Raw genomic sequence first — 57,671 nt, forward strand, 5'->3', positions numbered from 1 at the left:
AATTTCAATATCTCAATGAACTTAGTACTATTTAAAACTAAAACAAACCATCTATGACCGTTTTAGCGGGTGCAAATGTACAACAGTTTTTTTAACCTGCAATGCTTTTTAAAAATAAATTTTTAATAAAATTTCAGACCGTTGGATTTGCTGCTTTTTTAGAAAACTATTTTGTTCTTTAAAGCGGGTGCAAAGATAATTTGCTTTTTGATTTGCGCAAATTTAAACATTACTTTTTTCGAATCTTTTTTACTTTAATTTGGTAAAGCTTTGAAACGCGAACACTTACCTTAAAAATAATTTTGAGACCCACTTTATACCTTAATATATATACTATTTTTTATTTGCGCTAGGGATTGAGTATTTTGTGTAAGCTCTTCCCCAAGTTTTAAACTTGGGGAAAGCGAGTTGCGAAAGCCCGCCATTCTTTGCCTTTAGCAAAGATGGAGCGCCCTAAAACAATAGATTCACTGCTAATAACACGACATAAAAAAAAGAAAAGAGAATACTTATTTTGATTATTGTAAAACGTATAAACTCGTAGTATCTTTGCGGCTTAAATTTTTATCTTATGATAGCGATTACTTTACCAGATGGAAGTGTAAAGAAATTTGATGCAGGTGTTACTCCAATGGACGTTGCAAAAAGTATTAGCGAAGGACTGGCACGTAATGTGATTTCGGCTTCGTTTAATGATGAAACCGTAGAGGCAGGTACACCGTTGAATCAAGATGGTAGCCTGGTATTATATACCTGGAAGAATGATGAAGGTAAAAAGGCTTTCTGGCATTCTTCTGCACATATTTTAGCTCAGGCTTTGGAGCAATTATATCCGGGGATAAAACTGACTATCGGCCCGGCAATTGAAAACGGTTTTTATTACGATGTGGATTTTGGAATGGAAACAATTTCGGAGAAGGACCTACCTGCTATAGAAAATAAAATGCTGGAGATTGCACGTGGAAAACATGAGTTCCATATGAGGGAGGCCACAAAGGCCGAAGCTCTTGACTTTTATAAAAAGCAAGGCAATGAATATAAGGTTGAACTTATTGAAAATCTGAAAGACAGTACAATTACTTTTTGTGACCATGACACCTTTACGGACTTATGCCGTGGAGGGCATGTACCTAATACCGGAATCGTAAAAGCTATAAAATTAATGAGTATTGCCGGTGCGTATTGGCGCGGTGATGAAAATAACAAACAGTTAACACGTATTTATGGTGTTAGTTTTCCGAAGCAAAAAGAACTTATGGAATATCTCGCATTGCTTGAAGAAGCAAAAAAACGGGACCACAGAAAATTAGGAAAAGAACTGGATCTTTTCACTTTCTCCCAAAAAGTAGGTCAGGGTTTGCCCTTATGGCTCCCTAAAGGTGCTGCTTTACGTGAACGATTAGAAAATTTTCTTAAGAAGGCACAGAAAAAAGCAGGTTATGAAATGGTGATTTCACCGCATATAGGGCAAAAGGAATTGTATGTTACTTCTGGTCATTATGCTAAATATGGAGAAGATAGTTTCCAACCTATTCACACTCCAAGTGAAGATGAGGAGTTTTTACTGAAGCCCATGAACTGTCCGCACCATTGTGAAATGTACAAAAGCAGACCTTGGTCCTATAAAGACCTCCCAAAACGTTTTGCCGAGTTTGGAACTGTATATCGCTATGAACAAAGTGGAGAACTGCATGGACTAACACGTGTACGTGGTTTTACACAAGACGATGCGCATATTTTTTGCACACCTGATCAATTAGATGAAGAATTTAAAAAAGTAATCGATCTGGTTTTATATGTATTTGGCTCATTAGGTTTTGAAAATTTTACTACGCAGGTTTCTTTAAGAGATATGGAAAAACCGGAAAAGTATATTGGAAATCTTGAAAATTGGGAAAAAGCAGAAAATGCAATTCTTTCTGCGGTTCAAGATAAAGGCTTAGATTATGTGGTGGAATCTGGTGAAGCTGCATTCTATGGGCCTAAGTTGGATTTTATGGTAAAAGATGCCTTGGGAAGGAGCTGGCAATTAGGAACGATCCAGGTTGATTACAACCTTCCTGAAAGATTTGAATTAGAGTATAAAGGTAGTGATAATGAGATGCACCGCCCAATAATGATCCATCGTGCTCCCTTTGGAAGTATGGAGCGTTTTGTAGCAATTTTACTTGAACATACGGGTGGTAATTTCCCTCTTTGGTTAATGCCGGAACAGGTTGGAATTTTATCACTTAGCGAAAAATATGAAAAATACGCTCAAAAAGTTTTAAATTTGCTTGAAAATGACGAAATTCGCGCCCTTGTGGACAATAGGAATGAAACTATTGGAAAGAAGATACGGGAGGCCGAAATGAACAAACTTCCGTATATGTTGATAATAGGAGAACAAGAAGAAAAAGACGGTACAGTTTCTGTAAGAAAACACAGTGAAGGAGATTTAGGTTCAATGAGTGTTTCCGCCTTTTCAGAATTAGTAAATGAAGAAATAAAAAAGAACTCAGTAGAGTTTAACGTTTAACATAAAAAAGTTTAGTCATAGCAATACGTAGAAAAAGGAGTAGAGGCCCGGCAAGGGTTATTAAAGAAGATCAGCACAAGATCAATAGAAAGATTCGTGCCGAAGAAGTGCGTCTTGTAGGAGACAATGTAGAGGTTGGTGTATACCCTCTTAGTAAGGCTTTGGAAATTGCCGATGATCTGGAATTAGATCTTGTTGAAATTTCTCCTAATGCAAAACCTCCGGTTTGTAAAGTTATTGACTATAAAAAATTTGTTTACGAGCAAAAGAAGCGTGAGAAGGCATTGAAGTCTAAGGCTACAAAAGTGATCATTAAAGAGATTAGATTTGGCCCCAATACAGACGATCACGATTATCAATTTAAAAAGAAGCACGCCGAGAAATTTTTGAAAGACGGTGCTAAGTTAAAAGCATATGTTTTCTTTAAAGGGCGTTCTATTATATACAAGGATCAGGGTGAGATTCTATTATTGAAACTAGCTCAGGAACTGGAAGACTATGGCAAGGTGGAGCAAATGCCAAAATTAGAAGGAAAACGAATGATCATGTTCATAGCTCCTAAAAAGAAATAATTAATCAAATTAAAATAAATTCTCCTTTGCTATAGGCTTTTGAGAACGAGTGAAGTAATAAATAAAAAGTAGGAAACATGCCGAAACAAAAAACAAAATCCAGTGCCAAAAAGCGTTTTAAGCTTACCGGTACCGGTAAAATTAAGAGAAAGCATGCGTTTAAAAGTCATATCTTAACAAAGAAGACCAAAAAACGTAAGCTTGCATTGACCCACGACACTGTTGTGCACAAGGCCGATGAAAGTAATGTTAAACAGATGCTTCGATTGAAGTAATCGTTTAACCGGTTAAAACAAATCAATAACCCTGGAGTATGGCCCAAAAGATCTTAGATATTTAAGATCTATCAAGTGTCTGTTTTAAAGACCGCCTGCTACAAAAAACAATTAAATTATGCCAAGATCAGTAAATTCAGTTGCTTCCAGAGCCAGAAGAAAAAAGGTGATGAAGCAAGCCAAAGGTTACTTTGGAAGACGTAAAAATGTATGGACAGTCGCTAAGAACGCTGTTGAAAAAGCGATGTCGTATTCATACAGAGACCGTCGCACAAAAAAGAGAAACTTTAGATCCTTATGGATTACCCGTATTAATGCAGGAGCACGCCAGCATGGAATGTCTTATTCTCAGTTTATGGGTAAATTAAAAGCTAATGATATCGAATTGAACCGTAAGGTTCTTGCCGACCTGGCTATGAATCATCCTGAAGCTTTTAAAGCTATTGTAGACAAAGTTAAATAAGACAAATAATACTTACTTCGCTTAAAACCCCACTCTAATCGAGTGGGGTTTTTTATTTTATTACTTCCGGATAGTGGTCTTTACATTTGTAAGTTAAAGATTACTTATCTTAGTTAAAATATTTTAAATGAGATCCTGGGCATTTTTTATAGTTTTTGTGAGTTCGGTTTTTGGAAATCTCCTTTTTGCTCAAACCGGAACAGGAAAATTATATAGAATTGACAGATACGAATCTATCTATCTCCCTTTAGGAAAAATTTCTTTTGCAGACAGTGTTGTTGACTTTAGATTAGGTGACCCACCTCCTATTGAAAAATACAGAGATAGCCAACAATGCCTTTATGAACCCGATTATACTCGTTACAAGATTCCTAATTTTTTATCCTTAGGTTGTAAAGGCAGTCTGACAGTAGCATTTACAGACAATGGTTTTATGAATTTAAAAGGCGATGACATCTACGTTTTTGAAGTAGGTCCTTCCCGTGAAGCTGCAAAAATAGAGATCTCACAAAACGGAACCGACTGGATCTATGCCGGAAAAATTGCAGGGGGGAAATCGTTCATTGATCTGAGTGATGAAAATATTGATACTGAAACCGTATTTTATTATCTACGTATCACTGACCTTAAAGACCTATGTAAAAGCAAAAGTGCCGGAGCCGATATTGATGCCATTGGTGCAATTAACAGTGTTATCAAACTAACAATTAATACAGATGTACTCTTTGATGTGGCAGAATACACTTTGAAAGAATCTGCCAACAAAACTCTGGATACACTTGCCAAAACAATTCAGCAAGTGGATAAAGCTACCATTTTGGTAGAAGGTCATACTGATAGTGATGGTGATGACGATTACAATCTAAAGCTTTCTGAAAACAGATGTTATACAGTAATAGATAGAATACGGGCGTTGTTAGGCTATGAAGCCCTATATGATTATGAGATCAGGGCATTAGGGGAAAGTAAGCCCAGAGTAGCCAATGATACTCCGGAGAACAAGCAGATCAATAGAAGGGTAGAAATTACCGTTTTACCCCCTAAGGACTATTTTAAAAAGCTTCCCGATAAATATTAGGTCTTCTGCTTTTTCTTTTTGGCAGCAGGAAACAATACATTATTTAAGATCAAACGATATCCCGGTGAATTAGGATGCAGTGCCAATTCGGTTTTGGCATCCCCTACTCTATGCTGATAATCTTCCGGGTCATGCCCTCCGTAAAAGGTGAAAAATCCTTTTCCTTTGATACCGTGAATATAACGGGCTTCTCCGTTGGTTTTATTTTCGCCCATGACCAGTACATTAGATTTAACCTGATCTCTATCGTAAGATGTGGTCTGTCCCATAAATCCTTTTACGAGCGCCGTATGATTCTGCACCAGCATACAAGGGATAGGATCCCACTTTGCCGAGTAATCCATCAATGAAAAATAATCTGTTTCCTTAGCAATTCTTCTTTTCATTGTCATATCGATAGACGAAAATTCATATACCATCGGGCTACGTTCCAAGGTAAAATTTTTAAATGCAAAGGTCCTGTTATAATCTATTTTACTCTGGTATCCGGGTTCGCTTGGGTCACCGTCAAACATAGGCTCACAAATATCAACCCCTTCTGCTGCTAATGATATATCAAAACTATCGGTTGCACTACACATGGCAAACATAAAACCTCCTCCTATAACATAATCTCTTATTTTCAAGGCTACATCTCCTTTTGCTTCGGAAACTTTATTATACCCCATTTTGGCAGCTAAAGCTTCTGCTTTTCTCTTTTCTTCAATATACCAAGGTGCTGCACGGTAAGCGCGATAAAATTTTCCATATTGCCCGGTAAAATCTTCATGATGCAAATGCAGCCAATCGTACAATATCAATTGGTCACCCATCACTTCTTCATCGTATATTATTTCATAGGGAATTTCGGCATAGGTAAGTACCATTGTTACTGCGTCATCCCAAGGTTGATTTCCTTTTGGTGAATACACGGCAATTCTGGGAGCTTTTTCCAAAGAAACCGCTTCCATATTCTGTGAGGGGCTACTTATCTCTGTTAAGATCTGTTCTGTCTTTGCATCGGAAAGGATTTCAAAAGAAACTCCGCGTATCTGACATTCTTTTCTAATATCTTCAGAATCGGGCAACAAAAAAGAGCCTCCCCGATAATTCAATAACCATTTCACTTTTACCTGCCGTTCTAAGGTCCAATAGGTAATGCCATAGGCCTTTAAATGTTCTTTCTGTCCTTCGGCATCCATAGGTATTAAAATATAGGAAGCTGAGGCCTGTAATGAAAGAAATAGTAGTAATAGAATAGGAACAATTCTCGTCATAGTGCTAATATAACGACAAATTTTGAGCCAAATTTGAATCTGAATTATTTTAACTGAAAAATAGCATTTTAAAACGGGACATCATTGTCGTCATCGGGTGAAAGATCATCGTTCATTGAGCTTCCAAAAGCTTCTCCTGGTGATGCCAAATGATCTGTTTTAAATGTATCGTCATTGGCTGCATCGTTCATCCGGGAATGGATTTCGGTTGGGAAATCAAATGTTTCCAGGTTTTCGAACCTTCCCAGATGTCCAACAAATTTCAATTTAATTTCATCCAATCCACCATTACGGTGTTTAGCCACAATAAATTCAGCCTGGCCTGCTGTTGGGGTACGTTCCTCATCGTCCCATTCTTCAATTTTGTAGTATTCGGGGCGGTAAATGAACGATACAATATCTGCATCCTGTTCAATTGCCCCGGATTCACGAAGGTCTGACAGTAACGGACGTTTACTTCCTCCACGTGTTTCTACGGCACGTGATAACTGTGACAACGCAATTACGGGCACATTCAATTCTTTTGCGAGCGCTTTCAGATTTCGGGAAATAGTAGATATCTCCTGCTCACGGTTTCCTCCTTTTTGACTACCACCTGCAGTCATTAATTGCAGGTAATCCACCATAATTAATTTGATTCCGTGTTGTGAAGATAACCGGCGTGCTTTGGCTCTAAGGTCGAAAATGGAAAGTGAAGGAGTATCATCAATGAAAAGAGGTGCTTTTTCTAAGCCTTTCACTTTTACATTGAGTTGTTCCCATTCGTGTTTTTCCAGGTTTCCGGTACGTAATTTTTCAGAACTAAGGCCCGTTTCCGAAGAGATCAACCGGGTAATCAATTGCACCGATGACATCTCTAATGAGAAAAATGCGACTGGGATACCATGCTCCACTGCTATATTTCTAGCCATGGAAAGCGTTAGTGCTGTTTTACCCATACCGGGACGTGCCGCAATAATAACCAGATCACTGGGTTGCCATCCGGAAGTTAATTTATCAACTTTGGTAAATCCGGAAGGTATTCCGGAAAGTCCTTCTTTATTAGCGATATCTTCAATACGCTTTTTTGCCTGAATTACAAGGCTTTGTGCCGTTTCTGAAGAGCGTTTGATATTTCCCTGGGTAATCTCGTATAATTTTGCTTCGGCATTGTCCAACAGGTCAAAAACATCTGTAGTTTCATCATACGAATCTTCAATGATCTCATTTGAAATCTTTATCAAACTTCTCTGAATATACTTTTGAAGAATGATGCGTGCGTGAAACTCAATGTGTGCAGAAGAGGACACTTTTTGCGTTAATTGCACCAAATAAAACTCGCCTCCCACTATCTCTAGCTTTACGTCCTTCTTTAACTGTGCTGAAACGGTTAATAAGTCTACAGGCTCACTATTTTCAAAAAGTGTATGGATGGCTTCAAAAATATGCTGGTGTGCTTCTTTGTAGAAGACTTCGGCATGGAGAATATCGATAACCTCATCTACCCCTTTTTTGTCAATCATCATTGCTCCAAGCACAACTTCCTCTAAATCAATAGCTTGAGGAGGAAGCTTTCCCTTTTCGAGCGAAATAACCTGCGCTGGACGCGCAGAATATGAAGTGTGAGGTTTCAGTTTTTCCATTGAGCGAATGTAAATAAAATGTTAAGAGGAGCAGTAAATATTTTAATTTCTATGTTCACTGTTCATTAACAAAACAACTGTTGAAAACTTTAATTTATTGTTAATAAGATACGAAAAAAACCGAAGAAAATACTTCGGTTTTTTGAAAGTGTTGGTATTACTGAAATCAGGATTTATAAACTCCCATTTCCGAATATTTATCCATGCGTTTTTCCACCAGATCTTTTGGTGATAAGTCTTTTAATTCAGAATAAACTTTATCAATTGCATTTGCAACCGTGATAAAGGTTTTTTCTCTATCACTATGTGCTCCTCCAAGAGGTTCTTTTACAATTTGGTCTATAAGCGATAGCTTTTTCATATCCGTGGCCGTAAGTTTTAAAGCTTCTGCAGCCTGTTCCTTAAACTCCCAACTTCTCCAAAGGATAGAAGAGCAGCTTTCAGGAGAAATAACAGAATACCAAGTATTTTCCAACATCAATACTTTATCTCCTACTCCTATACCTAATGCACCTCCACTGGCACCTTCTCCAATGATAACAACTATAATAGGCACTTTTAGGCGAGTCATTTCCAATATGTTTCGGGCTATAGCTTCCCCTTGTCCCCGTTCCTCGGCTTCCAGGCCTGGAAAAGCTCCTGGTGTATCTATCAAACTAACAACCGGAACACCAAATTTTTCAGCAGATTTCATCAAACGCAATGCCTTACGATATCCCTCGGGATTAGCCATTCCAAAATTTCGGTATTGACGGGTCTTCGTATTATATCCTTTTTGCTGCCCAATGAACATATAGCTTTGGTCACCTATTTTACCAAGTCCGCCCACCATTGCTTTGTCATCCTTAAAATTTCGATCGCCGTGTAATTCTAAAAAGGAATCCCCACAAATGGCATTGATATAATCCATTGTATAGGGACGATTAGGGTGACGGGACAACTGAACACGTTGCCATGGTGTTAAAGTCTTATATATTTCTTTTTTGGTCTCGTTGAGTTTCTTCTCAATTTGTTTACAGGTATTGGATACATCCACATCACTCTCTTCACCAATCTGGCAAGCTTTTTCGTATTGCTCCTGTAATTCTTTTATGGGTAATTCAAAATCAAGATATTCCATAGATAATTCCTTGAAGTTTTTTTGCTTAGCCTACAAAGATAAAATTTTGTTGTTAGGTATTACTTAATCACCCTCTTTTTTCTTTCCATCTTCATTTTAATAATTCCATTGATAATGACTGTTATCAATATAATTGCGGCACCATAATAAAATTGAGGACTCATATTTTCTGAATCTCCCAGAATCAATAATGCCAAAATAATTCCGTAGACCGGTTCCAGGTTAATGGTAAGCATTACAGTATAGGGACTGATCCATTTCATTACGTGTACGGAAGCTATAAATGCATAGCCCGTACATATGGTAGCAAGTAGCAATAGAAAAGTCCAGTCGTCTACAGAAAGTTTAAAAAAAGAAGTTGTAAAACTTCCGCTGAAGGCCAAATACACAGTAATACATAGCATTCCGAATAACAATTCATAAAAAGAAATTGCCGAAGCATTATATCTTATGGCAAATCTTCCGTTAATGACCGAAAACAAAGCTCCTAAAAAGGAAGAGACTAATGCTAATACGATTCCCCAGATATATTCACTTTCTACTTTAAATATAATGTATAGTCCTACCACTACAATAAGGCCAAATAAAACTTCATACCCTATAATTCTGCGCCTGTACAAAAGTGGCTCCAGCAAGGAAGTGAAAAATGCCCCGGTAGACATGATCGCCAATGTAACAGAAACGTTTGAAACTTTAATTGCTCCAAAAAAAGCGAGCCAGTGTAAGGCAATGATCAATCCTGCCAGAAAAAAACCTGCTAATACCCTATATGGAAACCGAAGATCGATCTTTCTGAATTTAACAAACAAGTAAATAAACCCGGAAGCCAATAACATTCTATACCATACTAACGGAATTGCACCTATGGAAATAAGAGCTCCCAATACTGCTGTAAATCCCCAAATGAAGATTATAAAATGTAAATGAAAGTAATTTAAAAGTTTATCGTTTTGCATTTCGAAGCAAGTAAATTGCTAAAATACCAAAGATAATGTTAGGAAACCACGTAGCAACGAATGGTGAGAAACTACTTTGCTCTGCCATGGTCCCGAAAATTTTATCAAAAAAGATGAATACCATTCCAATTCCTATTCCTATTGCCAGATTTACCCCCATTCCGCCACGGCGTTTCATAGAGGATACTGCCACTGCAATGATCGTTAGAATATAAGCAGAAACAGGTAAACTCCATCTTTTGTAACGCACTACTTCATAGCGGTTAATATATGTGGAGCCTCTTTCTTTTTCTCGCTCTATAAATGAATTAAGTTCTGTAAAGTTTAGAGTCTCGGCAATATATTCTACAGGTGTAAGGTCCTCCAGTTCGAAGGTAAAAGTTGTATCTAACTTAGTTTCAGTTTGTAAGATGTCTTCGTGCTCGCCAATAATTCGTTTGGTATAATTATATAGTGTATAACTGCTATCCTTTTCATTAAATTTAATACGGCTGGCGGCTAATTTATATGTCATTTTATTTCCTTCAAAATGCTCCAGAGTGAAATTATTCCCGGATTTTTCTTTCACATTAAAATAACTCACATAAATATAATCGTTGTCATTGATCTGTCTGTAAACATTATTTTGTTGCCTGTCCTTTTTGTTATTTTTTAAATACTGAAATGTAAACTCATTAAAACCCTTACTTGCCATTGGTGCGAGATACATTCCTAAAATCAATGCGCCTATACAAACAATAGTAGCACCTATCATATAGGGGCGTAAGAAACGATAATAGGAAACTCCACTACTTAAAAATGCAATCACTTCTGTATTATTTGCCAATTTTGAAGTAAACCAGATTACAGACAAGAACAGGAATAAAGGAAATAATAAATTGGCGAAGTATATAGTAAAGTCCAGATAGTAAACGGCAACTTCGAAGAAAGGAACTTCGTTTGCTAAAATCTTATCTATCTTTTCAGCAAGATTTACAGTAATCCCAATAGGTATAAAAAGAAGCAACAAAAGGATAAAGGTCCCCAGGTACTTTTTTAAAATATATCTATCGAGAATGCTAAGCATGAGGTTACAGGCGTTTGTCCATTTGTTCGACCATAGTTTTTTTCCAGGAGACAAAGTCTCCCGCTAAGATATGTTTTCTCGCTTCACGAACCAACCATAGATAAAATCCAAGATTATGGATGGTGGCAATTTGCCTTCCCAACATTTCATTAACAGTAAAGAGATGTCGTAAATAAGCTTTACTGTAAGCCGTATCTACCCAGGTAATACCCATTTCATCAATTGGCGAAAAATCTGCTGACCACTTTTTATTTTTGATATTGATGGTTCCATGAACTGTAAATAACATTCCGTTACGGCCATTTCTTGTAGGCATTACACAATCAAACATATCGATTCCTAAAGCGATATTTTCCAAAATATTAATAGGTGTACCCACGCCCATTAGATAACGTGGTTTATCCTGTGGAAGTATTTCCGTAACGACCGCCGTCATTTCATACATTTCTTCAGCAGGCTCTCCAACTGAAAGCCCCCCAATGGCATTTCCCTCTGCTCCTACCGAAGTTATATATTCTGCAGATTGTTTTCTAAGGTCTTTATAAGTACTTCCTTGTACAATAGGGAAAAATGACTGTTTGTAATCGTATTTGTAAGGTATTTTTTCCAGATGGTTGATACATCGGTCCAACCAACGATGCGTCATATGCATTGACCTTTTTGCATAATTATAATCACAGGGATAGGGTGTACATTCGTCAAAAGCCATAATGATATCTGCTCCTATACTACGCTGAATCTCCATTACATTTTCCGGAGTAAAAACATGAAAACTTCCGTCAATATGTGATTTAAATTTTACGCCTTCTTCTTTTATTTTTCGATTTGCAGAAAGTGAATATACTTGATAGCCGCCACTATCCGTGAGGATATTTCGATCCCAATTCATAAACTTATGCAGCCCACCCGCTTTTTCTAAAATAGCTACTTGTGGCCGTAAGTATAGATGGTATGTATTTCCTAAAATAATATCCGGGTTGATATCCTCTTCCAATTCTCGCTGGTGTACACCTTTTACTGTTCCAACAGTACCTACCGGCATAAATATTGGAGTTTCCACTGTACCGTGATCGAGCGTAATCGTTCCGGCTCTGGCTTGGCTATTAGTATCTTTAGTTTCTAATTTGAAATGCATTTGCAATTTTTAACAGAATTGCAAAGATAAAATGATTTGTGAGTTTCAACCGTGTTTCTTCAGAAATAGAAACCTCCTTTTTTTACTTTCTCAGAAAATAAACCATACTGTTAACTAAAACCCAAAAATCGTTAATAACTGCTCCTATTTCAGCTTGTACTCCCTTTTTTAATCACTTACTTTTGAGACTTAAAATTTACAATTCGATATGCCAGATCTTAATTATCTCAATGATTTAGTAATACAGGTTCGCAGGGACATTCTAAGACAGGTTCATAAAGTAAACTCGGGGCACCCAGGTGGTTCTTTGGGTTGTGCAGAGTTTTTTGTAGTTCTTTTTCAAGAACTTATGGATCGTAAAGAAGGGTTTCATATGGATGGTATTGATGAAGACATCTTCTTCTTGTCAAACGGTCATATTTCTCCGGTTTTCTATAGTGTTTTAGCACGTTCAGGTTATTTTCCCGTAGATGAACTAAACACATTTCGCTTGCTGAATTCACGTTTGCAGGGACATCCTACCACACATGAGGGATTACCGGGCGTACGTGTAGCTTCCGGTTCTTTAGGGCAGGGTATTTCAGTTTCCATTGGAGCTGCAGAAGCAAAAAAGCTCAATAATGACCCACATCTTATCTACACACTATGCGGAGATGGAGAATTACAGGAAGGCCAGAATTGGGAAGCTGTTATGTATGCTGCTGCCAATAAGATCGATAATCTCATTGTAACGGTTGATCTTAACGGACAACAAATTGACGGATCTACCGATAATGTACTCCCCATGGGAAATGTAAAAGCTAAATTTGAAGCTTTTGGCTGGGATGTTCTTGAAATTGAAAAAGGAAATGATCTCGAAGCCATTATTGAGGGAATGAAAACTGCAAAATCCAGAGCCAAAAACGGCAAACCTATTTGTGTGCTATTACATACTGTTATGGGAAATGGTGTAGACTTTATGATGTATACACACGCCTGGCACGGAAAAGCTCCTAATGACGAACAATTGGAAATTGGCTTAGCACAAAACCCTGAAACTATTGGAGATTATTAAAACTGAAATGACCACAATGAAAAAATATACAGACAGCGGTAAAAAAGACACCCGTTCCGGTTTTGGAGCAGGGCTCACCGAACTTGGAAAAACGAATGAGGATATTGTTGCTCTTTGCGCAGACCTAACCGGCTCTTTGAAGATGGATGAATTTAAAGAGAACCATCCGGAACGTTTTTTTCAGGTAGGGATCGCTGAAGCAAATATGATGGGAATTGCTGCCGGAATGACCATTGGAGGAAAAATTCCTTTTACAGGAACATTCGCCAATTTCTCTACAGGAAGGGTTTACGATCAAATACGGCAAAGTATTGCCTATAGCCATAAAAATGTGAAGATCTGTGCCTCTCATGCTGGGCTTACTCTGGGGGAGGATGGTGCAACGCATCAAATATTGGAGGATATTGGATTAATGAAAATGTTACCGGGTATGACGGTGATCAATACTTGTGATTACAATCAAACCAAAGCTGCTACTATTGCTATTGCAGAACACAAAGGCCCTGTATACCTCCGTTTTGGAAGGCCTAAAGTTGCTAATTTCACTGCCGAAGATCAATCTTTTGAAATAGGCAAGGCTGTTCATTTACAGGAAGGAAATGATGTTACCATTGTAGCTACAGGCCATTTGGTATGGGAAGCACTACAAGCGGCCGAAACCTTAAATGAGCAAGGTATCTCGGCAGAAGTAATCAATATCCATACGATTAAGCCTTTAGACAGTGAAACAATTTTAAACAGTGTTAGTAAAACCAAATGTATTGTCACTGCTGAGGAACACAACTTTTTAGGAGGCCTTGGTGAAAGTGTATCCAGGGTTCTGGCAGAAAATGCTCCAACCCCTCAGGAATTTATAGCTACACAAGATACCTTTGGCGAATCCGGAACTCCGGAGCAATTAATGAATAAATATGGTTTAAATACCGAAGCCATTGTAAAAGCAGCCCTAAAAGTAATTGCACGTAAATAAAAGAGAGCGTCTTATAATAAAAAAGCCCCATATAGCGGGGCTTTTTTATTATCTGTTTTTTTCTAATTATCAGGATCCAAATAATCCGCAGTGCCGTCACCATCCTGATCTGTAAATGTTACTGTATTAATAGTAATATTTCCGGTCACATCATCTACTTCTCTACTTATTTCAACTTCGTTTGCCGCTAATATTGGATCTTCATCACCAGGACCGATAATATATTGGTTTTCTTCAATTTCATCCTTTGTAAGTCTTCCATCGTTATCATCATCTACATCTACAAAATTAGGAATCAGGTCATCGTCAGTGTCGTCGTCCTCTTCAAGTTTATTACCATTTAAATCTTCTAAAATAGAAGGAATTCCATCACCGTCCTGATCACCCATTTCAGCATTATATAATTTGAATGCAAAAATCAACTGAGAATAAACAGGGATACCTGGAGGCGGACTGGAAAAATAAGCCAATCCTGAAGGGACAAAAACGGCTCCCACACCATAATCTTCATAATCTACTGTTCCATCTGAATTAATTATAGGGTCGCCCACAGCAGTATTAAATTCTACAAGTCCATCTTGTAAACCATTGATAATAGCAGTTAGGTCAAAGCGTACAGAAGGGACAGATCCATCGAACAATGTATTGTCCAACAATCTTCCTTCAAAAGACATAGTGCCTATATCAGGAAATTTGATTCGCTCTCCTCCACCCTGTCTCACATTCAGAAAATAAAGGGTATATAATACATCCGTATCAAACCTGTCTTTTACTGTCTTACTTGACACCTGATCTATTAAAGGTATCTTTGTAGCATTATCTCCAATAAGACTGTCAAATTTTATAACATAATCAAAATTTGCAGGAGGGTTCTCAAATTCTTCGTAATTGTAAAAGTGGGTTTTCAGAAACGTTTCAATTTCTTCAGTAGCATCGACAGCTTCTTCACCACGATCCCGCGGTGGAATTACATCAACTCCATCATCCTTTTTACAGGATCCAACCACCAAGAGTATTAAGAATGTAATTGGTAGTAAAAAATATGCTTTCTTCATTCGTCTTTTTTTTGTGGGCGCAAGATACAATTTTCCATTATTTTTGTTTTAAAGATTAACGTAGAATTAGTGTTAAATGTATGAGAATTGATAAATATTTATGGTGTATACGGTATTTTAAAACCAGAAGTATTGCGACTAATGCCTGTAAGAAAGGTTCTGTACGTGTAAACAACGATATTGTAAAGCCTTCACGGGATGTATATCCGGGTGATACTATTTTGGTGCGCAAAAACCAAATTAACTATTCTCTTGAGGTTTTGGACCTTCCAGAAAGCAGGCTTGGAGCTAAGCTAGTTGATATATACAGAAAAGATACTACTCCAAAAGAAGCTTTTGAAAAAATTGAGTTGCTTAAATATTCAAAAGAATATTACCGCAAAAAGGGAGTTGGGCGCCCCACTAAAAAAGACCGAAGAGACCTTGAAGATTTTACAGGGACAGATGAATCTTAAAAGCAGTCGTATTTATTATCTTTGAAAAAACTTTTTCTTTATGACACTAACAAGTAATGTTATTTTAGACAAAAAACAAATTGATCACAAACTAAAGCGTATTGCTTATCAGGTTTACGAAACCAATGTAAACGAAGAGGAAGTTATTATTGCAGGAATTAAGGAAAATGGCTTTTTATTGGCTAAAAAACTGAAAACCATTGTAGAAAAAGTTTCGCCTCTTAAAGTGATCTTATGTGAAGTGATCATTGATAAAAAAAAACCTACAAACCCAATAGAAACATCTTTAGACCCTAAAGACTATCAAAATAAATCGCTCTTATTGGTAGATGATGTTTTACATTCCGGAACCACTCTTATTTACGGTGTGAAACACTTTCTGGAAGTGCCGTTAAAGCAATTTAAAACTGCCGTATTAGTAGATCGAAATCATAAAAAATATCCTATTAAAGCCGATTTTAAAGGAATCTCGCTATCTACTTCTTTAAATGAAAATATATCGGTTATTTTTGAAAAGAATAATGACCGGGCAGTCCTAGAATAGCTGCACAACAATTGCTTCCACAATTTCCGGAACAGAAGTACTGTTGGTTGCTACTTTAAATTGAGCTTGATTGTAATAATGAGCCCGTTCAAAAAGATGCTTTCTAATAAAATCCTTTAACTCTTCCCGTGTTCTTAAATGTGCTATAAGCGGTCTTTCATCTCTCTCTCTAAAAAGTCTTACGGTAAGTACTTCCAGAGAAGTTTTCAAATAAATGGAGACCACATCCTTTTGGGCATTTAAATAGTGCATAGTATCTCCGTAGCATGGAGTTCCACCTCCTGTAGCGATCACCAGATTATTTTTGATACCGGTAATTTTTTTTAGAATCTCACTTTCTTTTTTTCTGAAATAAATTTCTCCTTTATCAGCAAACAAAGAAGAAATAGTCTTTCCTTCTTCTTTTTCAATTTCGGCATCTAAGTCAATAAAGCCAAATTTCAAAACCGAAGCCAGCTCATATCCAACAGAAGATTTTCCGCTTCCCATATAGCCCAAAAGCACAATTTTCATTTCACAAATATCTATAGTTCCTTAATGTTTGGGTAATTCGTATTTTTTATCAAATTTAATTTAAAATAGCTTTGAAAAATAAATTTAATGATAGTATATTTGCACCCGCATTCAAGGAAGACCTGATAGCTCAGTTGGTAGAGCACCTCCCTTTTAAGGAGGTGGTCCTGGGTTCGAGCCCCAGTCAGGTCACCATTTTAAAAGTTAAGCCCTTGGTTTAACTTTTTTTTGCCCGGATGCTGGAATTGGTAGACAGGCATGGTTGAGGGCCATGTGTCCTTTAGGGCGTGTGGGTTCAAGTCCCACTTCGGGCACAATTTCTTTTCATTCTGTTGATTGTTTTAACAATTTTATTGAACAGTTTTATATAACTTTCCGCTTCTTTTTAGTACTTTGTTCCACTATTCGATGCAAATACAGTATGGAAATAAAAACGCGATTCAGTATAAAAGACCTTGAAAACTTAAGCAATGTAAAGGCTCATACCATTAGAATCTGGGAAAAACGTTACAATCTTTTAGAGCCGGACAGAACCGGTACTAATATTAGAACTTATTCACTCGATAGTCTTAAAAAACTTCTCAACGTTACTTTTCTATACAATAAAGAGTATAAAATTTCTAAAATCGCCCAATTAACCAATGAAGAAATTTGCCAGCAAATTCAAGAAGAAGCCATTCATCACCAAGAAGAGTTTGCCATAAAGTCCTTTAAAAAAGCAATGTTCGATTTTGACCATTTGTCATTTACCAAAACATGCGAACAACTTTTACAGCAGAAAACCTTCAGAGAACTTTTCTTTGAAGTTTTTATACCGCTGCTTTCCGAAATTGGAGTGCTATGGCAAACAGGAACTATAGACCCTGCCCATGAAAGGTTTATTTCGGAGCTGATCAAACAAAAAGTCATCCTCAATATTGAAAATGCACAACAGAATTTCAAGAAAAAAGGCAACGCTGTTTTTGCACTTTATCTACCCTATGAAGAAATTCATGAAATAGGGTTGCTCTACGCAAATTATGAAATCATCTCTGCAGGCTTTAAAACAATTTATTTAGGTAGTAATATCCCCCTGGACAACCTCTTCCATGTCCTAAAGCACCATGAAGGTATTATTTTTCTTTCTTATTTGACCGTCCAGCCTCAAAAAAAGAGTATCGATGAATATCTAAATGAGTTTCAAAACAGGGTTTGTGAAGCCAAACCTTGTAAATTATGGGTGATGGGTTATAAAACTCAAAATTTAGATTCAAAAAAAGTCCCTAAAAGTGTTCGAAAAATAACAGACCTTAAACAACTCCTTCTGGAGCTGGAAACACTAAAAAAATCTTAAAACCAAGAGTGTTTTGTCTTTTTTTGTTTAAATTGTAAGCAAATTTATTAAACAAAACATTGAAAGATATTTCCATTATAGGTTCAGGTTTTTCTTCTCTTGCCGCAGCCAGCTATCTGGCGAAAGCCGGTAACAAAATAACTATCTTTGAAAAGAACTCTACCATTGGTGGCCGGGCAAGACAACTTAAAAGAGAGGGGTTCACCTTTGATATTGGGCCTACATGGTATTGGATGCCAGACATTTTTGAACGTTTCTTTGCAGACTTCAACAAAAAGCCGGAAGATTATTATCAACTTACAAAACTAAATCCTGCGTATAGTGTTTACTTCGGCAAAAATGACTTTATAACCATTGAAGATACTTTTGAGAAAATTTGTACCGCTTTTGAAAATGAAGAGCCGGGAAGCTCTGTTAAGTTGCAAAAGTTTATGGATGAGGCATTGGATAACTATAATATTGCCATAAAGGATCTGGTGTATCAGCCAGGAGTTTCGCCTCTGGAACTTGTCACTCCGGTGACTATGAAAAAAATCGGACAGTTTTTTAGTACGATCAGTAAAGAGGTAAGAAAAGAGTTTAAGAATCCGCGCTTGATCTCCATTCTCGAGTTTCCGGTATTATTTCTGGGAGCTAAGCCGTCCAATACTCCTGCTTTTTACAGCTTTATGAATTATGCAGATTTTGGTTTAGGCACCTTTCATCCTAAAAATGGGATGTATTCGGTTGTCACAGGAATGAAAACATTGGCTGAAAATTTAGGAGTCGTTATAAAGACCAATCAAAATGTTGAAAGAATTGTGGTGAATGGTAAAAAAGCCTCAGCAATCGTTGTGAATGGTGAAACTATTTTGAGTGATGTGGTGTTAAGTGGAGCAGATTATCACCATACCGAAACATTACTGGACAAACCCTATCGCCAGTATTCTGAAGCATACTGGCAAAAAAAAGTATTTGCTCCTTCGGCCTTGCTGTTCTATGTTGGCTTTAGTAAAAAACTGAAGAATGTTGAACATCATACGCTCTTTTTTGATGTAGATTTTCAAGCACATACCAACGTTATTTACGATACCCCCAAATGGCCGGAAGAACCTCTTTTTTATGCAAGTTTTCCTTCAAAAACAGATGATAATGCTGCTCCCGACGGAAAAGAAGCTGGTATTTTCTTAATTCCATTAGCTCCGGGACTCGATGATATTCCTGAATTACGAGAGGAATATTTTGAGAAAATTATGACGAGATTTGAAAAATTGACCCATCAGGAAGCAAAAAAATACGTTATCTTTAAAGAGTCTTTTTGTATAAACGATTTTGTTTCTGCATACAACTCATACAAAGGAAATGCCTATGGGTTAGCGAACACTCTAATGCAAACTGCTTTTTTAAGGCCTAAATTGAAGAGCAAAAAAGTAGATAACCTCTTTTTTACCGGGCAATTAACCGTTCCCGGACCGGGAGTTCCTCCCGCACTTATTTCAGGTAAATTGGTTGCAGGTTTAATACAAAAAAATAAAAAATTGTGAAAGAATTATTCGACATTGTATCTCAAACATGTAGCAAAAAAGTGACGCATACCTATAGTACGTCGTTTTCTTTAGCTACAAAAATGTTGGCCCCTACTATCCGGCAGGATATATATAATATCTATGGATTTGTTCGTTTTGCCGATGAAATAGTAGATTCTTTTCATGAGTACGACAAAGAAACTCTTTTTAACAGATTTGAAAAGAGTCTGGAAAATGCACTTTCAGAAAGGATCAGTTTAAATCCTATTTTAAATTCGTTCCAGCATACGGTACATTCCTATGGAATCGATCAACACCTAATCGATTCTTTTATGAATAGCATGCGTTTTGATCTTTCTAAAAAAGTGTACCATACAGAAGAAGAGTACGAGGAATACATTTACGGCTCTGCAAATGTAGTAGGGTTAATGTGTTTAAAAGTATTTGTAAAAGGAGATACTGAAAAATTCGAACAATTAAAAGATGCAGCAATGCACTTAGGTTCTGCTTTTCAGAAGGTGAATTTTTTACGCGATCTGAAAGCAGATTTTAACGACTTGAACAGGACATATTTTCCCAATACCAATTTGGAAGCTTTGGATGAGGATTCGAAAGAATTCATTATAAAAGACATTGAAGAAGATTTCAAAAAAGGATATCAGGGAATATTACACCTTCCTTCCGAAGCAAAATTTGGCGTCTTTATGGCTTATCGCTATTACAAGCGCCTTCTTAAAAAGCTAAAGCGAACTCCGGCAAGGGATATCAAAAACACACGAATTAGAGTTCCCAATTATGAAAAATTTGGGCTGTTAACACGTAGTTATGTAAAATATCAATTAAAATTAGTACGATAAGTTATGAAAATTGTTCTCTGGATATTGATCTTTCTAATTACTTTTTCCATTATGGAATTTATGGCGTGGTTCACACATAAGTATATTATGCATGGGTTTTTATGGAGTCTTCACAAGGATCATCATCATAAGGACCACAATAGTTGGTGGGAACGCAATGACTTCTTTTTCATTTTTTATGCCGCGGTAAGTATTTTTTGTTTTATTGGCTGGCAGTATTACGGCTTCTGGGCAGGCTTACCAATTGGCTTGGGTATTTTTGCTTATGGAGTAGCCTATTTTATGGTGCATGATATTTTTATCCACCAGCGATTTAAATTATTTCGGAATGCCAATCATTGGTATGCCCGTGGGATTCGAAGAGCTCATAAAATTCACCATAAACATCTGGGAAAAGAGAAAGGAGAATGTTTCGGGATGTTGGTTCCTCCTTTAAAATATTTCAAAAAATAAAGAATGAAATATCTATATCTGTATTTGAATATAGGATCCATTCTCATTCCTTTTCTATTCAGTTTTCATCCTAAATTACAATTTTATAAAAAGTGGAAATCACTCTTCATTGCCATTCTTATCATGATGGCATTTTTTATTTCCTGGGATGTGGTTTTTACCAACAATGGTATCTGGAAATTTAACGATGCATATATTACAGGAGTCAAGATCTTCAATTTACCTATTGAAGAATGGTTGTTCTTTATCTGTATTCCTTATGCCTGTATTTTTACCTATTATTCTTTATTATACTTTTTTCCGAAGTTTTCTTTTTCTGAAAAAACCACCAATATCATTTATGTATCACTACTCACCACACTTATTATATTGTTATGGTATTTTTATGACCGCTGGTACACACTCATCAATTTCAGTTATGGAATCCTCTTAATGGGATTGGTTTACAATTACCAACGAGACTTGTTTAGAACCTTCTTTCCTGTCTTTCTGGTGATCCTGATTCCTTTCTTTATAATAAATGGCATTCTTACGGGTAGTGGTATTGAAGAGCAGGTAGTATGGTACGACAATACAGAAAATCTGGGAATACGTATTTTTACAATTCCCATAGAAGATATTATCTATGCGTTTGGAATGTTACTGACCGTGCTGGTTCTCACCATGTATTTTGAAAGGAAGAAAAACGCTCAATAACTACGCTACCCCTGATTACTCACTCTGAATGACACTCCCAGCCTCAAGCTTCCAGCATCCAACCTCAAGCTTCCAACTCCCAGCCCCCAACTTCAAACATCCAACTTCTTACTTCTTACTTCTTACTTCTTACTACTTACTACTTACTACTTAAATACGCACTACTAAATTTTTGCTATCTTTGAGTTTCTCCCCTTTGGTCGCCAAAACTCTTGTACAACGAAGACTTGTCGAAGTTGTATAGCGAAGGTGACTCTTAATTATTATACAATCATTAGAAAAAGTACTATTATCCGGAATTTATACTGGAATAAAAAATAAGTATTATTAAAATAATCATGACTGAAATTGAAATTTTAAAAAAAATAGAAAAAGATTTTAAAGATATAAACTTGAATGAGGCTGACACTCGATTTCAGATTATCGATGAGATTCTAACAAAGGTCTTAAAATGGCCAAAAGAAACAATAGCTAATGAAAAATACGTCTCTGGAAATCGTGCTGATTATGTACTGAAAAAAGGTGATAGACCGATTCTCATAGTTGAAAGTAAAAAAAATGAAAAATATTTCACCCTGCCAGAAAATGCAAACTTCAAAGAAGATTTTCAGAAAATTTCTATAGAGAAACTAATTACTGATGATAATATTAGAGAAGCTGTACTTCAAGTAAAAGAGTATGCGGAAGATTTATTATGCCAATTTGCAGCTATTTGTAATGGAAAAACTTGGATAATTTTTAAAATATCTTCTACAATTAAACCTTGGAAAAAACTACCTGCATATATTATAAAAGATATTTCCTATTTCATTAATAACTTGACTATTGCACAAAATTTGATTGGATTTGAGTCTGTCATTAATCAAGACTCGTTAAACAAAAATATAGGTGTTTCGAAAAAGACATACTCAGAAATTTTCTATCCAAAAAATAATATTATTGCATATGAAACTCCCGTAAACAGTAATTCATATGCTGGTCCTCTTAGGACTTTGTCTCTTAATTTTTTAGGTCCAATACCTGAATTAAATAAAGAGTTTATGGATCGATGTTATGTCACAAATAAAGGAATCCATGATAATTTACAAAAGGACGTACAAGGTTTCTTACATGATTCTCTCACGCCTTATTTTAAAAATCTAGGTTTTAGGGATTTTACGGACGACAAAAATGCTGGCGCTTTTGGTCAACGGATTGCAAAAACTGTTAAAAATGAAAACTTAAATAGTGTAATGATATTATTTGGCGGGAAGGGAGCTGGAAAGTCAACTTTCATAAAAAGGTTGTTATATCATACACAACCAGTTGAAATTGCTATGTATTCAAAAGTTGCTCTTATCACATTGTTATATTCCTCGCAAACGAAAGAAAACTTAACTAAAGAAATATGGCAAAAACTGCTTGAGGCAATAGATAAAGAATATCTGAGAAATGCTGATAGAGAAACCGTTTTAAAAACCTTTTCAACAGAATTTGAAGTATATAAGAAACAAATATTAGTGGGGCTAAGTGAAAAAAGTGAAGCCTATCAAAAGTTACTTCGTGATTTTCTGACATCAAAACTACAAGATGTTAAAGGCTTGTGTGAAAAAATAAGCCTTTTAAGTAAAAACAATAATAAGGCTCTTGTTATTTTTATCGATAACATGGATCAGCTCCCTCCAGATTTACAAGATGTTTGTTTTTTAACTGCTGGAGAAATTTCTGAAAAATTAGGATGTCTTGTAATTGTGTCCATGAGAGAGGAAAGATATTATGAAGCCAATTCTAGAGGTGTTCTTGATGCTTATCAAAGTCCTGGATTTCATTTATCTGCTCCAGTAATTCCTGAAGTAGTAATTAAAAGAATTGATTATATCTTGTATAATTTAGAATACACTGAAGATATTGATGGTGAATATGGTATAAAAAGTGTTAATGACTTGAATACATTGAAAGCATTCCTTGAAATCTGTAAAGCGCAATTAAAACGTAAATCATCTCCACTAAGTTATTTTCTTAGATATGCAACTCATAGTGATGTTAGGCTAGCTCTTGAATTTTTTAAAGGCTTTTTGACTTCAGGATACACAAATATTAATGAAATGGCCCCCCATAGAGACTGGGTTTTCCAGGTTCATCAAGTAATTAAACCAATGATGATCCCCAACAGATTCTTTTATGATGAAAGAAAAAGTAAAATTTCAAATATATTCCAATTAAGAAATGACACAGGAAGTTCGCATTTTACTGGCTTAAGAATGCTAAATTATCTCCACAACAAAGCTGGAGATAAATCATCAAAAGGTTTCATCGATGTAAAGTATTTAATACACAATTTCGATATTAAATATGACTCCAAAATTGACTGTATAAATCATTTAGATATTTATTTAGAGAAAGGTCTTGTAGAAGCAAATAATAGAGTTGAAAGGTTTTCCGAAGAAGTTAATCAAATAAAAATTACTGCTCTAGGAAACTACATTTATGAATATCTAGCATTCAATTTCGCTTATGTTGATTTAGTATCTTTAGACTGCGGTCTTTTTGAAGAGAGTTTGAGTAATTCTTTTGTTCAGTCAGCAGGTAAAGAATTAGATCTTTATTATAATCGAAACTTCATGGCTAGAATTAAATTAAGAATTCATAGAGTTAGAAGTTTTGTTGACTATTTAAAAAGAATGGAAAGCCAAGAATTTATTGATTTATCTTTGTCTTCTGCTGAACCTAGTTTTTCAAAAAAATTACATGAGTCAATCGAAAATTCCATTAAAAAAATATTAAAAAGCGCGGAAAACAAACTAATTATAGAAAACGAGTATAATTAATTGGATGTACTGTGCACTATAGAATCTCAGTAACTCTATCACACAAAATCATATATTAACCACCAACTAAATTAAACTCAACTCAAAAAGAAACCAACTCCTTTAGCGGAACACCCAGTGCCTTTGAAATTTCCAGAAGCGAATAGATTGTTGGATTGACCTTCCCGTTTTCCAGCTTCTCCAAGGCTTGTCTTTCCTTATTACAAGCTCTTGCCAGGTCAGATTGGCTCCATCCCTTTTTTTTCCTTAATGCAACAATACGCTGCCCGACCTTCTTTTTAAGTTGTTCTTTATTCACAGAACAAATGTCAATGAATTATACGACAATATTGTCATATTAAAGTTTGACAAATCGAATTAAATAAATATATTTGTCATATAATTGTATGACATAATGAAAAACTTCAGAAAAATAAAGATCCATACCAAGTATAGGGAACGTACCTATGACACTACAACGGTTCCCGAGATACGGTTGGAAGGAAAATGGCTGGAACAACTAGGGTTTAAAGAAGGCGAACAGGTACAAATAGAACAGCAAACCCGTAAATTAATCATAACGGTCTGTAAAGAATAACTCCAAAATTAATTAACTTTCAAGCTCAAATCCCAAGTACCCTATGAGAATCGGAATCATGAGTGCCATGCTCGAAGAAATTGAAACTTTGTTGGAAGCTATTGACACTCCAAAAATTACCGAAAGAGGTGGTAGAAAATATTACACAGGCAGCTTATGGGGAGTTGATGTGGTACTGGTCTTTTCACGCTGGGGCAAGGTGGCATCCGCTTCGACAGTAACCAACCTTATTGTGGAGTTTAAAGTTGACACTGTACTGTTCATAGGTGTAGCAGGAGCCATAGATATAGCTGTAAACATTGGAGATGTGGTGATAGGCAGCAATTTATATCAGCATGACATGGACGCCAGACCACTCTACAAACAATTTGAAATTCCCTTGGTCCATAGATCTTTTTTTAAAACGGACGAAACCATGAATACTCACCTCCAAAAAGCAGCAGCGCAATTTCTTTCTTCAGAAAATATAAGCCCTGAACTGAGATCAGAGTTTGGTATTGATGCTCCAAAAGTAGTCAGCGGAGCTATTGCCAGTGGCGATAAGTTCATTGCGGATTCAGAAGAAGCATCCCTCATAAAAAAAGGGCTTCCGGATGTACACTGTGTAGAAATGGAAGGAGGCGCTGTAGCACAGGTATGTTACGAATATAGCATCCCCTTCTCTATTATCAGGACCATATCGGACACGGCAGACCACAATGCAGATATGGATTTCATGAAATTTGCTAAAGAGGTGGCGAGCCGATACTCAATGGGAATCCTGCATAACTATTTTCAGATGATAAACCAAAAACAATAGAACACCCATATGACCATTAAAACTCTCGATACCATTGAGTTTCCAGCCTTAATGGATTGCTTTTTTACAGCATTTGAAAATTATTTTGTCAAAATGCCGCATGACCTCGGTTATTTCAAAAAAAGGTTAAAGGCAGCGAAGGTACGTTACGACCTTTCCTATGGAATGTTTGACAATGAAAAACTGGTTGGGTTTATCATCAATGGTATAGACAAGAGAGGCGGAGATACGATTGCCTTTAACACCGGAACGGGAGTTATTCCTGAATACAGACGGCAAAAGATCGTGCAAAAACTATACGACCATGCCATACCCCTCCTGAAGGCTAACGGTATTACCAAATGCCAGTTGGAAGTCATAACAGAAAATCATAGAGCTATAAAAGCCTATGAAAACATTGGTTTTAAGATCTGTAGGGTCCTAAAATGTTTTAGCGGTGACATTACGCTTAATACTTCTGAAACACCAAACCTGAAAAAGATCGAACATAACGATCTGGATTGGGAAAATATAAAAGGCCAGGAATACTATTCCTGGGACCATCACCAAAACTCACTTCGCGAAGGAGGTTATGACTATTACCAGATCATTGTTTCTGATACTGTAGCATCCTATTTTATCATTAATTCCGGTAACGGGGCAATAGCACAGTTCGAAAACTTTAACGACACTCCTGAAAGCTGGAACCAATTATTTTCAGGAATCAAAAGCATTTGCAGTACCATAAAGATCAATAATGTTGATGAAAGGCTGACCACCAAATTATCCTATTTGAAATCCAACGGAATTGAAAATACCATTGATCAGTTTGAAATGGAATTCCAGCTTCAATAGGCAATACTCCTGCAATCATAATTTCTCATACCTTTTCCTGAATTCTTTTCATTCAGACAACCTTTTCCAAAAATGATACGTCTATACAGATAGTCATCCATTAAAAAACGTTTCAATGAATTCAACTAAAAAGATCTCAAGAATAGCAGGGTTCCTGTATTTAATAGTCATTATCTGTGGTGTGTTTGCAGAATTTTTTGTTCGTGCAAAAATTTTTGTCTCAGGTGATGCCACTGCAACAGCCAATAATATCATAGCTTCCGAAAACCTCTACCGCCTTGGTTTTGTGAGTGATCTCGTTATGCTAACCGCTTATTTTCTTCTGCCTCTGGCTCTATATCTTTTACTGAAATCTGTAAATAAGAATCATGCAATACTGATGGTCTCCTGTGTTCTGGTAGCCGTCTCGATCATGTGTGTGAACATGCTCAATCATTTTGCACCCATATTGCTTTTGAATGGAAATGATTATCTGGATGCATTTGGAACGGACCAACTACACGGACTGGTAATGTTCTTCCTCGATATGCACTCTCATGGATACCTGATCGCCCAGATATTTTTTGGGCTTTGGCTGTTCCCTCTTGGCTATTTGGTCTTCAAATCAGGTTTCTTACCAAAAATTATAGGGATACTGTTAATGATTGGATGCTTTGGGTATCTTGTAGACTTCTTTATCGTTTCGCTTTTCCCCGATGCTGCATCGACGGTTTCAGAGGTCATTACATTACCTGCCGATCTGGGTGAATTTTCACTATGTCTTTGGCTTCTCATCAAAGGGGTAAAGAATTAATAGACATAATAAAATTTTAATTACATTTAAATTTATTAGAATGATGTCAGTACACCTTCTCTGCTTAGACTATTGTAAAATTGTTTCTGCCTACTATGCTGAAATCATAATATCAAATGTTAATTACAATTTAAGAAATGACAGAAATTCCAATACTATTTTTGATTCCTGCTATCATTACAATTGGAATTATTTTTTGGATATATATCATTTTAGATAATAAGGGCTATTCACCAAGCTTAAGTAGCCCTTATATATTAGGTAATCTTTTAGATATGTGGGATTTAGCCAATCGCACTAAATCTGTGAAGAAAAAGATTAAATATCACATTTTGATTTTTTCTGTTCCTATAGGTATTCTTTTAACAATTTTTTTGTTGATTTCTAGTATTGAAAATGATATTGCATCTAGAGATGGTTGTAGAGAGAAAGAAAATTTTCGTAAAAAAGAATGGGAAGGTATTGTTAAAGAAAAATACATTGAAACCGGTAATCACAATACTCCTGTTATCATTCTTGATTATGGTTATATGACTAATCGTATATATGACATGGCTATATATGATTCAGCTGTTTATGAAAAAATTGAAGTTGGAGATTCTTTAGTAAAAAGAAAAGGAGAAATAGCAATATATCAATATAGAAACAAAACTGAAATTGAATTAAAAAAGGAATTTGATTGTTTTGAATAAAACTATCATCAACAATATCTATATTTTAGAATAACTAAATATTCATTTTAAAAATTACAAAACCTCTAATTAATTTATAATTTTTAAAATAGCGTCTATAATCTTATTGTTGCTTACACATACTCGCTCAAAAACTCAAACAATTTTCAGTACTTTTGCAGGTACGTAAAAAGTAGCATGAAATTCAAAATTAAGTCAGATTTTACCCCAACCGGAGACCAGCCTGCTGCCATCAAAGCATTGGTGGAAGGCATCAATTCTGAAGAAAAATACCAAACCTTATTAGGTGTTACAGGTAGTGGTAAGACCTTTACTGTTGCAAATGTAGTGCAGGAGGTCCAAAAGCCTACTTTGGTACTGGCACATAATAAAACATTGGCGGCACAGCTCTATAGTGAGTTTAAAAATCTCTTTCCAGACAACGCGGTAGAATACTTTGTCTCTTATTACGATTATTACCAGCCGGAAGCATTTATTCCCTCCAGTGGTACTTATATTGAAAAAGATCTTTCTATCAACGATGAGATCGAAGTGATGCGACTGAGTACTACTTCTTCCCTACTCTCAGGACGGCGGGACGTTCTGGTGGTGGCTTCAGTATCGTGTTTATACGGTATCGGGAATCCGGCAGAATTTCAGAAAAATATCATCAAATTAAAGAGCGGCCAAACCATCTCTCGTACCAAGCTACTACATATGTTAGTGCAAAGTTTGTATTCCCGTACCGAAATGGAATTCAATCACGGGAATTTCCGTATCAAGGGAGATACTGTGGATATTTTCCCAAGTTATGCCAATGATCCCTTCCGAATTCACTTTTTTGGTGATGAAATTGAAGAGATCGAAGCTTTTGATGCACAAACCAATGAAATTATTGAAAAGTACGATCTGCTTACGGTCTACCCCGCTAATATGTTTGTGACCTCCCCGGAGGTATTGCAAGGAGCCATTCGTGAAATACAGGATGATCTGGTTAAACAAGTAGACTATTTTAAAGAAATAGGAAAACACCTGGAAGCGAAACGTCTGGAAGAGCGTACTAATTTTGACCTGGAAATGATACGCGAATTAGGTTATTGCAGTGGAATTGAAAATTATTCCCGCTACCTCGACCAGAGATTACCGGGTACGCGTCCTTTCTGCTTATTGGATTATTTTCCGGATGACTTTTTAATGGTCGTAGATGAAAGTCACGTTTCAATTCCTCAGGTAGGTGCTATGTATGGAGGGGATCGTTCCAGAAAAGAGAATTTGGTGGAATATGGCTTCCGTTTACCCGCTGCCATGGATAACCGCCCGTTAAAGTTTGAAGAATTTGAAGCATTACAGAATCAAGTGATCTATGTGAGTGCCACACCTGCTGATTACGAATTGGAGAAAACCGGAGGTGTTTTTGTAGAGCAGATCATCCGCCCCACCGGATTGCTGGATCCGCCAATTGAAGTACGCCCGAGCCTGAATCAGATAGACGACCTTCTGGAGGAAATCCACTTACGGATTGAAAAGGATGAACGTATTCTTGTGACTACCCTGACCAAACGTATGGCGGAAGAATTGACCAAATATCTGACTCGTATATCGGTCCGCTGTCGTTATATTCATAGTGATGTGGATACCTTGGAACGTGTTGAGATTATGCAGGATCTGCGCCTGGGGTTGTTTGATGTTTTAGTGGGAGTGAATCTGTTAAGAGAAGGATTGGATCTGCCTGAAGTTTCGTTAGTGGCCATCCTCGATGCTGACAAAGAGGGCTTCTTGCGAAGCGCCCGTTCGTTAACACAGACTGTGGGTCGTGCCGCACGACACCTCAATGGGAAAGCCATCATGTATGCCGATAAGATCACCAAAAGCATGCAGGCAACTATAGATGGCACTGAATATAGAAGAGAAAAGCAGATCGCTTATAACAAAGTAAACAATATTACTCCTACAGCTATTAAAAAATCTTTTGAAAATGCCCTGACCAAATCAAAACAGGAAGCATATACTTTCGAAACTGCAGACAGTCTTGCTGCTGCCGAACCGGATGATGTATATTTGACCAAACCTCAGATCGAAAAGAAGATCAGAGATACCCGAAAGGCAATGGAAAAAGCTGCAAAGGATCTGGATTTTATGATGGCAGCGAAGCTTCGGGATAAGATAAAAACATTACAACACAATCTCGAAAATGTTTGATGTATAAAGAACAATACTGAACACTGAACACTGAATACTGAATACTGAACACTGAACACTGAATACCAAAACAAATGAACCATCCCGATTCTGTTAGAATAAACAAAGCCATCAGTGATAGTGGCTATTGCTCCAGACGCAAGGCAGATACCCTTATAGAACAGGGCCGTGTTACTATTAACGGAGAAAAAGTTGCATTAGGAGATCGTGCCATGCCTAATGATGAGATCAGAGTAGATGGAAAATTGATCACTGAAAATGAAGAACTGGTTTATATTGCCTTGAACAAACCCGTTGGAATTACCTGCACCACAGACCGGCGTGTGGAAGGAAATGTTGTTGATTTTATCAATCATAAAGAGCGTATTTTTCACGTGGGTCGTTTGGACAAACCCAGTGAAGGGTTACTTTTAATGACCAATGATGGCGATATCGTCAATAAGATATTGCGAGCCGGGAATCAACACGAAAAAGAATACGTTGTCAAAGTTGACCGCCCAATCACTGACGATTTTATAAGACGCATGGGTAATGGCATCCCCCTTCACGAATTAGAGGTCACCACAAAAAAATGCAAAGTGGAACGGATAAGCAGGTTTGTATTTAAAATTGTTCTCATTCAGGGCCTCAACCGTCAAATACGCAGAATGTGTGAATATTTAGGCTATGAGGTCGTAACACTAAAGCGACTACGCATCATGAATATCGATTTGGGAGAACTTCCGGTTGGGAAATGGAGGGATCTTACTGCCAAAGAGCTACAGGGACTAAAAGATGCTGTAAAAGTATCGGATAATGCCCCGCAATCTGACCGTATTAAAAGTACCGGAGGTAAAAGAAGGCGCGGGCGTTAATGCCATTCAGAGCCACGATGTCATTCAGAGCGAAGCGAAGAATCTAAGAGAAAAGAGATTCCTCATCCAACCTTTGCTACGCTTCGGTCGGAAGTCGGAATGACAGCTTTGTTTGGAATGTGACTGCCATTCAGAGCGAAGCAGGAAGAATCTTTTAAAAATCACTTCATAAAAAAACCACGTACCGATTGAGTAGTACGTGGTCATTTTCAACTAACTAACCAAATTAAATTTCAATTATGAAATCTCAACCATTCTTTTAATTTCTTTTTGCTCCTCTTTTTTAGGTATTGTAACAATCAATATACCTTCTTTATAGGTAGCGTTTATCTCGTCCACATTTACAATATCTGGTAATGTAAATGAACGTTTAAACTTACTGTAATTAAACTCTTTTCGGGTAAATTTAGTATTGTCTTCAGTTTTACTGGTTTCCTCTTTTTCATTTGAAACCTCTGAAGATATCTTTAACAAATTTTCCTCGACTTCAATAGCAATATTTTCTCGTTGCAATCCTGGGACTGCTACTTCGATCACAAAGTTCGCAAAATTCTCTTTAATATTTACCGCCGGAATGCTAAAGTTTTCATAATTAGGTATATCCAACTTATTTTCGGCAAAAATATCATCAAAAATTGATGGGAACCAACCGGTATTTCTTTTAACTACTTTCATATCATTTTAGTATTTAAGATTCAACTTTTTTTACTGAAATGTATAAAGCAATTTAAAGTCCAAAGACAAAAACAAGACATTTTGACTTGATTTACAGCATTATAGCTGTCTTTTTGTCTTATTTAAATGATTTTAAAAAAATTAATTATAGTAGGTCTGGAATATCCTGATCAATACATCTGAAGGAATAATTCTGTCTTCGTATTGGTCCATTGTTAACAGTATTTGATCTACAGCTCCCGGTCGAATTCCCATTTTCAAACCAAAGTTTCGCACAGCAATAATCTCCTTATTATGTGTCTCCCTATCAACATTCATTACCAGAACCAATTTGTAGAAATGCGTAATACGCTCAAGTTCCGTATGTATGGGTCTGGACGGTAACGGATTTTCAAATAGCTCTTCAATCTCTTCTAAAGGTATTTGCATCCTATCTGCCAGACGCAAAATAAAATCATATTCTTCATCGGTAACCTTATCATCGGCACGGGCCAGAATAATCAGATCACTTACGAGGGCTCTTTTATCGTCTTTGTTCATTTTTCAAAAATAAAAAAATCCCGGATGATGAGGCCGGGATTTTCTACAAATTAATTTTTTGTCAGCTGTTTGCCTTAAGTAATATTGGCAATTTATACTCTTTCCCTTTTTGCAAAGGAGTACTTAATTTGTGATAATTAAGACGCGCTTTCACAAATGATTCAACAACTTTGTTTTCTGTATCTACCGTAAGTACTACCATCTCTCCGTTGTCATTCAACATAAAAGTAACGAAAGCCGAAATGTCTTCTTCCACTATAAAATCAGAGTCTGTTAACAAGCCTCTTATTTCTTCTGTAGTTGGATTCTTCTTTTCTTTTGCTGGGATCGTTGCGGCTGAAGCAAAGCTTCCTACCAATAACACTGTGGCTAACAAAAATGCCTGGATTTTTCTCATAACTATTCGATTTTAAAAGATTGATATATTATATAGACTACCTAAATGCAACAAGTGTTACGCTTTTTTACGCTTTTAACAGTACCTTAACGCAACCTCAGTAAAATCAGATACAAAAAAGCCTTCTCAAACTTTGAGAAGGCTTTTGAAAAAATATCAAAAAGTATTCTGTTTCTTATGAAAGTAATGCCTGTACCTTATCTGCAGCTTCCTGAAATTCAATTGCGCTATGAACATCAAGCCCGCTGGTATCAATGATCTCTTTTGCTATATCTGCATTAGTTCCTTGCAAGCGAACGATAATAGGAACATTGATAGTTCCCATATTCTTATAAGCTTCTACAATTCCCTGTGCCACACGGTCACAGCGAACAATTCCTCCAAAAATATTTACCAGAATAGCTTTTACATTCGGATCTTTTAAAATAAGGTTGAAAGCTGTTTCCACACGTTCGGCATCTGCAGTTCCACCTACATCCAGAAAATTTGCAGGTTCTCCTCCGGCTTGCTTGATCAGGTCCATGGTTGCCATAGCCAATCCTGCACCATTGACCATACAGCCAACATTTCCGTCCAGGTCTACGTAGTTCAACCCTACTGCTTTGGCTTCCACCTCAACAGCATTTTCTTCACGAAGGTCACGCATAGCTTCATAATCTTTATGACGGAACAAGGCGTTGTCATCAATACTAACCTTAGCATCTACCGCAATTACTCGGTCATCGCTTGTTTTAAGTACCGGATTGATCTCAAATAATGAAGCATCAGATTTCATATAAGCAGTATACAAAGCACTTACAAATTTGGTCATTTGCTTGAAGGCTTGCCCGCTTAGTCCAAGATTAAAGGCAACTCTTCTGGCTTGAAATGGAAGTAGTCCAACTGCCGGATCAATTTCTTCCGTAAAAATTAAATGTGGGGTTTCTTCAGCTACAGTTTCAATATCCATTCCTCCTTCGGTAGAATACATGATCATATTTCTACCATTTGCTCTGTTTAAGAGAACACTCATATAATATTCTTCTGCTTCGCTATCCCCCGGATAATAAACATCTTCAGCTATTAATACTTGATGTACTTTCTTTCCTTCGGCACTAGTTTGCGGAGTGATCAGGTTCATTCCTATGATCTGTCCTGCAAGTTGTTCAACTTCTTCTAAATTTTTTGCCAGTTTTACACCGCCTCCTTTTCCACGTCCGCCTGCATGAACTTGTGCTTTGATCACATGCCATTCGGTTCCGGTATCTTCCGTTAATTTTTTAGCAGCAGCAACAGCTTCAGCAGCAGTAGTAGCAACAATACCGCGTTGTATTTGTACTCCAAAACTGTTTAATATTTCTTTTCCTTGATATTCGTGTAAATTCATAGTACGTGTTTCTCGTTTTCGGCTGTGCAAAAATAACAAATGTTATAGGACTGGACTAATCTTTTTTAAGCGTGTTTTTCTGAAATGATTTCAGAATGAAAATAATTCAATATTTTATAGCTTTCTTATTAGAAAATATTTCAATACCTATTACTTTTGCGGATTAATTTTAACAGAAATCAGATGACTCGTCAAGACCTTTTATGTGTAGTGCAGGATTTCGAAAGTCCTGTGTATGTGTATGATGCTTCAAAAATTGAAGCGCAGTATAAACGTTTAAACAACGCTTTCAGTAAGGTGAAAAAGGTGAAGATCAATTATGCAGTAAAGGCGCTGTCCAATATTTCGGTCTTAAAATTATTGAAGTCATTAGGGAGTGGAATGGACACGGTTTCCATTCAAGAGGTTCGTCTGGCACTGGAAGCTGGTGTTGCACCGGAAAATATCATTTTTACTCCTAATGGTGTTTCTATGGAAGAAATAGAAAGAGCCGTTAGTTTAGGGGTTCAAATTAATATTGACAATCTTTCCTTTTTGGAGCAATTTGGAACGAAACATCCTAAAATTCCTGTATGCATACGTATCAACCCACATGTGATGGCCGGAGGAAATACAAATATTTCTGTAGGGCATATTGACAGTAAGTTTGGAATTTCCATCCACCAGATGCCACACATCAAACGGATCGTTGAAAATACGAATATGTACATCAATGGTATTCATATGCATACCGGAAGTGATATTCTGGATATCGATGTGTTCTTGTATGCTTCGGAAATATTATTTCGATCGGCTACGAATTTTGATAGGCTAGAATTCATTGATTTTGGCAGCGGATTTAAAGTTCCTTATAAAGAAGGTGATATTGAAACCAATATTGAAGAACTGGGAGACAAGTTAAGTGTACGTTTCAACGAGTTTTGTAAGAACTACGGGAAAGAACTCACTCTTACTTTCGAACCCGGTAAATTTTTGGTTAGTGAAGCCGGAAAGTTTCTGGTAAATGTTAACGTGATCAAACAAACCACCTCTACCGTTTTTGCTCAGGTAGATAGTGGCTTTAATCATCTAATCCGTCCCATGCTGTATGGATCGCAACACAGTATTGAAAATATTTCCAATCCAAAAGGGCGTGAGCGCTTCTACAGTGTGGTTGGCTATATATGTGAGACAGATACTTTTGCGAACAATCGCAGGATCGCTGAGATCCGGGAAGGTGATATTTTAGCTTTTAGCAATGCCGGTGCTTATTGTTTTACCATGGCGAGTAACTATAATTCACGGTATCGTCCCGCAGAAGTTCTATGGCATAAAGGCAAAGCGCATTTAATTAGGAAAAGGGAAACTTTTGAAGATATTGTAAGAAATCAAATTTCTATAGAGTTATAATACTAAGGCTACAACTTGAAAGTAACCTTGTTACGTGATTATACTTATTTTACAATAACCTTATTAGTGCTACTTTAGAATTCTCAATTCTTAAGAATTAAATATTTCTATAAAAAATCATTATTTCTGCTTTGATGAGGTTGAAAAATCATATAAAAGAAGTTAAAAAGTCCAATCATACCGTTGATGTTTCTACAAATGAGAAAGTAGGGGAAACATTACAGTTTAAAGATCTGCGAGATGAAACCTCTAAAATTCATACGATACAAACGCTAGCCAATATTTTTACATCCAACAATGTACACCCTATTCAACGAGTAAAAATTAGAATCAAAGGAAAAGAAATAGATACGAAAAAAAAGACGCATCGGCAATTAAAGAATCTTCTTAATGATTCAGAAATTAATATTGAAACTATAAAAAAGATTCGTACTGCAATTAACAATGGAGATTATAAAAGAGGAAAGAAGGATAAAAAGAAAGAATTAAAAAAGAGGAGTAAAAAAGGGGAAAGGCTAACAAATATGTCAAACCCTAAAGATTCCAAAAAAATGCTCTCTCAATATAGTGCCGGCGAAAAATTTCAGCCTAAGGACAATGATGAATCTTTTAATCCAAGTGAAGATAATTACATCCCTGCATTTCCAGGTGTATTTGACAAAAAAACTGGAAAATTCCTTACAGGGCCAAGTGGAATGACACGTACTAAAGCTGAATTTGAGCAAGATGATAGAAGCCTTAAAGAAGAATCAGATGGATCGGGGAAAACAAAATATTCGCAAAATAAAGTATTAGAAAGCAGGAACTTACCTCGTAATGGCGGTCACTTAAGAGCATTAGGTGAGATGAGAAAAGTCATCCCTGATGCAAAAGTGGTTCCATTCACTATTTTTTTAAGACATATGCCTTTAAAAAAGAAAGATTCTAAGCAGGAATCTTTCGATCATGTGTATTTAGAAATACAATTTAGGTCAGGTTATGATGAGGAACATGATAAAAACTTATTAGCTTATTCATCAAAGATCGCCCAAAGAGTGCACAAGCAATCAGGCTTACCTGTAAAAGTAGTTTTTAGTTTAGAAGAAGAAACTTTTATAGAGGAAAAGGAAATTCATAAAGAGGAACTAGAAAAAATAAGAGAACAAATTAAAAGAGAAAAGGAAGGAGATGAAGATAATCAAGATGGAAATGCTAATGCTAATATAGAAGATTCGGAATAACCTTAAAGCGTTTTATAAAATGTCAAGTTAGTTATATAAAAATCTCCTCCTGCTTTTTGTGCTACTGGCAACAGGCCTCACATAATAGAATTATTATCACATACATATTGAAACTATTTCCAAATTCTGTAGTCTTTAAAAAAACTAAAGAGATATGAATAAACTAGTTTTAATCCTATGTGTACTGATGATGGGATTGTATCAAAATTCCCAAGGCATAGCCCAAACATCAAATAATTATTTGAAAGTGTTGAAAGAAGAAGGGGTTGCGCCTATAGCGTTCGTTAAACAAAAATTAAAGACCCATGACCTGATATTGTTTGATGATGCCCTGCACAATGCCGCCGAGCCTTTTGAATTCTACCAGGAATTAATAAAAAACAATACATGTGATTTTGACTATATTTTCCTTGAAGTATTCGGAATTAATTCACAGCCATTCATAGATGCATTCCTAGCAAATGAAACAAAAGATCCAACATTACTTTTAAAGGTATTTCAGGATAATTTCGGAGGGCTTGGCTGGAGGTATGAAACCTATTACCAACTTCTTTCATCTGTATGGGATTTCAATCACAATATGCAGGATTCTTCAAAAAAGATACGGGTAATAGGCGTTGACCAACCTATTTATTGGGAAGCAATCCATACACGGGAAGCATATAATATCTTTCAGAAATCGCTTATTGGTAGAGATTATTTCATGTATAAAACAATTCTGGGCTATATGGAAGGGTTTGAGAAAAATAAAAAAGGAATTTTCCTAACCAACACAAGGCATGCCTATAAACACATTAAAAAATCTGATGGAAGTATGTATTGGAACTGTGGGACCTTTTTCAACCAATGGCATCTCAATAAGACTTACGCTGTCAGAATCCATAATGTAACACTCTCAATTGAAGCTGAAAAAAAGACATCTGAAAATACTTCAACCGAAGGAATGGATAAACTAACATACAATTGGATCAAAATGGAAAATGGTTTGTGGGATGAAGCTTTTAAATTAAATAAAAACGTCCCTGTCGCTTTTTCCCTTCGAGGAAATATCTTTGGGCAGGCGACATATGTTGGAAATCATATGCTCAATGCAGCCAAAGAGCAAACCATGTATGATGCCTACGATGCCATTATCTTTTTAGCCCCCCTTAACGAGTTGCACTTTTCTTCGAAGATCGATTTTATTTATACAGACTCTTTTAAAGAAGAACTAAAAAGGCGAATAAAAATATTGTATGGTAACGATCTGGTTAAGTTCCTGTCTAAAAACAATGTAGCCACTGTAGAAGAATATATAGAGCAGCTATCTAAATATCAGCCAATTACCAAAAATGAATTGGTGAATAAATAATTACCTCAACCAGATCATCATTTTTTATACCTTTAGGTTCATTTTAAATACAATGGATCAAAGAGTAGCATCCGGATTTCTTATTTTAGTCCTAGTACAGGCAATGCACTCTACGGAAGAATATTTTGGTGAACTGTGGAATGTGTTTCCTCCTGCTACATTTTTAACCGGTCTTGTTTCAAAAGATCTGGAAGTTGGTTTTTTGATCATTAATATAGGTCTCTTTCTGTTTGGGATACTCGGTTGGTTCTTTGTCATTCGGAAAAACAGGCGCCTTGCAAAATTTTTATTGTGGTTCTGGATCGTTCTGGAATTGATCAATGGTGTAGGCCACCCTGCCTGGTCCTTTATAGAAAGAGGATATACCCCGGGAGTGATCACGGCTGTCTTGCTATTGATAACTTCTATCTATCTTATGAGACTCCAATTGAAAAAAAAATAAGTATATGAAAGTAAAATATGATACTATTGGAACTACCTACAATCTAACCCGAAAAGCAGACCCCTATTTAACCCAAAGGCTCTTTCATCACCTCAACCCAAATACAAAAGGAATTTATTTGGATATTGGGTGTGGAAGTGGAAATTATACACATGAATTACAACAAAGAGGCTACAATTTTATTGGAATTGACCCATCTGTTGAAATGCTTCAGAAAGCAAAGCTGAAAAATCCAAAAATTGATTGGAGAATTGGCACTGCAGAAAATTTTGATCTGGAAACAAATAGCATAGATGGAATTACAGCTACATTGACCATTCATCATTGGAAAGACCTAAAAAAAAGCTTTCGACAATTAAGTAACGTATTAAAACCCAACGGAAAGATTGTCATTTTTACATCTACTCCGAAACAAATGGAAAACTATTGGTTGACAAAATACTTCCCGAAAATGCTTCAGACGTCCATATTGCAAATGCCAAGTTTAGATATAGTTACTAAAGCATTAGAAAAGGCGGATATTAAAATTATTGAGACTGAAAAGTATTTTGTAAGTCCGGAGCTTCAGGATTTGTTCTTATATAGTGGCAAACACGATCCTGAATTATATTTCAGGCCAGAAGTCAGAAAAGGTATCTCTTCTTTTGCAGACTTAGCGAATGCAACTGAAGTGGAGAAAGGATTGGAAGCCTTAAAACTGGATATTGATAATGGCACGATCGATAAAGTTATCAACTCCTATGAAAATGATCATGGGGATTATCTATATGTCATTGGACAAAAAAACTAAAACCCCGCTACTTCCTTTTTAGCGATTTCAAATTCAGCCATCATTTCTTTTACAATTTGAGCCGCAGGTTTAATATCATGTATCAATCCGGCGATCTGCCCTATTTCCAGTTCACCTTCTACCAGATCACCTTCAAACATACCGCGTTTAGCTCTTGCCCGGCCCAAAAGCTCCTGTAACTCTTCTTTTGAAGGATTTGTAGCATACAACTTCATTACATCTTCAAAGAACTTGTTTTTAAGCATCCGGACAGGAGCCAGTTCCTTTAAAGTAAGTAATGTGTCTCCTTCTTTTGCGGCTACCACCATTTCTTTAAATGCAATATGTGATGAGGATTCTTCTGAAGCTACAAAACGACTTCCTACCTGAACACCATCGGCTCCCAAAACCATAGCAGCTAACATTCCATGGCCATTGGCAATTCCTCCGGCAGCAATTACAGGAACCTGTAATTGTTCTTTTACCATAGGAATTAAAGTAAAAGTAGTGGTCTCTTCACGTCCATTGTGCCCTCCGGCTTCAAAACCTTCGGCAACCACAGCATCTACTCCTGCATCCTGTGCTTTCAGCGCAAATTTTACACTGCTCACAACATGTACTACGGTGATCCCATTCTCTTTTAATTTTGAAGTATAAGTTTTTGGGTTCCCTGCAGATGTAAAAACGATCTTTACTCCTTCTTCAATAATAATATCGATAATCTTATCTATGTCAGGATAGAGCATCGGAACGTTAACGCCAAAGGGCTTATCTGTTGCTTTCTTACATTTAACAATATGCTCACGAAGTACTTCGGGGTACATAGAACCCGCTCCCAATAGGCCAAGCCCTCCGGCATTACTTACAGCACTGGCAAGACGCCAGCCACTGTTCCATATCATACCGGCCTGAATAATTGGGTATTTAATATTAAAAAGCTGTGTAACCCGGTTCTGCACTACCTTTTAACTATTTTGAATGTGTTTGTTTTATTATTAGACGTTATACTTGCTATATACATTCCGGACGTTAGAGCAGCAACATTTAAAATATTCTTTGCTGTTGAAATGTTTTCTTCCATTACTTTTTCTCCCAGAACATTGTAAATAGCTATCCTTGCTTCCGAAGCACTAGCAGGGAAAGAAATATTTAACTTATCGCTAACAGGGTTAGGATATAATGCAAATTGTGCTTCCCGTATTTGATCTTCAATTCCTAAGCTAATAAGAGAGTTATATGCATCTTCAAAATTAGGTATTCCATAACCCATTTGAGGAGTAGGATTATTGAACAAATGTGCTGACTCCCGTATGATCTGCATCACTTGATAATTTTTTAATTCGGGTCGTACCTGCCATAAACTGGCAACAGCTCCAGCCATAATTGGAGAACTAAAAGAAGTTCCATTACCGGTGGTTACATTTCCATTTTGACTTACAACAGCAGCATCCTGACCTTGTGCCATTACATCTGGTTTAACCCGGCCATCTACTGTGGGTCCTATTGAGCTAAATGAGGCATAATTTCCTGATGCCGTAACTGCACCAACAGTTAAAATCCCAGGTGCATCTGCTGGAGTTGCCACAAAATTGAAGGCTCCTCCATCATTTCCGGCAGAAGTAACCAACAACATGCCTTTATCAAAAGCATGATTTGCACCACGTGCTGCAATTGTGGTCTGTCCATCCAGATCCTGGTATGTATGGTCATAATTTGGATTGTCATAATCCTGATATCCTAAAGAAGTATTGGTAACGTCTACGCCTAAACTATCTGCTCTTTCCAAAGCTTCTACCCACCATGCTTCTTCAACAGGGTTCTCAGTAGGGGCATATTCGGTTCTGAATAAATAGAATGAAGCTTCAGGGGCAGTTCCTACAAATTGATCTTGTATAAAAGCGCCTATATCACTAAAGGTTCTGGCTCCATGTGAGCCTGTACCATCGACATTCACCTGTCTTTCAGCAAAATCATAGGTTCCCAGTAATCTTCCATCATTTACGATATGTGAAAAGGCCGGGTTGGTCCAAACGTTAGGAAAACCACTGTCCAAAACGGCAATTACCATTCCGCTACCTGTAAAGTCCTGCTCATGCACATAGTCTATTCCAATCATTTCAGTCTGGTTAGAAGCAGCTCCATAGTTATAAATGATTCGGTTTTCCTGATTCTCCATTTCAAACTTATCTCCAACAGATTGATTTACCGGAAAAGGATTTAAACTTTTATCGGCAAATTCAACTGCAGTTACAAATGCAAGGTTTAAAAGGTCTTCAATATTAGCCTGAGTACCTCTTACATATACACAGTTCATCCATTTTGATTTGGCATGTACAGTGATTCCGGTAGCATTCTTAATCTGAGTAATGTAATTCTCATTCACAGGAACATCTCGTTCATCAATTACAACATCGTGTAACGCTTTTCTGTCTATAGCATCCTGTGTCAGAATAGTAATCGGGTTAGCCAAAGAAGCAGCGACATTCTCCTTGTCTGCAAAAAAGACAAGGGCATCCTGCGTTTGTGCAAAGCCCTGCTGAAGTAATAAAAAGGCAAATAAAAGTAGTACGTTTTTCATAGTTTTTTAATTTAGGATATTACACCACTGCCAAGTAATTCGTCATCCTGGTACCAAGATACAAATTGTCCTTCTGTAATGGCAGATTGTTGATTTTCAAATATAACGTAAAGACCTGAAACTGTTTGATGCAAAGTTGCTTTTTTTAAAGGCTGGCGATAACGTATCCGTGCCATCACTTCCATAGTTTCGTCTTCCTCTAAAGATAAATCTTCCCGTATCCAGTGAATTTCTTGTGTTTTTACAAATAATCCGTAACGATAAAGTCCCGGATGGTCCTTTCCCTGACCGGTATAAATTACATTTTCGTTTACATCGGTATCGATCACGAATAAAGGTTCTTTAGTTCCTCCAACGGCCAGCCCTTTTCGTTGCCCTTTGGTAAAATAATGTGCCCCTTGATGTGTACCAATAATTTTTCCGTCGGTTTTTGAATAGTGTTGTTTTTCTGAAAAATATTTCAGTTTTTCTTCTTCGGAAGTAAACTCCGGATATTCTTTCCGGTAGGCTGAAAAATTAGAAGGAACCTCAACGATCACTCCTTCTTTGGGTGCTAGTTGCTGTTGCAGGAATTCCGGAAGTCTTACTTTACCAATAAAGCACAATCCCTGCGAATCACGTTTTTCAGCAGTAATAAGCCCTTGCTCCGAAGCTATTTTACGCACTTCCGGTTTTAGCAATTCTCCAATAGGAAACAATGTTTTTGCCAATTGTTCCTGTGATAACTGACACAAAAAATAACTCTGGTCTTTATTAGGGTCCTTGCCCGAAAGTAATTGATATATTTCCTTACCGTCTTTTGTAATAGTTCCTTTACGGCAGTAGTGGCCTGTTGCCACATAGTCTGCACCCAAGTCGAGAGCGATCTTTAGAAAGACGTCAAACTTAATCTCGCGATTACATAGTACATCCGGATTAGGCGTACGGCCCATTTTATATTCGTTGAACATATAATCAACGATACGTTCTTTGTATTGTTCACTAAGATCTACTGTTTGAAAAGGAATTCCAAGCTTTTGGGCAACCAACATTGCATCATTACTATCTTCCAGCCAGGGGCATTCGTCAGAAATAGTCACAGAGTCGTCATGCCAGTTTTTCATAAACAAGCCAATCACCTCATAGCCCTGCTCTTTTAGAAGATAGGCAGCTACGCTGGAGTCTACACCTCCACTCAATCCAACAACAACTCTTTCCTTTTTCATAATTTTATGCGTGCAAAGTTACAAAATAAAAAAAAGCAGCTAAAAGCCGCTTTTTGAAAGTTAATTTGCTTTCTTTAAGGGCTTTGGATAGGTTTCTTCTAACTCTATCTTGCCATTTTTATAGTACTTCCACAAACCGTGTTTTTTTCCGTCTTTGTAAAATCCTTCGATCACGACATTTCCATATGCGTCGTAATAAGTTGCTTCACCTTGCAACTGGTTATTTCTGTATTTTAATTTTTTAATGAGTATTCCATCGGGGGAATAGTAGTTATTCTCTCCCTCCATCAACCCGTTTTGGTAATATAGCTCTTCTGTGATCTTTCCGTTAGGGTAATAAGTTATTTTCTTTCCGTCGAGTTTTCCATTTACATAGGTTTCTCTCGTCATAATATCTTCCGATTTTTTTTGATAGTAGATCCATTCACCTATTCTGTTTTTACCATCCATTTTTCCTTCGCTTACAAGCTTTCCTTTCATAGTGAAGTATTGTACATGGGCAATATGATCCCTGGTATTATATTCTTTAATTGCTGTAGGTCTGTCTTTACACTTCTCACAATAGAATTTAAAGGTTCCAATTTCTTTGCCGTGTTCAAAAGTACCTTCGTATCGAAGCTGTTTTGTACCGGGATACATCTTCTTCCAGACACCATGACGCTTACCGTCGGCATCCATTTGATTGATATCGTTTTGAGCAGACAGTGTTGTAGTACCGAAGGCTATTCCGGAAAAAATCAAAAAAAATAATCTCATATTTAGTAATGTGTATTCTTTAAACGAAAGAAAATTAATTCTATTGACCCATATTTAAAATTCAATAAAAATCCTTTTTATAAAAAAGCCCCCTGCCGGGAGCTTTCATTATCTTTTTCCGGTCTTTTTTTGTTGCTCGGCCTGCTCCATCATATCTGCCATTTTTCGCTGGAAACGATTTTGTTTTTTAGGCTTCTTTTTATTGACCTGTATCTTAGCATGAATCTTATCTTCATCTATAATAAATTTCTTAATAACCAACATAATACCAATAGTAATTAAATTGGATACGAAATAATACAAGGATAATCCACTTGCATAATTGTTAAAGAACACCAACATAAACAAAGGAGATATGTACATAAGTATTTTCATGTTTGGCATTCCGGGCTGTGGTGTTTGCATGGTTTGCCCCATTGTCATTGTCATATACCAGAAGATAGCCAGTGATGCCAGAATTGGGAATAAACTTATGTGATCCCCATAAAACGGGATGTGGAACGGTAATTCCGCAATAGTATCATAACTTGATAAATCGTCTGCCCAAAGGAAGCTTTTCTGCCTCAAATCGAAAGCAGTAGGGAAAAATGTAAACAAGGCATAAAAAACGGGTATTTGCAACAAAGCCGGCAAACAACCCTTTAGCGGACTCGCCCCTGCTACATTTTGCAGTTTCAAAGTTTCCTGCTGAACCTTCATCTTATTATCACCATACTTCTCACGTATTTCATCCAACTCTGGTTTTAAAACCTTCATTTTGGCTTGTGATAAATATTGCTTGTATTGTACCGGGGACAACGCCAGTTTTATTAAAATCGTTAAAACAATAATAGCAATTCCTGCAGGTAAAAAATCACTTAGAAATCCGAACAACGGTATAATAATATACTTGTTGATCATCCCAAATATCCCCCAGCCCAATGGCATTGCTTCGTCCAAATTACGGTCGTATTTCTTGAATATCTGGTAATCGGTTGGGCCATAATACATATTCATATCATAGGACAGGCCTCCTCCTTTAGATTCCAGTAACATTTTAGCTCCATACTGCTTTGTATAAACAGTATCGACCTCTTCATCTTTAACAAAATCCACAGAGGTAAGTTTTACCTCTTTAAAAGGTGTATCTGTCAATAGCATAGAACTGAAGAAATGCTGGCGGAAATTCATCCAGGTCACATCTTTTTCCGTTTCTTCATCATCGCTTGCCGGACTTAATTTTGAATGGTCATTCCCATTTTCATATTCATAGGTCAAACGTGAGTACCTGTTCTCATAAGTGATACTTTTTGCATGGCGAAACCCTTTCAGTTCCCAATCCAGGTACATGGGTTGCGAGGTATTGATGACCCCTTCCAGGCCTTGTGAACGAATATTGAACCCTAGCATATATTCATCGGGCAATAATTCATATCTATATTCTATAAATGCATTTTCTGAAGTTTTTAAACGCATTGTCAATACATCATTCTCCCCATCTTTGGTCAAGGATGGTTCAAAATACAGGTCCTTGGTATTAAGCAATCTGTTTTCTGAAGTAAACTGAAGATTTAAAGAAGCATTATTGTCTTTGATCAGGTACACCTGTTCACCGGTATACGTAGTATGTTCCTTTAATTTGGCTTCGGTAATATACCCTCCTTTATTACTTATCGTCAATAAAAGCACCTCATTTTCTAATACAGTAGTTGCATCTGTCGCCGAAGGTAATGTTCCTGAATATGCAAAGGAGCCCAATCGGTTTTTAAGTTTATCAATCGCCAGTGAATCTTGGGCATTAGCTGCAGCTAGTTCTATGGTGGCTTCCTGAAGTGTGGTTTCGGACGTAGTATCGCTTTCTGAAGAGGTGGTCTCTTTGGTTAGCTGCTCGGTGTTTGGTTGCTCACCTTTGTTCTCTTCCGGAGCCGGTTTCTGAATGTACATCATCCAGATCAAAATTCCTCCAATCAGTAAAAATCCTAATAACGAGTTTTTGTCAAATTTCTTTTGTTCCATATTTTACAGATGTTTCCGAAGCATTCTTCAGAAGCAATTAATTTCTTTTGCCTTTTCAATAATCAATAATCCCGCCTGTTTTAAGAATGCGCCAAATTGTCGCTTACTTCTTTTTTGCGTGTTCGTGTGCTGCTTTTACAAACGCTACAAACAACGGATGCGGATTCGCCACTGTACTTTTATATTCCGGGTGATATTGTACTCCTACAAACCACGGGTGTGAAGGTATCTCAACGATCTCCACCAAACCGGTATCCGGGTTTATACCTGTCGCTGCCATTCCAGCATTCTCAAGTGCTTCACGATAATCATTATTATATTCATAGCGATGTCTGTGGCGTTCCGCTATCATTTTTGAATTGTACACATCTCCTACAATACTACCTTCTTTCAATTCACATTCCCAGGCACCTAAACGCATGGTACCTCCCTTGTTGGTAACACTTTTTTGGTCTTCCATCAGGTCGATCACAGGGTTTTGGGTGTTTTCATTCATTTCGGTAGAATTAGCATCTTTTATTGCCAGTACATTTCGGGAATACTCGATCACTGCCATTTGCATTCCAAGGCAAATCCCAAGGAACGGTAGATTATTCTCTCGAGCATAGCGAACGGCTTCTATCTTTCCTTCAATTCCTCTCTCACCAAATCCGGGAGCTACTAAGATACCATCTAAGTCGGAAAGTGTTGATGCAATAGTATTGGTATCGATATGCTCGCTATGTATAGATACTACTTCCACTTTTACTTCATTTTCAGCCCCGGCATGTATAAAAGATTCTAAAATAGATTTATAACTGTCCTGAAGTTCCACATATTTTCCAATAAGTCCTATACGTACTTTTCCTTTCGGGTTTTTATGACGTTGTAAAAACTGATTCCAACGATCAAGATCAGGTTCTTTTGCATCCTTTAAATTGAGCTTTTCTAAGGTTACGGAATCTAAACCTTCCTCCAACATCATATTAGGTACGTCATAGATGGTAGATGCATCTATAGATTGGATTACCGCATCTTTTTTAACATTACAGAAAAGTGCCAGTTTTGTCTTCAGATCATCAGAAAGTTCATGTTCTGTTCTACATACCAGAATATCAGCTCTAATTCCACTTTCCATAAGTGTTTTTACAGAATGCTGAGTAGGTTTTGTTTTTAATTCTCCCGCTGCAGACAGGTATGGCACTAAGGTAAGATGAATTACCAGTGCGTTGTCATCTCCCAGTTCCCATTTTAGCTGTCTCACAGATTCTATATATGGCAGGGATTCAATATCCCCTACGGTTCCTCCTATTTCTGTGATGACAATGTCATATTCTCCCGTATTGCCTAACAATTGAACCCGTTCTTTGATCTCATTGGTAATATGCGGGATTACCTGAACTGTTTTACCTAAAAATTCACCTCGGCGTTCTTTTTGAATGACGCTTTGGTAAATTCGGCCTGTAGTAACGTTATTGGCCTGCGAAGTTGAAACATTTAAAAAACGTTCGTAATGGCCCAGGTCAAGATCGGTTTCTGCACCATCATCTGTCACATAACACTCTCCGTGTTCGTAAGGGTTTAGTGTACCGGGATCTACATTGATATAAGGGTCCAGTTTTTGGATAGTCACACGATATCCCCTAGCTTGCAATAACTTAGCCAGTGACGCTGCGATTATTCCTTTACCTAATGAAGATGATACTCCGCCCGTAACGAAGATGTACTTTGTAGTGTTCATGTGCAATCTTGCTGAATTAGCTATACGGGATGCAAAGGTAGGGATTTATTGCGGAAAGGAAGAAATGTTGTTCGTTAAATATTGAAGGAATACCTGTTCGATAAAAAAGATCATTTCTTTTCAATAAGCTTTCTAAGCAGGTCTTCCAATCCGTTTATTTTAATTTCGTGCATTTCCTTCATTAAACGCCCTAGTTTTCCTTCGGGAAATCCTTTTTGCTGAAACCATATATAGTAAGCCTCGGGAAGGTTTACGAGGTATTGATCCTTATATTTTCCAAATGGCATTTTGTAGTTTGCCAGTTCAATAAGGTGTGTGGCGTCCGGTTTATTTCCAGCGTTCATGTATTGTAAGTTGTTCCGCTACAAAGTCTCTCCAGGAAAATTCGGCTTCAGAGATCTGCGAATGGTCAGTTTCTTTATCGTAACGTTGTTGCATTTCTTTTCTCTGGATCTCAATACTTTGATACAGGTTCTGTACTTCCTCTTTTATATTGTCTGAAAAAGTACGTGTTTCCATCTCTTTCCTAAGCATACGCGAATGTAGTTCAGAAATATCAAAATGTGTTTGCTCGTGTTTCAGAATATAGTCGGAAACAGCTCCTCGTTTGTACCATGAGAGCTTGGGGTAGAAATTACTTTCAATGGTATAATCGAAATCAATTCTATCCTCCCTTTTGGTGTATGAAAATGAAAAGGATATTCCTGAATTGGTACTTGCCACATAGTCGCTTCCTTCCTTGGGCATTCCTTGAAAGTCGTCCCAGGTGAGTCTGTCCGTTTCACTCCAGAGAATTTTTTCGGAATCATTTTCCGGGGCAAAAGAAAAACAAAGCAAAATGGTAACTATGGCCAGTAGTTGTCGCATAAAAGCAATAACGGAATTTGTGAGAATTTATTGAGTATCCTATCCCCAATTAAAGACCACAATACGTTCAATATCCGGATGGAGGCTATAGTGAACGGGGCACGTATTGGCGGTATTTTCCAGTATCTTTTGTGACTTGGCATCAATATTTGCAGGAAGTTCCATGATCACTTCGATCCTGGAAATACGACGTGGATTGCTTACCATGGTTTTGGTCACCATTGCTGTTGTGCCGTCCAGAGTTACTTCCAGATTTCTCGCTTTAATACCCATCATGGTAAGCATACAATTGGCTAAACCTGTAGCTACTGTATCTGTAGGAGAAAAAGCCTCTCCTTTGCCGTTGTTATCTGTTGGAGCATCTGTAATAAATGTGCTTCCGGATTTTAAATGTTCACATTCTGTGCGAAGATTACCCAGATACGTTACTTTTGCTGTACTCATTTTACTTCTTCAAATTGAAGTTCATTATTATATTTTATAATATACAAGGCATTGTTCTGATATCCTGAAAACATTTTTTTAGTATAACGGAATTTGTTTTCGACATACTCAGTTTCCACTTTACTGTCAATAGCATCGTAAACATCTTCAGCAGATGCCAAACGCAGCAATACATCGTAGGTCACATCGAATCCCCGAACTGCATATCGGTTCGGCAGTACGCCATATTTATTTTTATAACTGGTAAGAAAGGCGGTTTTTTCTTTGTAATTATAACTGCGATTAACCGATGGAAATGTAAAGTCCAACTTGGCCAGGTGTACGTTTGAAACATCGTGATAGTCGTACGCATCATTCTTATCCAAAGTAAACAGGCGCAGCCTGTATTCTTCCGGCATTCCATTTAAAAGTCCCACGACATTACTTATTACTACTGGGTCTGTAGATTCTAATATGATCCAGTTTTCAATAGTTTTATCGATCTTCCCTTCAATATCGGTAGCATATAAGAACCCTTCCTCCCGTGGAGAAAGTGTTTTTACAGTTCCTAAAGTCGAAACAATGGCTTGTTTGGATGCTGCTTTTTTAGCGTCACTTATGAGCACTACATTCTTCCCTGCGACATTTTCTTTCAGGTATTGCAACATTCTGTTTTGAAGCATCTCTTCCGTAGGTAATGTTTGAAATAGATTGGATGAGATCTTTATCTCCCTATTACTTAAGGGAGAAAAAACCGGTGTACTTTCATTGCGTAATTCTGAAGCTGCTTTTTCTACATTTTTTCGAAGTAGCGGCCCGATAACCGCATCCACGTCTTTAAAATTGTTACGCGAAATAATAGTACTTACTTTACTTTCCCTGGCTTCGGTATCATATACATCAAGATGTATGGAAATGCCTTTGTCCTTTGCAAATTCAGTAGCCATTAAAACACCGCTATAGAAATCGAGGGCAATACGTAAGGTTGCATCGTTCTTTAACAGGTCCTTATTTGCATTGACGGAATCACTTTCTGCTCTGCTTAATCGAAACGGAAGCATCAAAGCAATATTCTTCTTTTTGGTATTCAGAATATAATCTTCAAGGTTTACGATTGTCACATCATCTGTGATAGTATCACTATTTTCTTTTGGGATCTTTAAGATCATTCCTTCTTTTAACCCGTCTTTTGCATAGGGGTTTAACGCTATTATTTCTTCTTTAGAAAGGTTTAATTTCACTTTTAGGCGGTAAAAACCTTCTTTAGCCTTTACTTCGTAAAAATCATATTTTTCATCTTCAATAGTAGCAGAATCCACTACAGAAATATCAGGTACATTCAGCACGCTTCCCATTTGAAGGTTTTCTCCCATAGCTGGGTTTAACGCTTCTAATTCGGCAACAGTAATTCCATATTTACGAGCAATCCCGTATTTCGTTTCTTTTGCAACTACGGTATGTTTGGCAGCTTCAGAGTTTGTGTTTGTTTCGTTAGAAACAACATTTGTGGAAGCGGTTTTTATTCCGATGGGAATTCTGATCTTTTCGCCCTTTTTTAACTGACGGGAATACAATTCTTTATTGTATTTTTTAATATCATCTACTTGAATATTATAGCGTTGTGCTATACTAAAAAGGGTTTCCTTTCTTCTTACCCGATGTGTTTTAAATTTTATCTGATCTTCGGAAGAATTTATAATGTCAGCCGAAGGGAGAATCAATACAGTATTGGTTTGTATACCGTTTCTGGCATCCGGATTCAGTCTGTAGATGGTTGCTTCGGTGATATTGTATTTTTTGGCAATACTGTAAATGGTCTCACCTTGCTGTACGGTATGAGTATTATAGTTTTGTTGCTCAGCAGCACCACAGCCCGTAGTAAAAATACAAATAAGCGCTATATAGATAATTGACCTCATATTATTCCCATTCTATGGTGGCGGGTGGTTTCGAACTAATATCGTACACTACTCTATTAACGCCTTTTACTCTGTTTATTATATGATTGCTCATTTCCTGTAAAAATTCATAGGGTAAATTCACCCAATCTGCTGTCATACCATCTGTAGATTCTACAGCTCTGAGTGCCACTACTTTTTCGTAGGTACGTTCATCACCCATTACACCAACGCTTTGTACCGGAAGTAATATGGCTCCGGCCTGCCAGACCTTATCATAAAGGTCCCATTTTTTTAATCCGTTGATAAATATAGCATCTACCTCTTGTAAGATACAAACTTTTTCAGCAGTGATATCTCCCAAAATTCTAATTGCCAATCCGGGGCCGGGAAAAGGGTGTCTTCCTAATAATTCCGGATCAATGCCCATTTCTTTTCCTACGCGTCTCACTTCATCTTTAAAGAGCATTCGTAGCGGTTCTACTACTTTCAATTTCATAAAATCCGGCAATCCGCCTACATTATGATGTGATTTAATAGTTACAGAGGGGCCATTTACAGAAACACTTTCTATCACATCCGGATAAATGGTACCCTGCGCCAGCCAATGTACATCTTCAACCAGATGTGCTTCATCATCAAACACTTCGATAAATGCATTTCCAATTGCTTTCCTTTTCGCTTCCGGGTCACTCACACCCTCCAACGCTTTCAAGAAACGTGCCGAAGCATCCACACCTTTCACATTAAGGCCCATTCCCTTGTATTGCTCCAATACATTATCGAATTCATTTTTGCGAAGCAAGCCATTATTTACAAAAATGCAATATAGGTTCTTACCTATAGCTTTGTGCAGTAAGATGGCTGCTACCGTAGAGTCTACACCACCACTTAACCCCAGTACTACCTTATCATCTCCAACCTGCTCTTTTAAAGCTTGTACCGTTGTATCTACAAAAGCTGCAGGTGTCCAGGATTGTTCTAATCCCGCAATATGTATCAAAAAATTTTCTAAAAGTTGTTTTCCATCTGTAGTATGGTATACTTCAGGATGAAACTGAATAGCATATGTATCTTCTCCTTCAATATAATAAGCTGCATTTGCCACATCCTCCGTACTTGCAATACGTACTGCTTTTTCAGGAAGTTTTACAATGGTATCGCTATGGCTCATCCATACCTGTGTGTCTTCTTTGATCCCTGTAAACAAACCATTTCTGTTAATGATGGTGGATAGTTTTGCCCGTCCGTACTCGCGAAGGTTAGAAGGCTCTACACTACCGCCATTAAAGTGGGCAAGGTACTGCGCGCCGTAACAAACCGCCAACAGCGGTTTGTGTCCTTTTATACCGGAAAGGTCGGGATGCGGAGCATCCTCGGCGCGCACCGAAAAAGGGCTCCCCGATAAAATAACAGCTTTAAAATCTTCTAAATTCTCCGGAATGTGATGGTAAGGGTGGATTTCGCAGTAGATATTCAGCTCCCGAACGCGCCTAGCGATAAGCTGCGTATACTGCGATCCAAAATCTAAAATGAGGACGTTGTTTTGCATAGGCAAAAGTAAATTAAAAAAGTAATTTGGCTAAATCTTTAGCAAAAAAATAAGGAAGTTTTTCAACAAGAATCCTAAAGCGGTAAAATGGTAAATTCATTTGCCAGCGGATCGAGGTTTTCTTTTAGTTCTGAGAATAATCGGTCTCCGTATTGGGTATAAAATTCAGAAAAATTCATGCTGCGTTCCTGCAGGCTTTGGTTAGGAAATAACTGATCCTGTAACAATGTAAGTCGTTCCAATTCATCTGCCAGTTTCCGTTTCTGAGCCTTCAACAAACGTTTTTCCAGATGATCCAATCCGTTTAACTGTTTCTTCTCCTGAGCAGCGACCGCTCCTACAAATGAAGCGTCTGTTTTTTCTGACAGTATATACAAATCTTTAAACTGTTGTTGTAGAAATTTCCGCTGTGTAGAAAAGTCAATATCAATTTCTGACAACTGATGTGTATGCTGTACAATAAGTTCCTGCTGACTGAGAAACAGAGATGCGATCAATACTTGCAACTTTTTAAGTTTTTCTAAACTCTTTTCGGAAACCAGTAAGACTGAGTTCCGCAATAGTAACATAGGGAACGGTACAGAAACCGACTTAAAATAATCGCTAAGCTGAAACCAATACGCAAGCTCTCCGCCGCCACCTACATAACACAAATTAGGCAGGATTACTTCCTGATACAAAGGACGCAGTAAAGCATTGGGCGAGAATCGCTCCGGATGACTGTTAAGCTCCTTAAGTATTTCTTCTTTTGAGAACAAAACATCTGTTTCATTCACAAAGTAAGTTCCTTCCTTTTCGATGATCCGTTCGCGTATGCCTTCTTTCAGATAGAATAGATTGATCTCACGCGGATTCACTTGTGCGCTATATCCTAATTTGGTAAGCTGCTGAGTTGTTTCGGTTACTTTCTGAAAGGACAGCTGCTCTGTCAATTCCTTCTCAGCAAACGGAATAAAAGCCTTTTTCAATTCGGTATCATTTCCATCAATGATCACCAGGCCATATTCAGCAAACAGCACATTTCCCAGATATCGTGTTGCTGCAGCAAGGTTGTCGTGTTTTGTATAGGCTTCGGTGAACAGCGAGGTAAGCATACGAGCATGTTCACTTTCTCCCAATTCGGCCTTTAAAACTTCCAATACATCTGCCAGTCCTTCAGTGGTCAACTCTCCTACGGCACCACCACTCTCTCTGTTCCACTGTACCTTTTTTCCGAAGAGGTTAAAATAATTAATCTCATCAAAATCGTGATCTTCCGTCGCCATCCAATACACAGGAACAAAATGGTAAGCTGCATGCTTTTTGTTGAGCTTTTCAGAAAGATTGATCACCGAAAATATCTTATACAAAAAGTACAAGGGCCCGGTAAATAAATTGAGCTGATGCCCGGTAGTAATCGTAAACGTATTCTTTTCTGAAAGTGCTTTGATGTTACCCTGTGTAGCTTCAGAAATATTAGATTCCTTATACTGAAGTTGTAATTGTTGTACCAGTATCTTCCTGTTTTCAGAAGAAAAAGAGGATTGTTTTTCTTTTAGTTGTAATTCGAAATTCTCAAGCTTCGGAAAATGATGATATAAGGAGCGCAAAGATTCCTTTTCAGCCAGATAATCACAGACGAGTTTCGAAAAATAACCAGTGTTGGTATACGGAATGGTTTGTATTGGCATAGATGTTTTTAGAAAACTGACACAAAAATAGTCACTTTAATGACTTTAAGTTTTAAAGATACGTTAATCTTAAAAAAATGAATTTCAAATTCAGAATAGTTTCTTAGCTTTAACGACCTAATTAATCAATCACGCTATGAAACGTCATTTATCAATCATCTTTTTTTTATTTATTTCTGTTACCCTAACAGCACAATTACAATCCCCTTCTGACTTTTTAGGGTATGAGATCGGTACCCAATTTTCACGCCATGCAGATGTGGTCAATTATTTTGAACATGTGGCTGCCAACAGTAATATGGTAACCTACCACAATTACGGAAAGACCAACGAGCGCAGACCTCTTACCTATGCTATTGTATCCACTGCACAGAACCTTGCCAATATTGAGAACATACGTAAGGACAATCTAAAGAATATTGGTCTGGAAAGCGGAAGCGCGAACCCGGATATTGCAATCGTCTGGTTAAGTTATAACGTTCACGGGAACGAAGCATCCAGTACCGAAGCTTCTATGCAGACTCTTTATGAATTAATTACTGAAAAAACTTCCTGGTTACAGAATACCGTAGTTATTATCGATCCCTGCGTAAATCCTGATGGCCGTGACCGTTACGCCAACTGGTACAACCAGGTAAAGGCTACACCTTATGATATTACACAGGATGCCACCGAACATAACGAACCCTGGCCGGGTGGACGTCCAAACCATTATTTATTTGACCTGAATCGTGATTGGGCATGGGCCACACAAGTAGAAAGTCAGCAGCGTTTAAAGGTCTACAACCAATGGATGCCACATGTCCACGTAGATTTCCATGAGCAGGGTATCAACGAACCTTATTATTTTGCACCTGCTGCAGAGCCTTTTCATGAAGTGATCTCTCCCTGGCAACGTGATTTTCAAACACAGATCGGGAAGAACCACGCAAGATATTTTGATAAAGAAGGCTGGCTGTTCTTTACCCGGGAGCGTTTCGATCTCCTTTACCCCAGTTACGGAGACACCTATCCTACTTTTATGGGAGCTATTGGGATGACCTACGAACAGGCAGGGCATGGCCGTGCCGGATTAGGAATCCAGACCGATGAAGGTTATGTACTTACTTTAGTGGACCGTGTGGCGCATCATAACACTACAGGACTTTCTACCGTAGAGATCTCTTCTCAAAATGCAGGAAAACTGAATACCGAATTTAAAAAGTTCTTTAACAACAGTGGCCTGAAATACAAAAGCTATGTCTTAAAAGGTAATGCCGATAAGATCCATGCCCTTACACAATTATTGGACAAGCATGAAATCAAATACGGTTTCTCTAACGGAGGAACTGTAAGTGGTTTTCGATTTTCCGAGAATGGAAACGGAAGTATGAACGCCAGTGGTGCGTTGGTAGTAAGCACCAATCAGCCAAAAGGAAAAATGGTGAAGGTTTTGTTTGAACCAGATGCCAAATTGAGCGAACCTCTTACCTACGATATCACTGCCTGGACTGTACCACATGCCTACGGATTGGATTGTATTGCAAGCACGAGTCTGGTTTCAGCAAATGGCAGCGCTCCTGTTATGAATGCCATGAATAGTGCTTCACCTTCAGCAGCAGGTTATATTGCCAAGTGGAACAGTTTGTACGACGCAGCTTTTTTAACGGACCTGCTTAAAAACGATATCAAAGTGCGGTTTTCTGAAAAGAAACTCAGTTTCGCCGGAAATCAGTTTGACCGTGGCAGCCTTGTGATCACCCGAAGTGACAATAGAAAGAACAAGGATTTTGATGCTACCGTTGCCAGAATTGCCAACGACCACAAAAGAGATTTGTATGCCTCTCCTACCAGTTTTGGTGACAACATTACCGACTTTGGCTCGCCGGACGTAAAGCTGGTCAACAAACAGCGTATCGCTTTATTAAAGGGAGACGGGACCTCATCTTTAAGTTATGGTTCGCTATGGCATTTCTTTGAAACGCAACTAAAATATCCCGTTACTTCTATCAATACGGATGATCTCGGTCGGGTGTCTTTAGACAAATATGATGTCCTTGTGATGCCGGAGGGCTGGTATAACAGTATACTTAGTGAAAGTACTTTGAACAAAGTAAAAGATTGGGTGCGTAACGGCGGTAAGCTTATTGTTATGGGGCGTGCCGTACGTGCTTTTGAAGGAAAGGAAGGTTTTGACCTCAAGAATAATGAAGATGATGAGGAAGAGGGTGATGATGACAAAAAAGAGGGTAATCTTACTCCTTACGACCAACGCGAACGTGAAAGCGTAAAGGATTTTATCACCGGAAGTATCTATAAGGTAAGTCTGGATCCTTCCCACCCTATGGCGTTTGGTTATGGCGATACTTATTATAGTCTTAAACAAGGAAGTGCTTCCTACCAGTTCTTAGAAAACGGTTATAATGTAGGCTATATCAAGGGCGATGCGGTAAGTGTAGCCGGTTTTTCAGGTGCAGATGCCAAAGCCGGACTTAAGGATTCTGTGATCTTTGGAGAGGCCCGTATGGGTGGTGGTAGTGTTATCTATCTTGTAGATGATGTATTGTTTCGCTCGTTCTGGGAAAATGGGAAGCTGTTCTTAGTGAACTCTATCTTTTTTGTGAATAATAATAAAATTAGGATTTAGCGGATGAAATGGAAGTCGTCATATAAAGGTTTAGTTTAAGCTTAAAGTATCATTCAGAGGAAGCAAAGCGACCGAAGAATCCGGATTTAGATAGAATAGATTCCTCACATCCATTCGGAATGACAAGGTGAATGAAAAGTACAAAGCTGGAAGCACGAAGTGAAAACTTTTCTGTCTAGCTATCTAAATAGCTATTTTTATATCTGATCTTATCTGTTGGTTTTTATTTCATAATGTTCCAACCAATCCAGTGGTTCGGTTAGTTCATGCTTATTAAATTCTAGATGTATTACTCGTCTTTTCTTCCTGTTTGTTGTTCTGTTGGATGCATGTAAGGTCAAAGGTTTCATTAACATTGCTCCACCTTTTTTTACTTTACAGACATATTCGTTGTCAGTTTTCCAATCTTTCGAATTGATACGAACTATCCCATTCAAATGCGATTTTGGGATTACTTTTAGGGCTCCATTCTTTTCGTCAGTATCATCTAAATGAATTCGAATGGTGATTGTGTCTTGTAAAATTTCAATTGGTGGTTGAACCCCATATTGCCCTTTTTTAAAAGTCCAACTCACATAATTTTTTAAATCAGCTTTTTTGTCAACAGAAATACTCAAGTCTTGGTGATATGCAACAAACCAATTAGATTCTCTTGGTTTGTCAAAATAGATGGCTTTTGTCAAGAAATATTCAGATTCGGAAAGGTCAGAAATTAATTCAATTAGTTTTGGGTTAAACAATAAATTAGTTAATTCAGGAATATTTTTTATCAGTTGTCTAATCGCAAATAAGTCCTTTGTTTTTAAAAAAGAATTTCCGTTTTTTTCTGCATTTTTCAAACAAGTTGAAATCTGACTTATTTCGTAATCCGAATACAAATCAGTTAAAATGGAATATCCGTTTTTTTCAAGTTCTACTTTATTCTTTGTGTAATTCATTTTCAGCCTGAATACAACTTATTACTAAACAAATATAGTGTAAACAGAGCCAACTTCTAACCTCACGCTTTCAGCTTCCAACTTCCAACTTCGTATCCTCTGCAAAGAAAACGAAGATCAAAAACCAACTACAAATTCTTCTTGATCACACTTACAACAGAATCCAGTAAAGCTTTCCCTTCGCCTTGAGCGAAATATTGTTTTGCATATGTATGTAACGCCTTGACATTCGAGCAACTATCCATTGGAGTTAAATCAGGGTGT

At 37.3% G+C, this 57,671-nt stretch carries 55 protein-coding genes and 2 tRNA genes (1 of these 57 running past the window's edge); 30 read left to right on the forward strand and 27 right to left on the reverse strand.

Annotation, left to right across the window (positions count from 1 at the left end):
* Nucleotides 1–571 precede the first annotated feature (571 nt).
* From thrS to ACY2RT_RS14400, 5 genes are all read left to right on the forward strand, one after another.
* On the forward strand, nt 572–2,518 hold the full coding sequence (thrS, locus tag ACY2RT_RS14380) for a threonine--tRNA ligase (RefSeq protein WP_490156624.1): 1,947 nt from the start codon (nt 572–574) through the stop codon (nt 2,516–2,518).
* Nucleotides 2,519–2,577: 59 nt separating this feature from the next.
* Nucleotides 2,578–3,090 carry a translation initiation factor IF-3 gene (gene infC / locus ACY2RT_RS14385; RefSeq protein ID WP_490156705.1) on the forward strand — a complete coding sequence of 171 codons (513 nt, stop codon included), beginning with the start codon at nt 2,578–2,580 and terminating at the stop codon, nt 3,088–3,090.
* Nucleotides 3,091–3,167: 77 nt separating this feature from the next.
* Nucleotides 3,168–3,365 carry a 50S ribosomal protein L35 gene (rpmI, locus tag ACY2RT_RS14390; RefSeq protein WP_490156625.1) on the forward strand — a complete coding sequence of 66 codons (198 nt, stop codon included), beginning with the start codon at nt 3,168–3,170 and terminating at the stop codon, nt 3,363–3,365.
* A gap of 118 nt (nt 3,366–3,483) precedes the next feature.
* Nucleotides 3,484–3,828, forward strand: coding sequence for a 50S ribosomal protein L20 (gene rplT / locus ACY2RT_RS14395; protein WP_490156626.1), 345 nt, complete (start codon nt 3,484–3,486; stop codon nt 3,826–3,828).
* A gap of 127 nt (nt 3,829–3,955) precedes the next feature.
* Nucleotides 3,956–4,906 (forward strand): OmpA family protein, encoded by a 951-nt coding sequence (locus ACY2RT_RS14400; RefSeq protein ID WP_490156627.1) that lies wholly within the window; start codon nt 3,956–3,958, stop codon nt 4,904–4,906.
* Here the strand turns inward: ACY2RT_RS14400 and ACY2RT_RS14405 are convergent.
* The 6 genes from ACY2RT_RS14405 to tgt form a co-directional block, all read right to left on the reverse strand.
* Complete coding sequence (locus ACY2RT_RS14405; RefSeq protein WP_490156628.1) at nt 4,903–6,162, reverse strand: asparagine synthetase B; 1,260 nt, start codon at nt 6,160–6,162, stop codon at nt 4,903–4,905. The genes ACY2RT_RS14400 and ACY2RT_RS14405 overlap by 4 nt on opposite strands.
* Nucleotides 6,163–6,230: 68 nt before the next feature.
* Nucleotides 6,231–7,784, reverse strand: coding sequence for a replicative DNA helicase (gene dnaB / locus ACY2RT_RS14410; protein WP_490156629.1), 1,554 nt, complete (start codon nt 7,782–7,784; stop codon nt 6,231–6,233).
* 166 nt (nt 7,785–7,950) lie between these two features.
* Nucleotides 7,951–8,904 (reverse strand): acetyl-CoA carboxylase carboxyltransferase subunit alpha, encoded by a 954-nt coding sequence (locus ACY2RT_RS14415; protein WP_490156630.1) that lies wholly within the window; start codon nt 8,902–8,904, stop codon nt 7,951–7,953.
* Nucleotides 8,905–8,963: 59 nt separating this feature from the next.
* A complete protein-coding gene (locus ACY2RT_RS14420) occupies nt 8,964–9,860 on the reverse strand; it encodes a DMT family transporter (RefSeq protein ID WP_490156631.1) in 897 nt (298 codons plus the stop codon).
* Nucleotides 9,847–10,926: an LptF/LptG family permease gene (locus tag ACY2RT_RS14425; protein WP_490156632.1), complete on the reverse strand. Its 1,080-nt coding sequence runs from the start codon at nt 10,924–10,926 to the stop codon at nt 9,847–9,849. The genes ACY2RT_RS14420 and ACY2RT_RS14425 overlap by 14 nt, the downstream gene beginning before the upstream one ends.
* Nucleotides 10,927–10,930: 4 nt before the next feature.
* Nucleotides 10,931–12,061, reverse strand: a complete 1,131-nt coding sequence (tgt, locus tag ACY2RT_RS14430; protein WP_490156633.1) for a tRNA guanosine(34) transglycosylase Tgt — start codon at nt 12,059–12,061, stop codon at nt 10,931–10,933.
* 208 nt (nt 12,062–12,269) lie between these two features.
* Here tgt and ACY2RT_RS14435 point away from each other — a divergent pair, with 208 nt between their 5' ends.
* Both ACY2RT_RS14435 and ACY2RT_RS14440 read left to right on the forward strand, forming a co-directional pair.
* Nucleotides 12,270–13,115, forward strand: a complete 846-nt coding sequence (locus ACY2RT_RS14435; RefSeq protein ID WP_490156634.1) for a transketolase — start codon at nt 12,270–12,272, stop codon at nt 13,113–13,115.
* Between the two features lie 16 nt (nt 13,116–13,131).
* On the forward strand, nt 13,132–14,085 hold the full coding sequence (locus tag ACY2RT_RS14440) for a transketolase family protein (protein WP_490156706.1): 954 nt from the start codon (nt 13,132–13,134) through the stop codon (nt 14,083–14,085).
* A gap of 62 nt (nt 14,086–14,147) precedes the next feature.
* Here the strand turns inward: ACY2RT_RS14440 and ACY2RT_RS14445 are convergent, their stop codons facing one another.
* Nucleotides 14,148–15,140, reverse strand: coding sequence for an FKBP-type peptidyl-prolyl cis-trans isomerase (locus ACY2RT_RS14445; protein WP_490156635.1), 993 nt, complete (start codon nt 15,138–15,140; stop codon nt 14,148–14,150).
* An 80-nt stretch (nt 15,141–15,220) separates the two neighbouring features.
* Between ACY2RT_RS14445 and ACY2RT_RS14450 the strand changes: the two genes are divergently transcribed.
* Together ACY2RT_RS14450 and ACY2RT_RS14455 are read left to right on the forward strand one after the other, a co-directional pair.
* Entirely contained in the window at nt 15,221–15,595 is a 375-nt protein-coding gene (locus tag ACY2RT_RS14450; protein WP_490156636.1) for an RNA-binding S4 domain-containing protein, read from the forward strand.
* A 40-nt stretch (nt 15,596–15,635) separates the two neighbouring features.
* Entirely contained in the window at nt 15,636–16,139 is a 504-nt protein-coding gene (locus tag ACY2RT_RS14455; protein WP_490156637.1) for a phosphoribosyltransferase family protein, read from the forward strand.
* On the opposite strand, the gene ACY2RT_RS14460 is transcribed toward ACY2RT_RS14455, so the two are convergent.
* A complete protein-coding gene (locus tag ACY2RT_RS14460; protein ID WP_490156638.1) occupies nt 16,131–16,652 on the reverse strand; it encodes a shikimate kinase in 522 nt (173 codons plus the stop codon). The two genes, ACY2RT_RS14455 and ACY2RT_RS14460, sit on opposite strands and share 9 nt — an antisense overlap.
* Before the next feature lie 119 nt (nt 16,653–16,771).
* On the opposite strand from ACY2RT_RS14460, the gene ACY2RT_RS14465 reads away from it, so the two are divergent.
* From ACY2RT_RS14465 to ACY2RT_RS14500, 8 genes are all read left to right on the forward strand, one after another.
* Nucleotides 16,772–16,847 (forward strand) — tRNA-Lys (locus tag ACY2RT_RS14465).
* Between the two features lie 35 nt (nt 16,848–16,882).
* Nucleotides 16,883–16,966 (forward strand) — tRNA-Leu (locus tag ACY2RT_RS14470).
* Between the two features lie 107 nt (nt 16,967–17,073).
* A complete protein-coding gene (locus ACY2RT_RS14475; RefSeq protein ID WP_490156639.1) occupies nt 17,074–17,985 on the forward strand; it encodes a MerR family transcriptional regulator in 912 nt (303 codons plus the stop codon).
* A 59-nt stretch (nt 17,986–18,044) separates the two neighbouring features.
* Nucleotides 18,045–19,508, forward strand: a complete 1,464-nt coding sequence (locus ACY2RT_RS14480; RefSeq protein ID WP_490156640.1) for a phytoene desaturase family protein — start codon at nt 18,045–18,047, stop codon at nt 19,506–19,508.
* A complete protein-coding gene (locus tag ACY2RT_RS14485) occupies nt 19,505–20,347 on the forward strand; it encodes a phytoene/squalene synthase family protein (RefSeq protein WP_490156641.1) in 843 nt (280 codons plus the stop codon). The genes ACY2RT_RS14480 and ACY2RT_RS14485 overlap by 4 nt, the downstream gene beginning before the upstream one ends.
* Before the next feature lie 3 nt (nt 20,348–20,350).
* The gene (locus ACY2RT_RS14490) at nt 20,351–20,800 is read left to right on the forward strand and encodes a sterol desaturase family protein (protein ID WP_490156642.1); all 450 of its coding nucleotides are present in this window, start codon (nt 20,351–20,353) and stop codon (nt 20,798–20,800) included.
* A 3-nt stretch (nt 20,801–20,803) separates the two neighbouring features.
* Nucleotides 20,804–21,496 (forward strand): lycopene cyclase domain-containing protein, encoded by a 693-nt coding sequence (locus ACY2RT_RS14495; protein WP_490156643.1) that lies wholly within the window; start codon nt 20,804–20,806, stop codon nt 21,494–21,496.
* A gap of 338 nt (nt 21,497–21,834) precedes the next feature.
* Nucleotides 21,835–24,303 (forward strand): P-loop NTPase fold protein, encoded by a 2,469-nt coding sequence (locus ACY2RT_RS14500; protein ID WP_490156644.1) that lies wholly within the window; start codon nt 21,835–21,837, stop codon nt 24,301–24,303.
* 82 nt (nt 24,304–24,385) lie between these two features.
* On the opposite strand, the gene ACY2RT_RS14505 is transcribed toward ACY2RT_RS14500, so the two are convergent.
* A complete protein-coding gene (locus ACY2RT_RS14505) occupies nt 24,386–24,601 on the reverse strand; it encodes a helix-turn-helix domain-containing protein (RefSeq protein WP_490156645.1) in 216 nt (71 codons plus the stop codon).
* A 96-nt stretch (nt 24,602–24,697) separates the two neighbouring features.
* Between ACY2RT_RS14505 and ACY2RT_RS14510 the strand changes: the two genes are divergently transcribed.
* From ACY2RT_RS14510 to rluF, 7 genes are all read left to right on the forward strand, one after another.
* Complete coding sequence (locus ACY2RT_RS14510) at nt 24,698–24,880, forward strand: SymE family type I addiction module toxin (RefSeq protein WP_490156646.1); 183 nt, start codon at nt 24,698–24,700, stop codon at nt 24,878–24,880.
* A gap of 43 nt (nt 24,881–24,923) precedes the next feature.
* Nucleotides 24,924–25,679 carry a 5'-methylthioadenosine/adenosylhomocysteine nucleosidase gene (locus tag ACY2RT_RS14515; protein ID WP_490156647.1) on the forward strand — a complete coding sequence of 252 codons (756 nt, stop codon included), beginning with the start codon at nt 24,924–24,926 and terminating at the stop codon, nt 25,677–25,679.
* A 9-nt stretch (nt 25,680–25,688) separates the two neighbouring features.
* On the forward strand, nt 25,689–26,513 hold the full coding sequence (locus ACY2RT_RS14520) for a GNAT family N-acetyltransferase (protein WP_490156648.1): 825 nt from the start codon (nt 25,689–25,691) through the stop codon (nt 26,511–26,513).
* 115 nt (nt 26,514–26,628) lie between these two features.
* Nucleotides 26,629–27,306, forward strand: coding sequence for a DUF4386 domain-containing protein (locus ACY2RT_RS14525; protein ID WP_490156649.1), 678 nt, complete (start codon nt 26,629–26,631; stop codon nt 27,304–27,306).
* A gap of 137 nt (nt 27,307–27,443) precedes the next feature.
* Nucleotides 27,444–27,998, forward strand: a complete 555-nt coding sequence (locus tag ACY2RT_RS14530; RefSeq protein ID WP_490156650.1) for a hypothetical protein — start codon at nt 27,444–27,446, stop codon at nt 27,996–27,998.
* Nucleotides 27,999–28,175: 177 nt separating this feature from the next.
* Nucleotides 28,176–30,176: an excinuclease ABC subunit UvrB gene (uvrB, locus tag ACY2RT_RS14535; protein ID WP_490156651.1), complete on the forward strand. Its 2,001-nt coding sequence runs from the start codon at nt 28,176–28,178 to the stop codon at nt 30,174–30,176.
* 74 nt (nt 30,177–30,250) lie between these two features.
* Nucleotides 30,251–31,030, forward strand: coding sequence for a 23S rRNA pseudouridine(2604) synthase RluF (gene rluF / locus ACY2RT_RS14540; protein ID WP_490156652.1), 780 nt, complete (start codon nt 30,251–30,253; stop codon nt 31,028–31,030).
* 237 nt (nt 31,031–31,267) lie between these two features.
* Here rluF and ACY2RT_RS14545 read toward each other — a convergent pair whose 3' ends face one another.
* The 4 genes from ACY2RT_RS14545 to sucC all read right to left on the reverse strand — a co-directional run bounded on the left by ACY2RT_RS14545 (nt 31,268) and on the right by sucC (nt 34,008).
* The gene (locus ACY2RT_RS14545; RefSeq protein WP_490156653.1) at nt 31,268–31,705 is read right to left on the reverse strand and encodes an Hsp20/alpha crystallin family protein; all 438 of its coding nucleotides are present in this window, start codon (nt 31,703–31,705) and stop codon (nt 31,268–31,270) included.
* A 141-nt stretch (nt 31,706–31,846) separates the two neighbouring features.
* A complete protein-coding gene (locus tag ACY2RT_RS14550) occupies nt 31,847–32,245 on the reverse strand; it encodes a tellurite resistance TerB family protein (protein ID WP_490156654.1) in 399 nt (132 codons plus the stop codon).
* Nucleotides 32,246–32,306: 61 nt separating this feature from the next.
* Nucleotides 32,307–32,642, reverse strand: coding sequence for a hypothetical protein (locus tag ACY2RT_RS14555; RefSeq protein ID WP_490156655.1), 336 nt, complete (start codon nt 32,640–32,642; stop codon nt 32,307–32,309).
* Nucleotides 32,643–32,817: 175 nt separating this feature from the next.
* A complete protein-coding gene (gene sucC, locus ACY2RT_RS14560; RefSeq protein WP_490156656.1) occupies nt 32,818–34,008 on the reverse strand; it encodes an ADP-forming succinate--CoA ligase subunit beta in 1,191 nt (396 codons plus the stop codon).
* A gap of 183 nt (nt 34,009–34,191) precedes the next feature.
* Here sucC and lysA point away from each other — a divergent pair, with 183 nt between their 5' ends.
* The 5 genes from lysA to ACY2RT_RS14585 all read left to right on the forward strand — a co-directional run bounded on the left by lysA (nt 34,192) and on the right by ACY2RT_RS14585 (nt 39,200).
* The gene (gene lysA, locus ACY2RT_RS14565; RefSeq protein ID WP_490156657.1) at nt 34,192–35,397 is read left to right on the forward strand and encodes a diaminopimelate decarboxylase; all 1,206 of its coding nucleotides are present in this window, start codon (nt 34,192–34,194) and stop codon (nt 35,395–35,397) included.
* 134 nt (nt 35,398–35,531) lie between these two features.
* Nucleotides 35,532–36,617 (forward strand): hypothetical protein, encoded by a 1,086-nt coding sequence (locus tag ACY2RT_RS14570; protein WP_490156658.1) that lies wholly within the window; start codon nt 35,532–35,534, stop codon nt 36,615–36,617.
* A 154-nt stretch (nt 36,618–36,771) separates the two neighbouring features.
* Nucleotides 36,772–37,968, forward strand: coding sequence for a hypothetical protein (locus ACY2RT_RS14575; protein WP_490156659.1), 1,197 nt, complete (start codon nt 36,772–36,774; stop codon nt 37,966–37,968).
* 52 nt (nt 37,969–38,020) lie between these two features.
* The gene (locus tag ACY2RT_RS14580; RefSeq protein WP_490156660.1) at nt 38,021–38,410 is read left to right on the forward strand and encodes an HXXEE domain-containing protein; all 390 of its coding nucleotides are present in this window, start codon (nt 38,021–38,023) and stop codon (nt 38,408–38,410) included.
* A 4-nt stretch (nt 38,411–38,414) separates the two neighbouring features.
* A complete protein-coding gene (locus tag ACY2RT_RS14585; RefSeq protein WP_490156661.1) occupies nt 38,415–39,200 on the forward strand; it encodes a class I SAM-dependent methyltransferase in 786 nt (261 codons plus the stop codon).
* Here the strand turns inward: ACY2RT_RS14585 and ACY2RT_RS14590 are convergent.
* The 12 genes from ACY2RT_RS14590 to bshC all read right to left on the reverse strand — a co-directional run bounded on the left by ACY2RT_RS14590 (nt 39,197) and on the right by bshC (nt 53,843).
* Nucleotides 39,197–40,138 carry an NAD(P)H-dependent flavin oxidoreductase gene (locus tag ACY2RT_RS14590; protein WP_490156662.1) on the reverse strand — a complete coding sequence of 314 codons (942 nt, stop codon included), beginning with the start codon at nt 40,136–40,138 and terminating at the stop codon, nt 39,197–39,199. The genes ACY2RT_RS14585 and ACY2RT_RS14590 overlap by 4 nt on opposite strands.
* A complete protein-coding gene (locus ACY2RT_RS14595; RefSeq protein WP_490156663.1) occupies nt 40,138–41,757 on the reverse strand; it encodes a S8 family serine peptidase in 1,620 nt (539 codons plus the stop codon). The genes ACY2RT_RS14590 and ACY2RT_RS14595 overlap by 1 nt, the downstream gene beginning before the upstream one ends.
* Before the next feature lie 11 nt (nt 41,758–41,768).
* Nucleotides 41,769–42,962, reverse strand: a complete 1,194-nt coding sequence (mnmA, locus tag ACY2RT_RS14600; protein WP_490156664.1) for a tRNA 2-thiouridine(34) synthase MnmA — start codon at nt 42,960–42,962, stop codon at nt 41,769–41,771.
* Nucleotides 42,963–43,022: 60 nt separating this feature from the next.
* Nucleotides 43,023–43,718, reverse strand: coding sequence for a toxin-antitoxin system YwqK family antitoxin (locus ACY2RT_RS14605; RefSeq protein WP_490156665.1), 696 nt, complete (start codon nt 43,716–43,718; stop codon nt 43,023–43,025).
* A gap of 108 nt (nt 43,719–43,826) precedes the next feature.
* Nucleotides 43,827–45,713 carry a membrane protein insertase YidC gene (yidC, locus tag ACY2RT_RS14610; protein WP_490156666.1) on the reverse strand — a complete coding sequence of 629 codons (1,887 nt, stop codon included), beginning with the start codon at nt 45,711–45,713 and terminating at the stop codon, nt 43,827–43,829.
* A gap of 103 nt (nt 45,714–45,816) precedes the next feature.
* Complete coding sequence (gene pyrG / locus ACY2RT_RS14615; RefSeq protein ID WP_490156667.1) at nt 45,817–47,433, reverse strand: CTP synthase; 1,617 nt, start codon at nt 47,431–47,433, stop codon at nt 45,817–45,819.
* A 110-nt stretch (nt 47,434–47,543) separates the two neighbouring features.
* Nucleotides 47,544–47,777 carry a DUF3820 family protein gene (locus tag ACY2RT_RS14620; RefSeq protein WP_490156668.1) on the reverse strand — a complete coding sequence of 78 codons (234 nt, stop codon included), beginning with the start codon at nt 47,775–47,777 and terminating at the stop codon, nt 47,544–47,546.
* Nucleotides 47,761–48,300: a DUF922 domain-containing protein gene (locus tag ACY2RT_RS14625; RefSeq protein ID WP_490156669.1), complete on the reverse strand. Its 540-nt coding sequence runs from the start codon at nt 48,298–48,300 to the stop codon at nt 47,761–47,763. Before ACY2RT_RS14625 ends, ACY2RT_RS14620 begins: the two co-directional genes overlap by 17 nt.
* A 39-nt stretch (nt 48,301–48,339) precedes the next feature.
* Nucleotides 48,340–48,744: an OsmC family protein gene (locus ACY2RT_RS14630; protein ID WP_490156670.1), complete on the reverse strand. Its 405-nt coding sequence runs from the start codon at nt 48,742–48,744 to the stop codon at nt 48,340–48,342.
* Nucleotides 48,741–50,642 (reverse strand): amino acid ABC transporter substrate-binding protein, encoded by a 1,902-nt coding sequence (locus ACY2RT_RS14635; RefSeq protein ID WP_490156671.1) that lies wholly within the window; start codon nt 50,640–50,642, stop codon nt 48,741–48,743. Before ACY2RT_RS14635 ends, ACY2RT_RS14630 begins: the two co-directional genes overlap by 4 nt.
* Before the next feature lies 1 nt (nt 50,643).
* The gene (guaA, locus tag ACY2RT_RS14640; protein WP_490156672.1) at nt 50,644–52,173 is read right to left on the reverse strand and encodes a glutamine-hydrolyzing GMP synthase; all 1,530 of its coding nucleotides are present in this window, start codon (nt 52,171–52,173) and stop codon (nt 50,644–50,646) included.
* Between the two features lie 74 nt (nt 52,174–52,247).
* The gene (gene bshC, locus ACY2RT_RS14645; RefSeq protein WP_490156673.1) at nt 52,248–53,843 is read right to left on the reverse strand and encodes a bacillithiol biosynthesis cysteine-adding enzyme BshC; all 1,596 of its coding nucleotides are present in this window, start codon (nt 53,841–53,843) and stop codon (nt 52,248–52,250) included.
* A gap of 136 nt (nt 53,844–53,979) precedes the next feature.
* Between bshC and ACY2RT_RS14650 the strand changes: the two genes are divergently transcribed.
* Nucleotides 53,980–56,469, forward strand: a complete 2,490-nt coding sequence (locus tag ACY2RT_RS14650) for a M14 family metallopeptidase (RefSeq protein ID WP_490156674.1) — start codon at nt 53,980–53,982, stop codon at nt 56,467–56,469.
* A gap of 209 nt (nt 56,470–56,678) precedes the next feature.
* On the opposite strand, the gene ACY2RT_RS14655 is transcribed toward ACY2RT_RS14650, so the two are convergent.
* Together ACY2RT_RS14655 and ACY2RT_RS14660 are read right to left on the reverse strand one after the other, a co-directional pair.
* Nucleotides 56,679–57,407 (reverse strand): phytanoyl-CoA dioxygenase family protein, encoded by a 729-nt coding sequence (locus tag ACY2RT_RS14655; protein WP_490156675.1) that lies wholly within the window; start codon nt 57,405–57,407, stop codon nt 56,679–56,681.
* A 128-nt stretch (nt 57,408–57,535) separates the two neighbouring features.
* On the reverse strand, nt 57,536–57,671 hold the end of the coding sequence (locus ACY2RT_RS14660) for a patatin-like phospholipase family protein (protein WP_490156676.1). 1,121 nt of this gene lie beyond the right edge of the window; 136 of the gene's 1,257 nt are visible here — the last part of the coding sequence; its start codon lies beyond the right edge, outside the window; it ends in the stop codon at nt 57,536–57,538.

The sequence above is a fragment of the Ulvibacter sp. 2210JD10-4 genome, assembly GCF_058148525.1.

Bases quoted from the DNA above. Each gene is read 5' to 3' on its own strand.
- ACY2RT_RS14655 (WP_490156675.1), bottom strand. From the start codon at position 57,407: ATGAATTACACAAAGAATAAAGTAGAACTTGAAAAAAACGGATATTCC.
- ACY2RT_RS14405 (WP_490156628.1), bottom strand. From the start codon at position 6,162: ATGACGAGAATTGTTCCTATTCTATTACTACTATTTCTTTCATTACAG.
- ACY2RT_RS14520 (WP_490156648.1), top strand. From the start codon at position 25,689: ATGACCATTAAAACTCTCGATACCATTGAGTTTCCAGCCTTAATGGAT.
- ACY2RT_RS14555 (WP_490156655.1), bottom strand. From the start codon at position 32,642: ATGAGAAAAATCCAGGCATTTTTGTTAGCCACAGTGTTATTGGTAGGA.
- ACY2RT_RS14400 (WP_490156627.1), top strand. From the start codon at position 3,956: ATGAGATCCTGGGCATTTTTTATAGTTTTTGTGAGTTCGGTTTTTGGA.
- ACY2RT_RS14575 (WP_490156659.1), top strand. From the start codon at position 36,772: ATGAATAAACTAGTTTTAATCCTATGTGTACTGATGATGGGATTGTAT.
- ACY2RT_RS14460 (WP_490156638.1), bottom strand. From the start codon at position 16,652: ATGAAAATTGTGCTTTTGGGCTATATGGGAAGCGGAAAATCTTCTGTT.
- ACY2RT_RS14495 (WP_490156643.1), top strand. From the start codon at position 20,804: ATGAAATATCTATATCTGTATTTGAATATAGGATCCATTCTCATTCCT.
- ACY2RT_RS14530 (WP_490156650.1), top strand. From the start codon at position 27,444: ATGACAGAAATTCCAATACTATTTTTGATTCCTGCTATCATTACAATT.
- ACY2RT_RS14625 (WP_490156669.1), bottom strand. From the start codon at position 48,300: ATGCGACAACTACTGGCCATAGTTACCATTTTGCTTTGTTTTTCTTTT.
- ACY2RT_RS14440 (WP_490156706.1), top strand. From the start codon at position 13,132: ATGAAAAAATATACAGACAGCGGTAAAAAAGACACCCGTTCCGGTTTT.
- ACY2RT_RS14420 (WP_490156631.1), bottom strand. From the start codon at position 9,860: ATGCAAAACGATAAACTTTTAAATTACTTTCATTTACATTTTATAATC.
- mnmA (WP_490156664.1), bottom strand. From the start codon at position 42,962: ATGAAAAAGGAAAGAGTTGTTGTTGGATTGAGTGGAGGTGTAGACTCC.
- tgt (WP_490156633.1), bottom strand. From the start codon at position 12,061: ATGCATTTCAAATTAGAAACTAAAGATACTAATAGCCAAGCCAGAGCC.
- ACY2RT_RS14445 (WP_490156635.1), bottom strand. From the start codon at position 15,140: ATGAAGAAAGCATATTTTTTACTACCAATTACATTCTTAATACTCTTG.
- ACY2RT_RS14425 (WP_490156632.1), bottom strand. From the start codon at position 10,926: ATGCTTAGCATTCTCGATAGATATATTTTAAAAAAGTACCTGGGGACC.
- ACY2RT_RS14435 (WP_490156634.1), top strand. From the start codon at position 12,270: ATGCCAGATCTTAATTATCTCAATGATTTAGTAATACAGGTTCGCAGG.
- ACY2RT_RS14515 (WP_490156647.1), top strand. From the start codon at position 24,924: ATGAGAATCGGAATCATGAGTGCCATGCTCGAAGAAATTGAAACTTTG.
- ACY2RT_RS14630 (WP_490156670.1), bottom strand. From the start codon at position 48,744: ATGAGTACAGCAAAAGTAACGTATCTGGGTAATCTTCGCACAGAATGT.
- ACY2RT_RS14635 (WP_490156671.1), bottom strand. From the start codon at position 50,642: ATGAGGTCAATTATCTATATAGCGCTTATTTGTATTTTTACTACGGGC.
- ACY2RT_RS14510 (WP_490156646.1), top strand. From the start codon at position 24,698: ATGAAAAACTTCAGAAAAATAAAGATCCATACCAAGTATAGGGAACGT.
- ACY2RT_RS14500 (WP_490156644.1), top strand. From the start codon at position 21,835: ATGACTGAAATTGAAATTTTAAAAAAAATAGAAAAAGATTTTAAAGAT.
- ACY2RT_RS14415 (WP_490156630.1), bottom strand. From the start codon at position 8,904: ATGGAATATCTTGATTTTGAATTACCCATAAAAGAATTACAGGAGCAA.
- bshC (WP_490156673.1), bottom strand. From the start codon at position 53,843: ATGCCAATACAAACCATTCCGTATACCAACACTGGTTATTTTTCGAAA.
- thrS (WP_490156624.1), top strand. From the start codon at position 572: ATGATAGCGATTACTTTACCAGATGGAAGTGTAAAGAAATTTGATGCA.
- ACY2RT_RS14525 (WP_490156649.1), top strand. From the start codon at position 26,629: ATGAATTCAACTAAAAAGATCTCAAGAATAGCAGGGTTCCTGTATTTA.
- ACY2RT_RS14490 (WP_490156642.1), top strand. From the start codon at position 20,351: ATGAAAATTGTTCTCTGGATATTGATCTTTCTAATTACTTTTTCCATT.
- ACY2RT_RS14580 (WP_490156660.1), top strand. From the start codon at position 38,021: ATGGATCAAAGAGTAGCATCCGGATTTCTTATTTTAGTCCTAGTACAG.
- sucC (WP_490156656.1), bottom strand. From the start codon at position 34,008: ATGAATTTACACGAATATCAAGGAAAAGAAATATTAAACAGTTTTGGA.
- guaA (WP_490156672.1), bottom strand. From the start codon at position 52,173: ATGCAAAACAACGTCCTCATTTTAGATTTTGGATCGCAGTATACGCAG.
- ACY2RT_RS14585 (WP_490156661.1), top strand. From the start codon at position 38,415: ATGAAAGTAAAATATGATACTATTGGAACTACCTACAATCTAACCCGA.
- rpmI (WP_490156625.1), top strand. From the start codon at position 3,168: ATGCCGAAACAAAAAACAAAATCCAGTGCCAAAAAGCGTTTTAAGCTT.
- ACY2RT_RS14545 (WP_490156653.1), bottom strand. From the start codon at position 31,705: ATGAAAGTAGTTAAAAGAAATACCGGTTGGTTCCCATCAATTTTTGAT.
- ACY2RT_RS14550 (WP_490156654.1), bottom strand. From the start codon at position 32,245: ATGAACAAAGACGATAAAAGAGCCCTCGTAAGTGATCTGATTATTCTG.
- rplT (WP_490156626.1), top strand. From the start codon at position 3,484: ATGCCAAGATCAGTAAATTCAGTTGCTTCCAGAGCCAGAAGAAAAAAG.
- uvrB (WP_490156651.1), top strand. From the start codon at position 28,176: ATGAAATTCAAAATTAAGTCAGATTTTACCCCAACCGGAGACCAGCCT.
- rluF (WP_490156652.1), top strand. From the start codon at position 30,251: ATGAACCATCCCGATTCTGTTAGAATAAACAAAGCCATCAGTGATAGT.
- pyrG (WP_490156667.1), bottom strand. From the start codon at position 47,433: ATGAACACTACAAAGTACATCTTCGTTACGGGCGGAGTATCATCTTCA.
- yidC (WP_490156666.1), bottom strand. From the start codon at position 45,713: ATGGAACAAAAGAAATTTGACAAAAACTCGTTATTAGGATTTTTACTG.
- ACY2RT_RS14595 (WP_490156663.1), bottom strand. From the start codon at position 41,757: ATGAAAAACGTACTACTTTTATTTGCCTTTTTATTACTTCAGCAGGGC.
- ACY2RT_RS14455 (WP_490156637.1), top strand. From the start codon at position 15,636: ATGACACTAACAAGTAATGTTATTTTAGACAAAAAACAAATTGATCAC.
- ACY2RT_RS14475 (WP_490156639.1), top strand. From the start codon at position 17,074: ATGGAAATAAAAACGCGATTCAGTATAAAAGACCTTGAAAACTTAAGC.
- ACY2RT_RS14570 (WP_490156658.1), top strand. From the start codon at position 35,532: ATGAGGTTGAAAAATCATATAAAAGAAGTTAAAAAGTCCAATCATACC.
- ACY2RT_RS14605 (WP_490156665.1), bottom strand. From the start codon at position 43,718: ATGAGATTATTTTTTTTGATTTTTTCCGGAATAGCCTTCGGTACTACA.
- lysA (WP_490156657.1), top strand. From the start codon at position 34,192: ATGACTCGTCAAGACCTTTTATGTGTAGTGCAGGATTTCGAAAGTCCT.
- ACY2RT_RS14450 (WP_490156636.1), top strand. From the start codon at position 15,221: ATGAGAATTGATAAATATTTATGGTGTATACGGTATTTTAAAACCAGA.
- ACY2RT_RS14650 (WP_490156674.1), top strand. From the start codon at position 53,980: ATGAAACGTCATTTATCAATCATCTTTTTTTTATTTATTTCTGTTACC.
- dnaB (WP_490156629.1), bottom strand. From the start codon at position 7,784: ATGGAAAAACTGAAACCTCACACTTCATATTCTGCGCGTCCAGCGCAG.
- ACY2RT_RS14620 (WP_490156668.1), bottom strand. From the start codon at position 47,777: ATGAACGCTGGAAATAAACCGGACGCCACACACCTTATTGAACTGGCA.